Genomic DNA, 57,671 nt, shown 5'->3' on the forward strand with positions numbered 1-57,671 from the left:
ACTCAAGTTTTCAAACGATTACGACTACACCGTCGCAGATATCAATGAGTACAGCATGAATAACGATTTAACCATGTCCGCGCGACTCGGGAAGGACCGTGCTCAGTCTGAATATAGTACTAATCTGGGCGCATCTTTCAGCACCGGCATGGAACTGTTCAATGCTCACAAAATCAAATTCCACCATCTGTACACCCATAATTCTGCCAATGAAGTCACCAGCGAGGAAGGCTTCGCGGCCAACTTCGACAACGGCATGTTCATTAAGCATTACTTCTCAGAAAAGAGCATTTCGACATCCACGCTGAGCGGGTCGCATCAATTGGGTTCTCCGATGCACCACCGGTTGGAATGGTCATACACCAACGCCACGTCCCGGCTGTCCGAGCCGGATACCAAACGGCTGAACTATCGCGAAAAGCAGGCCTTCGGCGCCCAGGACAGCACCTACTTCCAGATGGACACCTATTCCTGGAGCGCCGGTACCCGGGAATTTCTCTCCGGTGACGATAACAACGCCTCGCTGGATCTCAACTGGGAGATGTCCCTCAATGACCGGTTCAACCAGCCGTATAAATTGAAGCTCGGTACTCGCATCCAGGATAATAACCGGGAGTTCGAACGCCGGAGTTTCTATCACAGTTACGCAAATAAATACAGTGCCGGTTCCTGGGATCCGGAAGTCACAGTCGTGACCGATGGGCAATATGGCGCGGCACTGACCGATTCCAACTACTTTTCTGTAGATGCAGACGGCAACGTCACACCCGGACTGATTATCCGGGAATCGACTCAGCCTTCCGATGCCTATTCTGCCAGCGAAGATCTGAACGCCGGCTTTGCCATGGTGGAAGTCCCGCTGGGATTCGGGCTCTTTCAACCGTTGAATCGCGTCCGGTTCATCGGTGGCGCCCGGTATGAAACGTATCAGATGAATCTCCAGCCGTATGATCCGGTGACAAATGAGCCCTACAAGGGCAACATCTCCGGCAGCGATACGCTGCTCTCCAACATCAATGAAGTGGAACTTTTACCCTCGTATAATCTGATCGTGGCGCTGTCCGAAAAGTCGAATCTTCGGCTTGCCTATTCCCACACGGTTGCCCGCCCTGAATTTCGGGAAATCGCCCCGTTCGAATACCGGGAATTCTATGGCGAGGAACCGTACGTTGGTTTCCCGTTCCTGAAGACCACGGACATCCGGAACTACGATATCCGGTACGAGTGGTTCCCACGGGCCGGTGAACTGCTGGCCGCTACGCTATTTACCAAGGATTTTACCAATCCCATCGAAAACTCCCTCATCGAAGTGGCTGACGGATCCTACCGGACGCCGCAGAATGCCAGATCCGCCAGCAGCTGGGGCGCAGAATTTGAACTTCGCACCAAACTCGGATTTATTCCGCAGGATTACGGTGTCTTTGAAGTCCAGTTCAATACCACCTATTCCCAGACGGAAGTTGAGACCGATTCAGTAGTGACGCTTTTTACCGGGTACCAGGTGAGAAATACGGCAACAGCCATCTCAAGACCGCTTCAGGGACAGTCCGACCTGATAATGAACGCCAGTCTGAACTACCGTGATTTACAGGGACTGAGTGCAACGATGGCCTACAATACTTTCACCAAGCGGCCCCGGTCTATCGGGGCAGGCGGATTACCGAACGAATATGAGTATCCGTTCCACTCACTGAATCTTACGGTTTCCAAGAATATCCAAAAATTCTCCATCGGTTTTAAGGCAAAAAATCTGCTGAATTCGAAAGTCAAATTCGGTCAGATCGAGCCGGCAACCAGCGAACTGAAAACCACGAAAGTGTACCAACCGGGACAGTCCATCAGCTTGGGCGTCTCGTATAATCTGTAAACAATAACAGAAGGAGTCAAACCGACTATGAAACGATTTTTAACTCTGTTTGTATTAATATTCATTGCTTCATCGGTTTTAGCCCAGGTGGAAGTGTCCTCGGACATTACCGAGAACACCACCTGGACGGCCGACAATGACTATCTGCTGACGGCACAGGTATTTGTGAAGTCCGGCGCCACCCTCACCGTCGAACCGGGCACAGTCATCAAGGCCAACGAAGATGACGGCAGCGGCCTGGCCCCGGCGCTGATCGTGGAACGCGGCGCGAAATTGATAGCGGACGGCCGCGCCGATGCGCCGATTACATTTACCTCGTCCCTCTCCGATGATCAGCTGCCGGCCCGCGGTACCTGGGGTGGCCTGATTCTCCTCGGGAACGCCCCGATTAACGCCGAAGGCGGCGAGTCTAACGTGGAAGGCCTCACCGGCGTCCCATACGGCGGCGACGATCCCCATGACAGCAGCGGGATTCTCCGCTATGTGCGGGTCTGGTACGGCGGGCGGTCCATCGGGCAGGACAACGAAATTAACGGCATCACCTTCGCCGGCGTCGGCGACGGCACCGTGGTGGAACACTGCGAAGTTGCCTGGAATCTGGACGACGGCTTCGAATTCTTCGGCGGGACGGTCAACGTGAAGTATCTCTCCGTCCTGTTCGTCGGCGACGACGCCTTCGACACAGACCAGGGCTACCAGGGCAAAGGACAGTTCCTGTTCGCGCTGCAGGGCACGGATGCGGCAGGCCGCGGCTTCGAAATGGATAACGACGGCGACAATTACGATCAACAGCCGCGTTCCTATCCCCAGTTCCACAATGTGACCCTCATCGGTCCCGGCGGCGGCAGCCCTACCGGCGACGGCGCGGATCAGATGATCCGGCTCCGGGAAGGTACCGGCGGTGATTTCCGCAACGTGATCGTGACCGAAGGCAACGGCTACGGTGTGCGGATTACGGAAGACGCCACCTTCGCGCTGATTCCCGAAGATTCCCTCAACTTCTCCGCAGAAAACATCGTCTACGGGAATGCCGGGGCACAGTTTGAAATCGATACGCTGGGACTGGCGGCACAGGACACCGATCCGCAGCTGCGGTCGTTGGACACCGACCGCCAGGACGGTGCCGGTACAATTGATCCGCGACCGGCCAGCGGTAGCGCAGCCATGACTGGTGGCGTCTCATTACCGGACGATGGTTTCTTCGCCCAGGTTGATTTTGTCGGCGCATTTGGCGAAGGTCTCTGGCTTAAAGGATTGTCAAAACTGGATGCCGACGGCAGATTGCCCCAGGGGGCGACTACACCAATTGCCAAGGAAAACGATGCGCTGGTTCCTGAGGCGTTTACGCTCTCCGCGTACCCGAATCCCTTTAACCCGGTGACGACGATACGTTTTACCCTCACTGACAATGCGCCGGTCAAAGTGAGTGTCTACAACCTGATGGGACAACAGGTCGCCTCGCTTGTGAATCAACAGCTGGAATCCGGAATTCATGAGTACCAGCTAGACGGAAGTAACCTCTCCTCCGGTATCTATTTCATCCGGTTCGAGACCCCGGAGAAAGCACTCATGCAGAAAGTCACCCTCCTGAAATAGTGCAGTTTCAACCTCCCCTCTCACAGACCAAAACCCACAGTGGAGGAAAAAAAGGCGTCCCGTCCCCCCCGGGACGCCTTTTTTATTTCAGGCCGGAAATATTCAAGGGAGTATTACACTGTTTTTAACCTTTGATTACAATTATACCTTACGTTTTATTTAATTGATGATACAAAAAAACAACACCGGATTTCTGACAATTTAGGAGCATTAAAAATCGACAGGCAATGTCCTTCTCTCTCCCCCAACAGAGTCCTGAATCAGTCGCAGAGGGCCCCCATTTGGGTTTTTGAGTTTTAACTGGTCAACCACAAAGATGTCATCTTTGCGATAGATGGGATCTTTTTCTCCCCAAAAAAAACCATCGCCGATCGCTCCTTGTTCTTTTATTCGGCCTCACCCATTCGGTTCATTGAATTTCTGCAGGTTGAGCGTCACCAAACCCAGCTGTCTAAGGGAGCGAGGCGCCCGAGTTCTGGGTTTGGTAGCGAGACCTGTGTAGCCCCGAAGGGGTCTCTGGTGAGACAATTCTTGAACCGGATGGGGCAGCCGGATTTTTGGTACTTTTTTTAAAAAAGTACTTACCAATAAAAAAATGGGGTTTTATTAATAGAAGCCCGGGAATAGTTTTCGGAAGGTGTTTCTTAAAAGATACCATCTTTTTTAGTAAAAGATGGAAGATACTCGCGTCGCCGATCGTCGCGATAACTACTCAGGATCTCCGGCTCTCAGCGTCGGTGGCGCTTAATTCCGAGCATGGATTCCACTTGGAATAAACGGGATAAGGAACGCTTAAATTGCAAATTGAGGCCTTCACAACACCTTGAATAGGGACATGCCGTGGCATGTCCCTACATAGGCATATAAGCGTTACTCTATTATTTTAACTATTTTAACGTAATAATTTCCACGATTAGAGGATAAATTCGGTAAGATCCTGGAGAGACGTTTCATGCCTATCCCGAGTAGTCTTTACTGAAAATCCATATAGCCTACTCAGGCGCTTCGCTCCGCAGGTACTCCAGCACCGCCCGGGCGCCACTACTGTCCAGGCCAACGTCAGTCATGTACTGGTTAAACTGTTGGTGATACTTCTGCAGGACCGGATGACGCATCACATTCTCCTGGGGATTCAGGATCATATTCATGATAAATTCAGGAGTTCGCCGTTCGGTGATATTACGGAGGGCCGGACCTAGAACAGCTTTATCCATAGTATGGCATTTCATGCACTCTGCTCGAAAAATAGACTGCCCCCTGCGAACGAGGCCTATATCTATATTTCCGACTTTTACCGTATCAATGGGGCCGATCCCGTGTTTTAACTGGGTATCAGTCAGCGGTGCGTCACTGAAATTCTTTTCCTTTTCTCCCCCACACGACACGACACTTGCTGCCAAAATAAAAATCGCGAACCACACTGGGATTTTATAGATCTGCTTCATACTGTCCTCCGGATTCAAATCCTTCCTAATCCTGTTCAATATTCCCTGAAAAATTAGGATACAATTCTGTTATACACTCGGGACAGATCCCATGGGTGAACTGTGCTTCCGAGTGATCAATTATGTAATGCTCCACCTCATTCCAATAGCCGGAATCGTCGCGGATTTTCTTGCAATTCGCACAGATAGGCAGCAGACCCCGGAGTGTTTTGATTTTTTGTAGCGCCTCCTGAAGTTCCTTCCGCTGCTTTTCCAGGATACCGTTTGCGGATACAAGTTTGATATTCGCCAGTTTCTTCTGATGGTAAAACCGGTATATCAGAATACCGCCGCCGATTAATACGATTATCGTGAACACCAAAAATATACCAAGTTGTCGCTGTTTCGCTATCCTGAGATTTGCCGTTGTGTTTTCCTGTTCCAGATTTGTAATTTGCTGCTCCCGCCGCTGTGCCTCGTATTGGGTCTGAAGTTCGGCGATTCTTTCCTGCGTTTCTGCTGCGGTAATACTGTCTTTGGTCGCGCTATATAATTTATGATTCCGCAGCGCCTCCTGAAAGGCACCGGACGATTCATATACTTTCGATCGTGTTTTGTAGATTTCCACGAGCTGCCGTCGTAATCCGAGCTCGGCAGCCTGAGATTCGGCTTTATCCAGATATTCAATTGATTTAGAATACTGATGCATTCCCTGGTAAACCGTCCCAATATTGTAGTAAGAGTTGACTATCCCGTTCCTGTCTTCATAATCTTGCTTGATTGCCAGCGCGTTAGTCAGGAATTCTAGCGCTCTCCGGTACTGTTCCATATCAATGAGCACCAGACCAATGTTTTCCAGTGCCCCAGCGATCTCATACCGGTTTCCGAGTTTTTGTCTGATATCCAGCGCCTTATTTAAGTATTCCAAAGCGGATTGATACTCTCCCTCATACCAATAAATAATCCCGATATTGGTGAGTCCACCGGCCACGTAGCGCGGACCGAGATGGTTCCGGTAAATCGCCAGCGCCTTCTTATGGAATTCCAGCGATTTTTCATAATTACCCAACTTTTCATAAATCACACCAATATTTCCGGTGACCCGACCGATACCGGCACTGTCTACAATACTCTCATACATCTTCAGCGCGTCCAGATAATACCGGAGGGATTCTTCATATTTCGCAATAGTTTTATGCACAATTCCCATATCGTTGTACAAAGTTGCCAGTTTTCCCTCAAGACTGAGAGAATCCGCCATCCGGATACCCTGTTCATAATAGGTCATGGCCTGTTGATACTCGCCAATCATTTCGTGGGTAAAACCGATATCACGAAGGGCCCTGACCTGTTCATTCGGCAGGTCCGCTTCGGTTGCGACACGCAACTGTTGCTGATGCTGGTCCAGCGCCTCTTCCCGCCTGGAAGAATGGTAATAACCTTTGGCCATGTTTCGGTGAGCCCGAATTTCTTCCATGGGAAAGTTGGCCGTTTCTGTCAGTTCCAGCGCTTGTTCCCCATAGATGATTGCACTATCCGACTTTGCCGGAAGGGCCTGTTCCCCCAGGTCATTCAACCGAATGACGCGATTTTGTATCGAACCTGATTCTTCCTGTGGAATGGCATAAATGCTTTGGACTCCGATACTCCACAACACAACTATCGCAGTACAGATGCGTAGAACAAGATTTAAATTCATTAGAAATTATCCCCATCTATATAGAGGTCAGCCGCTAAGTTCTAGCCTGATTTGACTGCGAACAATCAAAGTTTGAATTACCTCAATCATTACTCGTTTGCACTAACATTGTCATAAAAATACATAAAGATGTAAGTGAGAGCGAGGAGAAAAGAAAAAGCCGCTGTTCGCTCAGAACAGCGTATTGGAGGGGAATTTTATTTGAGCAGGGTAAATTTTCCGGTCTTCCGCAAAGTCCGGTCTGCACTCTTTACCACAACCCGGTATACGTACATGCCGCTGGCCAGGTCGCTACCGTCGAACTGTACCATTTTCGTACCGGCGGTCATCCGGCCAAGTTGCATGACTCTCACCTGCTGACCCCGAATATTAAAGATCTGTATCTGCACATTCGAGGCGCCCGGCAACGCAAACTGGAATGTAGTTTCCGGATTAAACGGGTTCGGATAGTTGGAATAGAGCCGGAAATTTTCGGGCACATCTGCTCCATCAGCCACTGGTGTCGTGGTTGGTTCATACAGTTGATATTGCCAGGCTTCCGTAGTTGCCTGGGGACCGGCTCCATCTTTGCCTGCCCAGAGAAGGGTGGTGCCGTCGGCACTGATTACCGGATTCTGGTCATTCGCATTATCATGTGTAACGCCGGTGGTCGTCCCGGTTTTGTGGTCATAATAGAAGACATCTTTTACCCATTGTTCCTCGTTGATAATTTTCGAATAGGCAAAGAACCGGCCGTCTTCACTGTAATCGTAATCGTCCAGGTACTCGTCAATACCCTGATCATCAACCATCACCTGCTGACCGGTGGAAATGTCGTACCGGTAGATGACGTTGTTTCCCTCTACATTGCCTTCGGCGCTTACCTGGAAAAAAACGGTGCTGCCATCACCGGTGAGCGCTCCGAATTCAATCCACATGTCATCTTCGGTGGAATTCTCACTGATGATTATTGTGGAATCGGTGGTCGTGTCGTACAGCCGTAGTTGCTCCATCTCTGTGCTGTCTACCTCTGTTTGATAGAGCACTCGGGTACCGGAGCTGTCGATTTCGGGATATCCTTCCACGGAATATCCTGCTGCGAATTCCACCAGACTCGAGTCCTGAGTGTTATATACCTTGAGTGAATCACTTTCTTCCAGCAAGAGATAGTTCAGGTCGGGTGAATAGTCTTCCAGATCGCCAATATCGGGAATTGGATTGTACAAACCAGTGGATTTATCATAGAGGACGGTCCGTCCGCGGTAGATTTTTCCGTTGTAAGCAAAGTCCAGCAGCACTCTGGAACCGTCATGACTGATGGCCTCTGGCGTCGCCATATCCGCGAGCACTGCCCTGTTCGTCTGTTCAATATCGAAATATACAGTCTGGGCATTATTCCCCTGGACGTCTGTCTGGCTCCAGAGCAGCACACTGCCGTCTCCGGACAGCAGCAGATTCGACTCGCCCACCGCGTTATCGGTCAGCACCTGTCGCGCCCCGACTTCTTTATCGTAGAGGTAGACCTCCGGAGAGAATCCGAGCATCCCGGTGAACACGCTGTATCGTCCGTCAGCACTGATCTGCAGATTCGCAACCCGCTGATCAGGCAGCTCACTGATATTGGTGCCGGGATTCTCCAGTCCGCCCTCGCTCATGGGATTCCGATATGTAAAGATTTCCCAGTCGTCGCCGTTGACTTTCTCCTCCCACGCCAGATACATGCCGTCCGGACTGATCCGCGGCGTGCGCATATCATCATCCGAATCCCGGACCAGTTGCGTCCGGTTGGTTATACGGGAGTGAATGTACAGCTTTTGATCCAATTCCCCTGTAAACACGACGTAGTTGCCATCATAGTCCATATCAAATGTCCTCGGATAGTTCGTGGACGCATCCAGATCGCCGTAATCGGAGCCGCCGATGTCCAACCCTTTTTCCTGCTGTGTATCATAGATATAATCGTGCGTCATGATATATCGGCCATCGTGACTCACCACCGGCCAGCCTTGTCCGGTGACTTCGTGGACAACCCCGTTTTTCCAGTATTCAATATGCCGCGAGGCACCGGTTGATGTGCTGGTTTTGGCTTCCCAGGCAATCACTTCTCCGCTGTCGCTGATGGCAATGCCCAGGGGAGTGACCTCATTTTCCATCCCGAGATTCTCATTCTCAGAAGCGGCCTTGGCAATACGCTCATTCGTGCCGCCGTTCACGCTGTCGCTCCAGGTGTATCGGTAAATCTCATACGGATCGCCGCTCGCATTTTCTTTGGCAGCATACGCAATGGTATAACCATCCGTGCTCACTCGCGGAAACATGGGATTGAGCCCCATACCCATATCCGTGTAATTGTGTCCATTGGCATAAAAGCCCAGTGTGAAATTACTGGTCCCTTCGGCATGGGAATAGGCGATCAGTCCTTTACCCCCCACTTTGTCATTGAATGGTTCAATCGCACCACGGCTCGGATAATAGTACACATGTCCCAGCTCGTCCGGGGTGACTCTTCCGTTGTACAGAAATATGCCAGCATTACCGTTGACGGTATTCGCAACGTACACCACGTTGTTCTGGTCGGCATTCAGGTGCTGTGCATTGGACTGGAGGCTGTAATCATTGGTATTCTTCCGAATGACCTCGTTATTCATATCCGAGTGATAGTAGACGGTTGAAGGCCCGATAATAAACGGATTGGTATCGTCCACGGAATTATCGGTTAACCGACGCGGACCGGTATCTTTTTCGCCGGGAAAAATCGTGATGAGCGCGGAATGCGATGCCGTAACGCTGTCATCATCCACCACCGTCAGACTCACTTTGTATTTACCGCTGTTGTAAAATCGGTGCTTCGGTGATTGGGAAGTATCGTCCACGGTTCCGTCGCTCTGGAAATCCCAGCGATAGCCTATGACGCTGCCGTCCGGGTCACTGGCGTTCGCCGTAAATGTGAGAGTGTCGGTCGTCAGCGCCTGCGTAGTATCGGCAGTGAAATCTGCGTTCGGTGGCAGATTGAATCCGGGGAATCCCTGGGAGGAAAATTGATATGCCACACCCATTTGCGAAACCCCGGACTGGGTGCTGTCGTTTGGTGCTCCCACCAGAATTTCCGCGCGGCCATCACTGTTGGCATCCGGGACTCCGGTGAGTTCCACCCCAAAATTATCATAGTAGGAGCTGAAATTCTGAGGCGTCGGCGAGACAAGTTCTGCCACAAAGGAAAAATCCGATGTGCTGAACACGTAGACTCGTCCGGCGCTCACTGTGCCGTCCGGTGCGTTTGCTGTGGAACCGACGAGGAAATCGGCCTGGTCATCATCGTTAATATCCGGGATCGCCTGTACGGCGTTCCCGAATTCACTGGGGGTACCATCTATGGGGGAATAGATCTCATGCATAGCGTCCAACGTAGCGCCGTTATATACGTATACTTTGCCGCCGGATCGCTCACCGTACTCATCAGGTGCGCCGACAATAAATTCCGGCACCGAATCGCCGGAGACGTCGGTGATAAAGGAGACGCTGGTCCCAAAATGACCGTTGAACTGGTTGACGTTTCCGCCTGCAAACGGCGTGACCACCGTTCTGTGAATACCGCCATCTGCTCCATTCACGATATGCACAAATTCATTCACCGGATTCCCGATAAGGAGATCACCAGAACCATCTCCGGTCAAATCGGTCCCACCGGCGATCTCCCCGCCAATGTCATAGTACGGATATTCCGCGTTCACCGGTTCATCAATGGTATGAAGAAAATCCGCGTATCCGTCTCCGTCGTTATCCACTCCGCTGTAAATGAATACCACAAACTTGTTTGCCCATGAATTTTCCCTGGATTGACTGTCCACCAAAACCAGGTCGGATACATCGTCACCGTTTACATCTCCAATCCCGGAGACGCTGGTTCCCAGCATTGTGGTTTCCATATTTGCAGGTGGACGGACAGCTAGCAAACTATCGAAGGTACCGCCATCGTAAACGTAAGCACCGCCGCGCTGTGTCGTATTGCCCCACATTTCCGCACCGCTGGCACTAATGATAATGTCGTCAGATCCGTTACTGTTGATGTCGCCGGTGTACTCCATATCTATTCCAAAAAATGTAGTAAAATCCTGGTTCGGGTTAGTCATAGTCTTAATTGTATCCTGACCTGAGCCATCGATATGGTATACCCGACCGGTGCGGGTCCAGATGCCCACATCCTCGTATGGTGCAGAAACCAGATATTCTCCGGCACCATTACCATCGATGTCGGATAATCCGAGGACTGCTCTGCCGAAGAGAGCGCCTTCCTGTTGATTCGATGCGGTAATCACTGCTTGTGAAAAGCCGGCAGCTGGCACCATTATAATCAGCACAAGGAAACCTGCAAGGATTTGGTGCACTTTACGATAAAATTCTACACGCCCCATTTGTACTCCCAATTTTTAATGATGAGTTAATTGGTCTCATTTCAGACGGTAGTTATGATAACAGCTGGCAGGACTTTCTCAAGTGATGGTTAATAATATTTGATATGGATCAACAAAACTATGAGTGAGACGTTGGCGATGTGATTTTGGTCAAAAAGGTAACTGGGAGGAATGAAAATATTACCGGTTTAAGCCCCTGCCACTGGGCTTGAACCAGCAGGAAAATCGTTAGGAAATTATTTCTCCATCAACTGCACCATAATCGCCTTCTGTACGTGCATCCGATTTTCGGCCTCGTCGAAGACGATAGAGTGGGGTCCGTCGATCACTACATTGGTAATTTCGTCGCCGCGATGCGCCGGCAGACAGTGCATCACGTAACAATCCTCTTTCGCCTGGGACAGGAGTTCCGAATTCACCTGAAACGGCATAAACGCTTTCCGTCGTTCTTCCGCTTCGTCTTCCTGGCCCATGGATGCCCAGACATCTGTATAGATAACATCTGTATCCGCTACTGCTTCTTTGGGATCGCCAAGGACCTCTATTTCGCTGATACCCGCCTCTCTGGCCTTTTCCAGGATAGTTGGATCCGGATCATATCCACTGGGTGAAGCGATGACAAAATGCATGGGAATCCGTGACGCCAGATTAATCCAGGAATTGGCTACGTTATTTCCGTCACCAACGAACGTGACTTTGAGCTCATTCAGGTTTCCGCGGTGCTCCAGTACCGTAAAAATATCCGCCATCACCTGACACGGATGGTTGAAATCCGTCAGACCGTTAATCACGGGCACGGATGCGAATTCAGCAAGTTCTTCCATGTGACGATGCTCAAACAGCCTCGCCATGATACCGTTATTATACCGTGAGAGCACCTGAGCAATGTCCTTTACCGCCTCCCGCTTTCCGATACCGATATCGTTTGGCGAAAGATAGAGAGCATGCCCGCCCAGCTGGAACATCCCGGTCTCGAATGACACCCGCGTCCGGGCAGACGGTTTGGCAAAGATCATTGCCAGGGACTGGCCGTCCAGCCGATGGTGCGGAATGCCCTTATTCACTTCTTCCTTCAGTACTTTCGTGAGCTCGAAGGTCTTCATAATTTCTTCACGGGTCATATCCGTGATAGCGAGAAAGTCTTTTTGCACGTCGTTCTCCTAAACTACAGTGTTAAAGTGTTCCGGTGTTTAAGTGTTAAGGTAAAATCGCCTGCTCTCCATAGGATTGAAGAAGGCAGTGTATCAGGTTGTTATCGACAGTATTGCGTACTGCGTATTACGTATTTAAAAAATTGGAGTTAAAATTACGCAATACGTAATAGCATATATATCTACCTCTTTGTCTAAAGAATGTATCTCGTTAAATCTTTATCCTCCACGATTTCCCGGAGCCGATCCCGGACAATTTCGCCGGTGATAGTTGTTTCGCCGGGGTCCCCATCCGGCAGCTCAAACTGGAGGTCTTCCAGTAATAAGGTCATAATGGTATGGAGCCGGCGTGCACCAATGTTCTCCGTCGTTTCATTAACTTCCGTCGCGATCTCCGCCACTGCTTCAATAGCCCCGTCTTTGAATTCCAGTTCGACGCCCTCCGTATCCAGCAAGGCCTGATACTGTTTAATCAACGCATTCTCCGGATGCTGAAGAATCTTGATAAAATCCTCGGTAGTGAGGCTGTTCAGTTCCACGCGGATGGGAAACCGCCCCTGGAGTTCCGGAATCAGATCCGACGGCTTGGTCATGTGAAATGCACCGGCGGCAATAAACAGGATGTGCTCGGTCTGCACCATGCCGTACTTGGTCATGACGGTAGAACCCTCCACGATTGGCAGGATGTCCCGTTGTACGCCTTCACGGGAGACGTCCGCCTGGTTGCCGGAACCGCCGCCGCGATCCCCGGCGATCTTATCAATTTCATCCAGGAAGATTATACCGGAATTCTGCACCCGCTGAAGCGCTTCGTTAGTCACTTTATCCATATCGATCAGCTTGTCGGCTTCCTGTTGGGTCAGGATTTTCCGGGCTTCGGCCACGCTGGTCTTTCGGGTTTTTTTCTTGGACGGCATCAGATTGCCCAGCATGTCCTGGAGATTTACCCCCATTTCCTCCATGCCGGACGCCCCGAAGATCTGCATCATGGGTGTGCTGTCATCTTGGACTTCAATTTCAATCTGCCTGCTTTCGAAGTCTCCGGCATTCAGGCGCTGCCGGAATTTTTCCCGGGTCTTTTCCCGGCGCTCATCTGCCGATTCTTCCTCGGTGCCTGATTTGGGCGCCGGTGGAATCAGAATATCCAGAATCCGCTCGTTGGCCTGTTCTCTGGCGCGTTCCTGCACCCGTTCCTCATGCTCCTCCTTGACCATGTTTACAGAAATATTAGTCAGGTCACGGATCATGCTTTCCACATCCCGACCGACGTATCCGACTTCCGTAAACTTGGACGCTTCCACCTTCAGGAACGGTGCGTTGGCCAGGTTTGCCAGGCGCCGGGCGATTTCGGTTTTCCCTACGCCTGTGGGCCCGATGAGGATAATATTGTTCGGATAGATCTCCTCCCGCATATCGTCGTCCACCTGCTTCCGGCGCCACCGGTTCCGTAGCGCAATGGCGACCGATTTCTTGGCCTTTTCCTGACCGATAATGTATCGATCCAGTTCCTTCACAATTTCTCTGGGAGTCAGCTCCCGTCCGGGTAATTGAATAGCTTTTTTCATGAGTCTAATGTCAATACGGTTATATTATTATTGGTATAAATACAGATATCTGATGCAATTTCCAGGCTCTTCCTGGCCATCTCCCCAGCACTCAAATCGCTGAATTCATTCAGCGCCCGGGCTGCGGCAAGGGCATAATTTCCGCCGCTGCCAATGGCCACGATGTTATCGTCCGGTTCGATGACGTCGCCGTTACCGGAGATAATCAACGCCCCGTTTTCGTCCATCACCGCCAGTAAGGCTTCCAGCCGGCGGAGGAATTTATCCGTCCGCCATTCTTTGGCCAGCTCCACGGCAGCGCGGTACAGATTCCCTTTATATTGCTCGAGCCGCCCTTCGAATTTTTCGAACAGTGTAAAGGCGTCTGCGGCTGCTCCGGCGAAGCCTGCAAGCACTTTATCGTCATAAAGCGTGCGGACCTTTACCGCTTTATGCTTGGTTGCGGTTTCACCCATAGTCACCTGACCGTCACCGGCGATGGCGGTTTTACCATCTTTCCGTATTCCAATGATGGTGGTGGCGTGGTACGTTTCACTCATGGCCGGGCTCCCTTGATGTATTTCAGGAAATCGGAATTCGGTGATAAAAAGATCACGGTGCTGTCATCGATGGCTTTTTTATAGGCGTCCATCGTCCGGGTGAACTCGAAAAACTCCGGCGACTGGCCAAAGGCATCCGCGTAAATCCGGATGGCTTCGGCATCCCCTTCGCCACGGATCTGCTCGGCTTTTCGACGCGCTTCCGCCAGTATCACTGTCTTCTCACGATCTGTCTGGGAGCGGATAATCGTCGACTGTTCTTCACCTTCGGAGCGATACCGGTTCGCCTGCCGCTTCCGCTCGGCGCGCATCCGGTTAAAGACCGCCTGCTCGTTCTCTTCCGGGAGGTCGGCCCGCTTGATGCGTACGTCGATGACCTCAATCCCGTATTCGTGGGATTTCCGGTTGGCCGCGTCTGCCACGTCTTTCATGATCTTTTCCCGGGCGTCGGTGACAATTTCATTCAGATCGTGCTTTCCCATCTGCTCACGCAGCTCGGAATAGATCAATTCATCCAGTCTGGCCTGTGCTGCCGCCTCCGTGCGAACCGTCTGAAGAAACACTAACGGTTCCACGATCTTCCAGTTGGCGTAATTATCGATGATCAGGCTCTTTTTATCTTTGGTAATCACCTCACTTGGTGATACATCGTATTGTAACAGCCGATCTTCAAACTTTAATGCTTCCTGAAACGGCGGGGGCATTTTCATGTGTAGGCCGGGCTCCTGCACCACCCGCACCGGCTTGCCAAACTGCAAAACAACCACCTGATTTTTTTCGTCCACCGTATACAGGGACATCAGTACTAAAATTCCAGCAATTGCGAGAACTATCCATTTAATATGTTTCATTGGCGGCCTCCTTTTCCATCCAGATTCAGGAGTTTGAGGACATTATCGCCGCCCTCCGAATCGATGATATATTTTTGAATGCCCGGTAGTATTTCTTCCATAGTCTCCAGATAGAGCCGCTTTTCCGTAATTGACCGGGCTCTCCGGTATTCCCGGACCAGCTGGACAAACCTGGCCGAGTCGCCCTGGGCATTCTTGATGCGCTGTTGTTTATACCCGCGTGCCTGTTCCAGGAGTTGCTCCCCCTCGCCGCGAGCTTTCGGAATGACATCGTTGCGATAACCTTCTGCCTGGTTGATGATCCGGTTTTTATCCTCCTTGGCGCTGGCCACATCCTTAAACGCATCCACCACCTGTTGCGGGGGCTGGACATCCTGTAGCTGTGCCGCTACAATATGAATGCCCGCCTGATACCGGTCGAGTATCGATTGCAGCAATTGGTGCGTACTGTCCTGAATCACGGCTTTCCCGGTGGTGAGTGCCTCGTCAATCTTTCGGGCGCCTACAACCTGCCTCAATGCAGCCTCTGCACCGGAGTGGATTGTGGTGCTCGGATTACGCACTTCAAAAAGGTAGTTCTCCGGTTCCTTTATCCTGTACTGGACAACCAGCTGCACATCCACGATGTTTTCATCACCGGTCAGCATCAGCGATTCGTTCGGAATCTGCCGTATCCGCCCATTTCCTATACTGCGAAATCCGACTTCTATGCGCTTCACCTCGGTTACTTTCGGCGTATCGACCTGTTCAAACGGTGCCGGCAGGTGATAATGCATTCCGGACGTTGTCTGGCGGGTCATTTCACCGAACCGCCGTACCACACCGACTTCATCCGGTCCAACCACGTATATTCCGCTGGCCAACCAGAGTAAAATGACTGCCCCGATGATATACAATACAGTGTTGCCCTTGAAATTCAGGTCGGGAATTTGGAACTCTTCCCCGCCGATTATAATTCGTTTTTTCGCCATTCTTACCTCAAATCATTAAGTATTATTACCACAAAATATTATTGCGATACTGTGTTCCTGGTATTGTGAAGCACTTGACTGATCATCCGTTGCTTTTATAAACATACAAAATACAGAGAGCAACATGTGCGAGAACAATTTTCCGTGTTCCCGGAGTTTTGCCGTCCCGTATGAGTTTATCTGGCTGCGCACGATATGCAAACCTATCACTTTCCGACTCTCATCCCTAATACTCTCTTCCTCATTGACTCTTCTCGCGCAAGTCAAAAAAAGATGCCATCCCGTGTTGACGAGATGGCATTAATTTCACAGGACAATCCGAATTGTTTTTACGCATCAATCTCCCGACGTAACCGTGCCACCGGTATATTCTGTTGTTCTCGGTATTTCGCTACAGTCCGTCGGGCGATAGTGTAACCGTCTTCCCGCAGTTTCTTCGCGATCTTGCTGTCACTGAGTGGCTTCTGTTTGTCTTCTTCCGCAACGATATCTTTAATCCGATCCTTAATAACCCGATTCGAGACTTCGCCATCCTCCGTTTTGATGCTCTCGGTAAAGAAATATTTTAACTCGTATACACCGCGATCGGTCTGGACGTATTTTCCATTGGTCACCCGGCTGATTGTGGAGATATCCATATCCACATCTTCGGCAATATCCTTGAGAATCATCGGTTTCAAATGTTCTTTCCCTTTATCAAAGAAGTCATACTGACGCTGAACAATGGCCCGCATCACCCGCAGCATTGTGGTTCGGCGCTGGTGGATACTATTGATAAACCAACGGGCCGAATCGATCTTCTTTTTCAGGAAATTTTTAGTCTCCTTGTCCCCGGATTTTTTTCCTTTTTGGTAGAGAGTGAGATAATAATTGCTCAGTTGCAATTTCGGTATATTGCCGTCATTCAGGCTAATCACAAATTCATCATCGATCCGCTCCACAATCAGATCGGGCACAATATAATTGGTCTCTGGATCCAGCAAGGCCTCACCGGGTTTCGGATTCAGCCGCTCGATTACGTTCTGTGCCAGCACCAGATCATCCTTGGTATAATCAGTTTTCTGCTCGATTTTGGAGAAGCGCTTGTTCGCAAAATCGTCAAAATGGTTCTTCACGATATCGAAGGCAATCTCCGCATCCGGAGTTTCCTCCAGCTTATCTTCCAGTTGGATCTCCAGGCACTCCCGCAGGTTGCGACTCCCGATGCCCACCGGTTCAAGATGCTGTACCTCCCGCAGGACTTCCTCGACTTTGTCCACAGTAGTACTGGTATTAGCCGCTATGACTTCCATGTCAGTGGAGAGATATCCCACATCGTCGATGTTGTAAATAATCTGCTCGGCAATTTCCCGCTCGAGATCGTCGAACTGAAGCAAATTCACCTGTTCCAGAAGATGGTCCGTGAGCGACAACCGCTGCGGATTGGGGATATCCGGATGATCCTTTCGACCGCTGTATTGCGAATACTGCGGTTCGAATCCGTCCGGGTCATTCAGAATTTCGTCCCAGTCAATCTCCTCGGCTTCCAGATCGCCATCTTCATCATCGGCGGCGAGTTCCTGTTCCCCGACGTCCCCTTCCAGGGCTTCTTCCGTCTCGGAATTCTCCTCAGCTGGTTCTTCGGTCACGTCATCGTCTATTTCCAGTACCGGATTTAACTCCACTTCGGTTTTTATTTTCTGCTCCAGGGCGATAATTGGCAACTGGAGCAGCGAGGACAAGAGAATCTGCTGCGGTGACAGCGTCTGCCGGAGCTCCAATCCCTGATGTTGTGTTTGGCGTAAATCAATCAAGACGAAATTTTCTCCCTAGATAAAGTTGACGCGCCTCCTCATCATTTGCAAGATAATCCGACGATCCTGTCTTTAAAATTTTCCCCTCGAACATCAGATATGCCCGGTCAGTAATCGAGAGCGTCTCCCGCACATTATGATCCGTAATTAGCACTCCGATACCTCGTTCTTTTAATTCCCGGACGATATTCTGAATATCTTCCACCGCGATGGGATCAACCCCCGCGAATGGTTCATCTAAAAGTAAAAAACTCGGGTTTGAAACCAAAGCTCGAGTTATTTCGGTTCGTCGGCGTTCTCCGCCCGACAGGGAACTGGCTGTATTCTTCCGGAGATGCTTTATTTTCAAATCGTCCAACAGATCTTCCAGGCGTTCCTTCTGCTGTTTCTTTGTGAGATCCATCATTTCCAACACGAGCATGATATTCTCTTCCACTGTCAGCTTCCGGAACACCGAAGCTTCCTGGGAAAGATATCCGATGCCACGCCGAGCCCGCTTGTACATCGGTAGTTTTGTAATATTTTCGCCGTCCAGCATAACTTTTCCATCATTCGGGGAGATCATGCCTGTGATCATATAGAAAGTCGTTGTTTTTCCGGCGCCATTCGGCCCCAGCAATCCAACGATTTCTCCGCGGTTCACCTCCAATGACACGTCGTCCACCACGGTTCGCCGACCGTATATTTTCTTTAAATTTTTCCCCCGTAAAACTTCAGCCATACCTTATTGCTCAAACTCCCGCCTGGTGACGCCCCGCGGATTCAGTATCCTCCACTCGGTTAAATCATTATTGGATTCAAACCCCACACCGTGCAATGTATCGGTTTCTGTGGTTAAAGTCACGGTCGTATCGGACGTAATTGTCTCTGTTCCCGGATTATAAGCAAGCCGCTCCGTATACAGGGTAACGCCACTGTCCGATTCCACTACCACATCACGAAACGCACGCATAATGTTTTTCTCCCGGAAAACGATGGCACTATCGGCCCACATCGTTGAAGTATGCGAGTTATCCCGGTAAAAGTCAGCCTTCACTTTTTCGTTCAGGATAGTCTTATCTTCGTCGGCATACTGGGCCAGATGTCCGGCATGGACGACTGCATTCCGGACACCAAGCTTGGTGAGATAAATTTCTGAATTCCAACTTTCCTGAGTCGGGCGATTAGCTGTCGTTCCATCTCTTGAATCCACTTCAGGATCACTACAACCGATTAAAAAACTCCCAACCAAAATTCCAATGATGATAAATCGGCCCAGCTCCATCACTATGCAATCCCGGACCTCAGGATATCATGGATGTGGATAATGCCAATCGGATCGCCTTCAGGTTGACTTTTGAATACAAAGAGTTGGGTAATGGAAAACTCTTCCATCACGTGTAGCGCCTTTTGTGCCAGGGCATCTCTGGTGATCCATTTCGGTTTCTCGGTCATAATGTCAACAACGTCCCGATCCAGGATATTGTTCCCCCGTTCCAATCCCCGGCGGAGATCTCCATCAGTAATAACTCCGATTAAAGTGGAATTTTCATCCAGAACTCCGGTAACGCCTAAACCCTTCGATGTGATTTCAAAGAGCGCCTCCCGCATGGTCACTTCGTCGGAAACCAGCGGAATCGCTGAGCCGGTATGCATTAAATCGTTTACAGTCAGCAACAGTTTATTGCCCAGGGATCCACCGGGGTGCAACATGGCGTAATCATCCTCATCGAAACCACGCTTCTCAAGAAGTGCAATGGCCAGTGCATCGCCCATAGCCAGCATGGCGGTGGTGCTTGCAGTTGGTGCGAGCCCCAATGGACACGCTTCCTCCGGCACGCTCGTGTCCAGGACGTAATCGGCTCGGTTTCCCAGCGTGGAGTCCGGATGCCCGGTTATAGCAACCAGAACAATACCCAACCGCTGGAACGACGGCAGTAGTTTGACAAGTTCGTCGGTCTCTCCACTATGAGAAAGAGCGATAACCACGTCTTCTCTGGTAATCATCCCCAGGTCGCCATGGATACCCTCCGCCGCATGGAGATAGATAGATGGTGTGCCGGTACTTGCCAAGGTAGACGCGAGTTTTCTGGCGATAACGCCTGACTTCCCCATACCCGTAACAATCACCCGCCCCCTGGTATCGAACAGCTGCTCCACAACCGCCACGAACTTCTCGTCCAGGCGTTCCAGCAGATCATTGAGTGCATTCCGCTCAATCTCGATGACCATCCGGCCGTTTTTCAGTATTTCATTTTTAGACATGTATTATCCTCAACCGCAAAGACGCGGAGGCGCAAAGTTAAAAATTATTAACAAACCGTTTAAATCCATCCTTAATTTTAGCAACATAAAAATTCACCAGAAAACCGAGTCTTTTCTCAGCTAATTTCAAATACGACAAAATTTGGGCTTCGTGTACGGGTAAAATCGATTCAACAGTTTTTAATTCAATAATGATTCTTTCTTCAACCAAAAGATCTATGCGCAATTTCTCTGATAGGGTGACATTCTTATATCTGAGTGGGACGGCAACCTCCAACTCAGATTTTAGTTCTCTCTGTTTCAACTCATGATCAAGGCATTTCGCATACACCGACTCAAGCAATCCCAGCCCCATTGTTTTATGGACTTCAAAACTAGCATCTAAAATATCTTTCGAAATTTCGTTCAGCCTCTGTTTTGAGAATTCCATTATATTTTTTTCTTTTCTTTGCGCCTTCGCGACTTAGCGGTTCATTTTATTATCCATCTTCACCCTCCATGTACACCTTCCGCTCCATTTCGTCTAACGCTTGTTGCAGTTCGCCCCGGGCATCCAAGATCAATTCAATAACTTCGGTGACAGCCCCATCGCCTCCATGAGTTTCCAGCGTATAATCGGCCACCTTCTTCACGGCATCTCTGGCATTCGGGACCGCAAAAGCTAAACCGACCTCTCTCATCACTGGGATATCCACGTAATCGTCACCGATGTAAGCGGTTTGGGATTTTTCCACGCCGAACTGTTCCAGAATTGCTTTGAGTGCCACATTTTTATTCAGATACCCTTGATATACGTGATCTCCAATACCGAGTTCTTCCGCGCGTATTGTGGTGGCATCCGAATGTCGGCCACTCAGCAATGCAATTGCCAGGGAAGTGTGCCTGGCCAGAGCAACTCCCATCCCGTCGCTAACGCTGAACCGCTTTAGTTCACCGGAACTGCCGACATAGATAGAACCGTCGGTAAACACACCATCAACATCCGAGACCAAAAGTTTGATTTTCGCCGCTTTCTCCAATACGGAATTCGGAACGCTCACAACTCCTCCAGTTGTTGGGTCACTTCGTAAATTGCCTGTAATTGTTGAATCAGCGCTCTTGCCTTCTGTAGCGGCCACTGAGTTGTCGAGTCGCTCAGAGCATTTTCCACATCATTATGTATTTCCATAAAAATAGCATTGACTCCCGCTGCAATAGCCGCTCTTGCCAGTGCCGGGATATGCTCCCGCATGCCACCTGTAGATTTTCCAAGTCCGCCTGGCAGTTGCGCCGAATGGGTGGCATCAAACACCACTGGATAGCCGAACTCCTGCATAATTGGTATGGACCGCATATCTGAGACCAGGTTATTGTACCCAAAACTCGCACCACGTTCCGTCAGGAGAATCTTTTCATTCCCCACCGAGGTAATTTTGCTGATGACCTGTTTCATATCCCACGGAGCCAGAAACTGCCCCTTTTTCACGTTGACGACCCGTTCGCTTTCAGCAATTTCCAGGATCAAATCCGTCTGCCGACAGAGGAAAGCGGGAACTTGTATTACGTCGGCGACTTCACCGATTATTTCCACCTGCCATGGCTCGTGAACATCGGTGAGAATAGGCAGACCGAACTCGCGTTTTACCTCCGCCAAAATTTCGGCGCCTTCTTCCACTCCAGGCCCCCGGTATGACTCAATGGAAGACCGGTTCGCCTTATCGTACGAGACCTTAAATACGATCGGAGCACCGGTTTCCTCTGATAGTTCCTTAATGTCTTCCGCCATTTGCATTGTATGATCGCGACTCTCAATGACGCACGGGCCGGCAAAAAATGCCAGAGGAGTTCCTTCTCCGATTTTGATCGAATCTATGGTGACTGTTTTCATATGCTATTCAGTTTTCAGGATTGCGGTTATTATTTCTTTGCTTTCGAAGTGAGTGTTGGCGATTGTGGCTCCGAGGAACCGTTGGAAGAGGAGCCTTCGTGCTGACGTACCGTTGCCCGAACAAATTCCCGAAACAGCGGATGTGCTTTACTGATCCGTGACTTTAATTCCGGATGAAACTGTCCTGCCACGAACCACGGGTGATCCTCCAGTTCAATAATCTCGACTAATTTTCCGCTGGGCGATAAACCGGCAAAGGTCATCCCGTTATCCTGCAGGATTTCACGATATTTATTGTTCACCTCATACCGGTGGCGATGCCGTTCGCTGATATTCGCCTCATCATAAGCATCATACGATTTTGTACCTTCCTGCAACCTACAGGGATAGGCGCCTAGTCGCATGGTACCGCCCTTTTTGGACACATCTTTTTGGTCCGCCATGAGATCGATTACCGGATCGGGACTCGACTCGTCAAATTCGCTGCTGTTCGCCCGGGGCAACCCACAGACGTTTCGCGCAAATTCAATAACCGCTGTCTGCATCCCCAGGCAGATCCCCAGGAACGGGATCTTATTTTCTCTGGCATACCGAACAGCCTGGACTTTCCCCTCAATCCCGCGTTCACCGAATCCCCCGGGAATGAGCAGTCCGTCAACGCCCTCTAGTGCCGTGACGGCATCCTCCAGCTCCTCGATCTGTTCGGAATCTACCCAGCGCACATTCACATTCGCCTTGGATTCCGCACCGGCGTGAACAAACGATTCCAGAATGCTCTTATATGCATCGTGCAGTTTTGTGTATTTGCCACAGATGGCGATCTCTACCTGATATTTCGGATTTTTCACCCGGTAGACAAAATCTTCCCACTCCTGAATAGAGGGCTCGCCGGCTTCAATTTGCAGTCGGTCGACGATCTGTTCGGCCACGCCCTGCTTGTTGAACATGAGCGGTACTTCGTAAATATTGTCCACATCTTTTGCCTGAATGACGGCCTCAGTTTTTACATTACAAAACAGCGCAATTTTATCTTTGATCTCCTTCGTCAATGTCTTCTCGGTCCGAGAAAGCAGCATATCCGGTTGCAGCCCGATTTCCCGCATCCGCATGACGGAATGCTGGGTCGGCTTTGTTTTGATTTCGCCGCTACTTTTGATGTACGGTACCAGAGTCAGATGGATGATCATAGAATTCTCATTGCCCACCTCATGGGTGAACTGACGAATAGATTCCAGAAATGGCAGACTTTCGATATCCCCGATTGTACCGCCGACTTCCGTGATAACGACATCATAACGATTGCCCGGCTTATTCACCGCCCGGATCCGCCGCTTAATCTCATCGGTAATATGCGGAATAACCTGCACGGTGGCGCCCAGGTAATCGCCCCGGCGCTCCTTGTTGATGACGGAGTTGTACACCTGACCGGTGGTGCAGTTATTATCTTTGCTCATATCCACATCGATAAACCGCTCGTAGTGCCCCAGATCCAAATCGGTTTCAGAGCCATCATCGGTCACATACACTTCCCCGTGCTGAAAGGGACTCATCGTTCCCGGATCTATGTTAATGTAGGGGTCAAATTTCTGAATGGTGACAGACAATCCACGGGATTTTAGCAAATATCCCAGGGATGCGGAAGCAATGCCTTTACCCAACCCGGAGATGACGCCTCCGGTAACGAAAATGTACTTTGTGTCTTTCATAGCAATTAGCCTGTAGTTTGGAAATGTTGACGGACGCGTTCAAGATCTTGTTCAGTATCAACGGCGGCGGCACTGTAACCCACCGGTTCAACATGGATAACATGGCCGTGTTCCAGTGCCCGGAGTTGTTCAAGCTGCTCGGCCAATTCCAGCGGTGTCGGTTTGTACTGCGTAAATTGTATCAGGAACTCCCGGCGGTAAACGTACAACCCGATGTGCTTCCAATGCGGATTTCCGGACAAACCGGCAGTAGCTTCATCACGAATATACGGCACAGGTGACCTGGAGAAATACAGCGCCCGGTGATTGGCATTCATAACCACCTTCACCACATCCGGGCTATTTAACTCCTTTCTCTCCAGCGGGCAAGCGATTGTCCCCATCGGAATGTCCGGATTTTCCAGGAGTGGCCGGATGGCAGCGTCGATTACTTTTGGCTCAATCAGCGGCTCATCTCCCTGGATATTTACCACAATCCCGGCATCAATCCCAGCGATGGCTTCTGCGATACGATCCGTACCTGATCGGTGTCCCTCGCCTGTCATAATGGCTTCACCGCCAAAATCCGCCACGGCTTCCCGGATACGGTCATCATCGGTAGCAACCAGTACCCTGTCCAGGGATTCTGCTTGCAGACAACGTTTGTAGACATGTTGAATCATCGGTTTTCCTGCAATGAGTGCCAGTGGTTTCCCGGGCAACCGGGTCGACTGGTATCGTGCAGGAATTACACCGATACAGTACATCGTGCTCTCAGCATCTTTGGTAAAATCGGGGAAATTTCAGAGGGTAATTCGCCGTTGGGATGTTGTAGAGAAAAATGAGGAGTGGTGAGTTGGAGTTTACCCTCGCGGATCATGCTATATCACTTTAGGGACGACAAAAAATTCACCGTCCGATTTGGGCGCGTTTTCCAGCGCTTTATCCTGGGAAAGAGATTCCCGGGATTCATCCTCCCGGAAAGCATTGGTTACATCCATCACATGGGAGAGTGGTTCAACCTCGCTGGTATCCAGTTCTTCCAGTTTTTCAATATAGTCCAAAATATCGCCGAGCTGTCTGGTATAGGCCGATTTTTCATCATCGGTCAAACGCAATTTTGCCAATGTAGCAATATGTTCAACTTGCTCCAGCGAAATGCTCACAATCAGGTCCTCTCTGGATTGGTAGCCTTACGATTTCAGTGCAAATATAGGACGAGTCGGTTTGAGAATCAATCCCGTTGTATCGATGAAAATCTTTGATACTAAAAGTACACTATTTTACAAGGATTATTTTCCGGGTAGTTTGGTAATTTGCCGCTTCAAACCTGACAAAATAAATGCCGGACGAGAGTTGGGCCCCATCAAAAGTAAAATGGCGTGTTTCGTTTGTACCGTTTATCTGCGCTGCATGGATTACTTCCCCCCGTATGCTCGTGACCGAAATTTGAACCGGACTATCGCCGGGAAGGTGGTAATCAATGGTTGTGACAGGATTGAACGGATTGGGGTAGGCCGCAGAAATATAAAAGTCTGTCGGAAAGATCGGCTTCTCCTCCCGGGTAGCTGTCGTGGTACTTATTACTCCGGCACCGGCATACTTCATCACAGTGGATTTCACATTCTCAACCGAATCCAGCACTGCCCTATACTCGTATGGCGGAACATAATCGGTGGTCGAGGTAGTTGGCTGACTGCCCTCGCAGTTTACAAAGAGATTGTCCGAGAGGTTCCAGTAGCCGGTGGAATCACTGTACCAATATCCGATCGGGTTGAGCATGTTCTCGAAATAGTTCTTTTCGATGACTAAGTCGGCGCCCTGCCTGGCATTGATACCGGTCTCGATATTCCGGCTGTAATAGTTATTAAAAATATGTCCATGGCCGAACCTGTAGGCCGGCAGTCGGGAGTTACACGTATCAATCCAGTTGTGGTGGTAGTTGAGACGCCGATTGTAAACGTCGTCATCTGAACTGCCGACCAAGCTTGTTTTATAACTATGATGGAGATAGTTCCACGAGATGGTAATGTAATCGCAATCCCGCTTGGCATCGAGCAAGCCGTCGTAATAATCTTTGTCATGATCCAGATCGTTATAGAGCGTACAATGATCGACCCAGATATGATCGGCCGGCCCCTCGATGCTGACGCAATCCCCTTCTCCCTCAGAGACGTGATGGATGGTCAGATTCCTGATGATGATGTTGCTGGCCTTCCAAATTTTAATTCCGATGCCGTCGAAAATTCCGCTGGAATCCTGACCGATAATAGAGAGATCCGAAAGGTCCTTCACGCTGATTTTGGACTCCTCGGTATTGTCCTGGGATATCGTTCCATTTACAATAATATTAAGGCCATCCGGGTATTCGCCATCCTGCTTCTCGCCTATAACTTCCTCAATCTCATACCCGGTGGATGCTGTGACTATTTCACCGCCTTGCCCGCCTGTGGTTCCGCCATCGAGAGTGGCGAACCCCACTAAAGCAAATTTTTCTTCAATGTGAATTTCCTGTCCCGTTAATGGATGGGTAAGCATCCCAATTAAACCGAATAGTAGCAGTAATTTCCTGGGTAAAGATTTCATGGATTCTCCGGGCGGAAGAAGTTAGATCAATCGGGAGTTAAATGGTATGCGAAAAACGGTCACAACATAATTCTCCCCCGGCCTGTCACCGGGGGAGAATTATCCCTGATTGAAACACCCTGATTGTGTTCTGTTGATTGAGGATACTGATGTGTGGGATGCTATGGTGTGTGTAGTTCCTTTGTTATTTATTCATAGCGCAACGATTCTATCGGGTCCATCCGCGCTGCCTTTGCCGCCGGATACAGCCCAAAAAAGAGGCCAATTATTGAGCAAAACCCGAGTGAAACAATGATGGACCATGTCGGAACTGCTGCTGGAAGAGGTGTGACCCTGCCAAGAACCTGAGCGATAATCACGCCAATGATCACCCCCACAATTCCTCCAAAAACACTGAGAATAATCGATTCCACAAGAAATTGTCGCAGAATATCTCCGCGCTGGGCACCAATCGCTTTCCGGACACCTATCTCCCGGGTTCGCTCGGTGACCGTCACGATCATAATATTCATGATACCAATACCAGCCACTAACAGGGATATTGAGGCAATGCCGATTGCGGCATATCGTACCATCTTGGTCATCTCATCGAAGTTGGATGTGAGTGATTCAGACGACCAGATTTCGAAATCGTTCGGTTCGCCAGGTTTGACCTTTCTGACGGTGCGGAGGATCGACGTTACCTCATCCATCGCCTGCTGATATACCTCACTGGATCTCGCGCGGATCGTCAGATTCACAGAATGATTTCGTCCGTACATCTCCTGCCAGGTACTTAAAGGAATAATTACCCGATTATCCCGGCTGTTTCCGAAGCGGGACCCCTTTTTCTCCAGCACACCGACCACTCGGAGCGGTTTACCGCCCACCTTAATTGTCTTCCCCAGGGGATCAATAAATGGGAACAGCTCTTCAACAATATCGACCCCGATCACCGCAACATTCCGATTATGCAGTACATCGGAGTCAGTGAGAAACCTGCCGAACTCAACAAAATATCCGTTAGAGATAGCAAATTCCGGAGTTCCCCCGGCGATGGTAACCGTAGGGGCAGTCCGCTTGTCCCGATGCTTTACCGTTTGGCCAAACTGCCAGTTTTCCACTCCGACGGCAACCACATGTGTGGCCAATTCCTGAACTGCCGCTCCCTGCTCCCAGGTGATATCCTTCCGGTTCCGAAACCGGTGTCGGTCCCGGCCTCCACGATTTACAGCCGGATACTTCTGTACCTGGAATACGTTACTGCCAAGGGCGCTCATTTCTTCGTACACATTTTGTTGAAATCCGACGATCACCGACTGCATTCCGATGATGGTAAACACCCCGATTATCACGCCGAGCAACGTCAGGCTTGAACGAAGTTTATTCGCCCAGAGCGAGTTCAAGGCCATTAAAATTGGTTCTACGATATTCACGATATAAACCTTTTACAATTGAATCGCCGTGACGCAGAGGTAAAATATTTAATATTTTCCTTTACGTCCTGGCGACTTTGCAAGGACAATTTGCTTTCTTTTCTATTCATATCTTAATGCGTCAATCGGATTCAGTTTTGCGGCGCGGCTCGCCGGCCAGAGGCCAAACAGGACACCAATCACCACCACAAATCCGATGCCCAGGACCGCCCAGGTCATGGAAATACTCGCCGGGAGCGGAGTCGATTTATCAATGAAGTATGCGAGGCCAGCCGCAGCCCCCATTCCAATGATTACGCCAACCATACAAACCATCATAGATTCGATCAGAAACTGCATCAGCACATTCCCCCGGGTGGCCCCAAGGGCCTTCCGGATACCGATTTCCCTGGTCCGCTCGGTTACGGATACCAACATAATATTCATAATCCCAATCCCACCTACGAGGAGTGAAATACCGCCAATTCCGATAGCAGTCGCCCAGAGCCCGGAGGTGACTTGTCGGTAAAAGTTCATCAACATTTCCTGATTATTGATTTCAAAGTTTTCGGCTTCACGGGGCTTTAAACTCCGAGCCGTGCGCATAAGCCCCGTAAGTTCTATACGCGCATCTTCCAGCTTCCCCGGGTCACCGACTTTGACTGCTATCATATAAGAGCGCCACGAACCGAAGGTCTTGGTAAACGCACCGTGTGGGATATAGATATTCGAATCCATATCATTTCCCAGCATATTTCCCTGCGATTTGAGCACTCCAATCACCAGGAAACGTCGGTTTGCAAGGTTAATTCGCTGTCCAATAGGATTGGTGTTGGGAAAAAGTGTCTGAACGATGCTATGTCCGATGACCGCCACCATCCGATTACGGTCCACATCGATGAATGAGAGGAACCGACCTTCTGCAATGTCCTGTGGACCGAACCCACCCTCCAATCCATATTCGTTTGTTCCAACGATAGAGGCGTTTTCAATGGCATGTTCCCTTTTGGAAACCTCTGCCCGACTGGACACCTGCGGGATAACCCTTTGAGCCAGCCGGGAATGCTCCTTCACATATTCATAGTGCTCCAGCGTAATTCTGGGCCGCCCCCGCATCTGCCACCAGGCATCCGCGCTGGTATTCACCCAGGGATATCGGTCGATATACAAAACGTCGGAACCCAGTGAACTAATCTGATTTGCAAAACCCTTATTGAGTCCCTCGATAATGGAAATAATCCCTACGACCGTCAATACGCCGATCACGATACCAAGCGTCGTAAGGATTGCCCGGAGCTTGTGTGACCAGAGGGCCTGGAGGGCTATCTTTGTGCTTTCTATGATGTTTCTCATAATCTACGCCTGGGCTGTACGTTTACCATTTTGCGTCATCCGATCGGTATCCACTTTGCCATCAAGGATATGAACACTTCGGTTTGCGAACTCGGCGATGTTCGCCTCATGGGTCACCAGGATTATCGTATTACCGGAGGCATGGAGTCTTGTGAGAACATCCATAATTTCCTCGCCGGTTTTGGAATCCAGGTTACCTGTTGGTTCATCTGCCAGTATAATGGAGGGATTATTCACCAGCGCCCTGGCGATGGCAACCCGCTGACGCTGGCCACCGGATAATTCGGTAGGCTTGTGCATCATCCGCTCCTTCAGGCCAACCCGGATCAACGCTTCCTCCGCTCGTTCACGTCTGTCCTTCTTTGGCATTCCGCTGTAAATCAGCGGCAGTTCAACGTTATGCAGCGCATTCGCCCGGGGCAGCAAATTAAACGTCTGAAACACGAACCCGATTTTTTGATTTCTGATTCGGGCAAGTTCGCTGTCCGTCATGGTATGGACAGGGACATTCTCCAATTTGTACTCACCATCGGATGGGACATCCAGGCAGCCGATAATATTCATCAGAGTGGATTTGCCTGAACCCGAGGGCCCCATGATCGAAACATATTCGTTTTGATTTATATTGAGATCTACACCTCTGAGCGCGTAGACTTTTTCCTGCCCTAAATCGTAAACCTTGGTTATGCCGTTCAGATTAATAAGCACGGCAAACTCCTTTTGTATACTTTCAAAGATGACTTTTCCATTCTAAATATCAGGGAGCCGATGCCCCGAAATCCGGACCGCCGCCACTCCCTGACCGTTCCACCATGGTGCCGTCCTGCAAATCCCGGCTCACCGCCCTGTACGAACCCACAACGATCTCTTCACCGGTTTCAAGCCCCGATAGTATTTCAAAATGGGTATCGCTGCTGATACCAGTCTTCACTGCCCGCTGTTCAACCTCCATCTCGTCTTCGTTCAGGACAAACACAACTTCGCTCATTTCCTCACGGCGGCGCACAGTCTGGGTTGTCAAAGGCACTGGGGATTTGTCCGGATTGGCTGCATTTGGTTTTTTTGCCTTCCCCGGATTATTGTGAGCCTCCGTTCCCAGTGAATCCGGCTTTTTCTGTTCAAGTCGCATTGGTGCACGAACGGTTACGGCCTGAATCGGTACCACGATGGCATTCTGATTGACCTCTGTAATAATCGCCACATCTGCAGTCATTCCGGGGCGCAGTTCAGGAGCGCGTTGGTTGAGCGTCACGGTAATTTCGAAGTTGGTTACCTGCTCCTGGCTTCCAGCGCCGGTGGTCACCGCAGAATGGGCAATCTCTGTGACTGTCCCGTTAAAGACCGTATCCGGCAGCGCGTCCACTTCCACATCCACCGAATCCCCGAGACTCACGTCAATGACGTCGCTCTCATCTACTTCGACGATGACTTCCATAGTGGAGAGATCGGCAATGGTCATAATGAGGTCGCGCTGGAAGGTTGATCCCATAGCAATTTCGCCGACTTCTTTGTCGAGTTTGGTTACCGTCCCGGCGATTGGCGACAAAATGCGTGTTTTGGACAGATCATCTCTGGCCTGTTTAAGTGAAGCCCGGCGCTGTTCCAGGTTGCTCTGGGCTTTATCCACAGAAGCCTGGGCCGCTTCAAGTTCCGCCTCGCTGGCCAGGCCTTTCTTATGGAGATCTTCCGTTCGGCGCAGTTCGCTTTTCGCCAGTTTCAGATCGGCGGCGGCTGAAGTTTCCATGCTCTTGGCTTGCTCCAGTGACGCCTGGTAGCGTTCCTGATCCAGCTGGACCAGGAACTGGCCCTTCTGCACATTATCGCCCTCTAACACGCCGAGATCCATGATTTCACCGCTGACATTCGCCGAAATATTCACCTCGACGGCTGGCTGGACGCGACCGGTCGCGTTGACTTTCTGTATAATTTCACCGGCGCCGACGATTTGGGTATCTACAGCTACAGCACCGGCAGTTTTTTCCCTGGTACCGAAAAAGATCAGCACCGCTAATATTATTACAATCCCGCCGCCAATGAGGAATTTTTTCTTTTTAAACATACTCTACTCCCTTGTCATCTCTGGAAATACTTAGCCCGTTACTAACTGTCCGGTTAATCGTTGGAGCTGCGTTTCCACTGTTTTCGCTTCAAACTTTGTATATATCAACATCTGTCTGGCTCTGGTGATAGCAGCCTGGGCATCCAATACATCTAACAACGTGGCCTGTCCGATATTGTATCGCTCTCGTGCCAACCGTAAATCTTCTTGTGCCGATTGCAAGCTCACTTCATTTAGCTCAATGACCTCGCCGTATGTTTTCAACTGTTCTATCAAATTCTCAACCCGCATGTTAAGTGTGAGGACGGCATCACTATAATCCTTCTGAGCAATGACATAATCCGCGCGACGCTGTTGTACAAAACCATCGGTGCGGAATTGGTTAAAAATGGGGATGCTGACGTTCACTCCAATCCGATAGTTGTATCCTTTGCTGAAGTCGGTATAGAGTTTATCAATCGCATCGCCGGAGCGTCCATAGGAAAAACTTCCGGCGACCGATGGAAGCAAATTGCTCCTGGCCACCGCCAGATTTGCCTTCGAGCGCCGCTGCTCAAGCTCGAGTTGCCGGATCTGTTTATTTGAGGCCTGCGCCTGTTGCATGGCCACGTCCAACGCCGGGATCTCCGGTGACTCGTACTCAAATACCCCAAGGATTACCGGAGCGGAAGCCCGCCGTCCCATTGCTACGTTCAGTTCCCGTTTGGCATTTGACAATTGCTGCTGCTGATTCAGCAGGTTTATCCGATCATTTCCGGCCTGGGTTTTGGCCTTGTAAACGTCGGACTGTGCTACGGCACCCAACCGATAACGCTCTTCTGTTTGCTCCACCTGAGCCTGGCTGCTCTCCAGCGTCCGTTCATAGACCGTGACCAACTCCCGGGCACGTAGAACATTCAGATACGCCGTAGTCACGTCCACCACCAGGTTTTCTTTGGCGGACTTCACTCTGAGCTGTGCCTGTTCAGACGCCAGCGTTGCCATTTTGTAATTATTGCGGACATTGCCACCGTTGTAAATTGTCTGTCTCAGGGAGAGTCCCATATCATAGTAATCTCTGGTAACCTCGACTGGCGATTGAAATTGGACGCCGTAATCAAAACCTTTGCTAATACTGCGGCTGCCGCCCAAGGACGCATTTACCGATGGCAAATACTCGCCAAACGCAGATTTTTCGTTGGCCTGTGCACTCTGCCTACGCTGCCGGGCAATATCGATAGTGACCTTGTTTTCCATGGCAATGTCGATACACTCCTGGATAGTTAGGGTGTCGTCGGACGCAACCGTCTGTTGTCCGTACATTGTGAGCGGCGTTAGTAAAAGAAATCCGCCAAATATCCAGAGTGTTTTCAGTGTGTTCTTCATAAACCGATCATCCTTTCTTCAATTACGAACCTGCGAATCCGGCAAAGAGAAAGGTTCCGGCAGTGGTAATCAGCAGCCATAACGCCCAGAGGCCAAATACTACTGCGGAGGATTTCCCTTTGGAAACCTTATATATAATGCTGAACCCGATAGTAAACAGGGCAAGTCGCCAGACCGTAAAAACATTAATTTGGCTGAGCAGGGTATACAGTGCCTGCTGAAATTTTTCCAGCCGCATAAAATTCTCTGGACTGTACGGTAAGATTACCGCAAGACTCGCCGGTACATCTGCATTTTTGGTAATTCCGATAAACAACATATTATAGAGCGACTCAATGACCTTGACCATCTGTGGCAGGCTGACCACGGCCAATATTTGCGGAAATTTAGCTTCACCACCAATAATTGTGTTCCCGCTAAAAAAATACAATCCCGCCAAGATCATCACCGCGACACCGATACCCCCTAGTGCCCGCAGAAACGACCAATAATATACTTTCGGCGGTGAATACCGGGCTTCCTGCTTCTCGACCTGCTCCTGGAAGCGTTCCTGCATACTCTCTTTCTGTTCCTGGGGCATGTCGCGCTGCATAAAATTTTCCTGCTGAGCCTTCATAGCGCTTTTGGTCATTTCCAGGTTGTAAGGAGCACTCACGATACCGGAAACTCCAACAAAGACCACAGCAACAAGAAATGGAATAAGCCAATCCTGCCAGGTTACTTTTTCCCGAATTTGCGCAAAAACCGCACTCGGAGCGGTAATAACATTGACTAACTTTTCCACTAGACTCATGGATGTTCCATCTGGATTTACTATTGCATTTTGCTCGTTCATCGGTTCCTCGCCTGTTGGTTTAGTGTTGTACTTTCAACATGTGTGCCAACCGGTTTTCATATCGGCGTTTATAATTCAGAAACGCCTCAACCAAAGTATATTTATCCCTATGACCCCAATGTATCTCTTCACCAGACATGCCGTTGATATATCATTTTGATATGCGCTCATATTGAAATGATATATGCTGATATAACCAAACATTCTGTATTTTTTCTAGTAAATGTCACGTGACTTCGATATTCCGTCTATACATGATAAACGTTCCGTACCCAAACAATCCTGCAATCGCTAGTGAAATCAGGGTACGCATACTAAAGATGTATCCGGAAAACGAACCGAACAGTTCGGCCGGTTCTCCCGGGTTGAGACTGTCGGGGACAGTTACCCACTGTTCCTTCATAACATCTGTAAAAATGCCAAAGTTTACGACTATCTGATTGGGTACGTCTATCCTCCCAAAGATGATCTGCCAGACGATAGCCGCGAGAATAATTCCGCCAATACCGATGAGCAGTGGGCGGCCTTTCACCCACACCGAGATAAACATAAAATACATCGCCACCGGCAACAGCCAGAAGAACTGCAGGATATGAAACATCCCCCAGTCGAAGTACAGACTACCCAGTTTGATTTGTGACAGTGATAAACTGTGTTCTGCCAGAACCTCTTTAATTGGGTACGGCATTAACATCGGCAAATACAGCGATACACATATTGTCAACAGATAGCTCAGAACCAAGACGCCGACATATCCGAACAGGACTTTCGAAACGAGTACCGTCACATCAGACACCGGCAGACTGCGGTAATAAAAAGTGCTGCCGTCCGCCCGCTCCTTGTATACAGCATCAGAAAGATAAAAAATCGCCAGGGACAGTACCAGTAAATTTATAAGAACCATACCACCACGAACCACGTGGGTCCAAATTTGCAGAATTTGAACCGGATCCTGCTGCATTTCCTCCAACAGATTGACGGCATTACCCTTCTTCACCTGTTCGTCCCTCTCTTCGGCTCCCCAGGATTTGGACAATTCCAGTGTAGTGCTATCACCTTCTGAGTAGGTCATCAGTTCGCCGGTATCAATATAATGTGCCAGCCGAAACGAACCGAAAGTACTGAGCAATAACAGTGCAACAAACACTCCCAGAAAGATATAGACAACATTCCGCCATTCCAGCCATTCCCGGTTCAACAGCGTCAGTAATGTTTTCATGCCTGCCCTCCCATCAATCCGACAAAGATATCCGCAAGTGCCGGCGTTTTTACTTCCCCGTACTTTTTCATTTCCTCCGGATCAACCCCATCCAACAACACCAGCCGTTTTCCAATGTGCGACGTTTCGTATAGTGGATTATAGGAGCGTACTGCGTCCAAATTACTTTCAGGAACAGCCACCTGCACAAATCGGTCATTCAGGTTTTCCACCGAATCAAAAAGCAACACCTGTCCCTTCCGGATAAAAATCACATCACTCAGAATATGCTCCACCTCTTCTATCTGGTGCGTCGACACGATGATGGATTTTTCCTGATCAAAGAAATCCTCTAACACAGTATTGTAGAACTCCTTCCGAAACAGGATATCCAGTCCGTGAGTCGGTTCGTCCAGGATCAAAATATCGGAATCGGTGGATAGCATGAGGGAGAGATGTAGCTGGGTTTTCATTCCTTTGGACAAGTGTTTAATCTTCCGTTTCATTGTTATTTCCGTTTTTTCAAGATGGGCTTCACACTGTTCCCGGTTAAATCGCGGATGGATCGATTCCTGAAAGGAGAGTATCTGGTGCACCTTCATCCATGGTGGTAGCACCGAGACATCATGAATAACGCCAGTGCGCTCCATCAATGCGTCCCGTTCCCTGTTCGGTTCCATCCCGAGTACAGAAATTTTTCCGGTATAGGAAACCAATCCGGTTAATGCCCTCAAAAGGGTGGTTTTACCTGCTCCGTTCGGGCCAACCAGTCCCACGATCTTCCCCGCCGGGATTTCCAGAGATACGTCCTTTAGCGCGGTGGTCTGCCCGTACCGTTTATCCACATTTTTCATGGTGATAAGATGTTCCATTATTCGTCTCCCTGATACGTGTTTTCGATGATCGTCAGCAATTCCTGTTTCGAAATGTCCAGGAGTTTCGCCTGGCGGACCATCTCCGGAATTTCCTGCTGTTTAAAAGACTCACACTCTGAATCCCTTAATCGCTGCCTGGCACCTTTTTTTACAAACATGCCCAATCCTCTGCGTTTTTCGATAAGGTCTTCATTAATTAGTTCCTGCGTGGCATTTAACACCGTCTGCGGATTCAGATTTTGTTCTACCGAAATCTGTCGTACTGACGGAATGGCCTCCCCCTCCGCAATTTCCCCAGCCATAATAGATTGCCGGATCATCTCAGCAATCTGTAGGTATATCGGGGCGTCATGCTCAAATTGTATGGTCATACATTCCACCTGTTTTAGTGTTACGGTTCAGTATAACACCATAACAACTGCCAGACAAGCAAAAAATTAAATGCCCGGTACTGGATGCAGAGCATTACTTATACACTTCGAAAACCTACCACACTCTTCCGGATAATTAGGCTAATCTGTATATTGGAATATAATGGGAGGAGTGAAAAATGAAATCCGTACACGTAATTATCATTCTCACTATTTTACTTATTGGGTGCCAGTCGAATCAACCAGACATTTCTCAACCGGACCCAGATGAAACGGTGATCATTGATTCGCTGGGCAGCAGGGCGGCTACCATGCTGCTGTCGAATCTTCAACCTGCCCTGCTAAACGCAATCTCTGAGGGCGGTCCGGTAAACGGCATTAACGTCTGCAGTGATACTGCCCAGGCTTTGACACACATGATTAGCCAAAAACTGGGTGACGGGATTTACGTGAAACGGACCACAACCAGATTACGGAATCCGGCGAATGCACCGGACAAATTTGAAAACTTAGCGCTGAAACATTTTCATGAAGCCGCTACGCATACGGGCGAATTACCTTCTAATTACATGCAAAAAATTGACTCAGGCGAGTCCGTGTTTTATCGCTACTATAAGCCGATGCAGGTCGGCGGACTCTGCCTGAACTGTCACGGTCAGCCGGAAAATATCAGCGACCCGGTGAAGAATATCCTGAAAAAACATTATCCCGGCGATAATGCCACAGGGTACAACGCCGGAGATTTTCGCGGGGTAGTGAGTGTAACGATCGAACGAAATCTGAATTGACTTATCCCAGGTGAACAGATGTGATCACCCGGAAAATTTTTTATCCAAAACTGAAGTAATCGTGTTATACAGAAATAACAGGATTGCCACTCCATTCAGCAAGCTGCCGGCCAGACGGATTGGATCACTGGCAAAAAGGTCACTGCCAATTCTCAGAATCAGCGACAGATGCAGCAGGACAAGATGGACATAAAACGAGGCTCGATAGGCGACCTGGAGCTTCAGTACCACTGGGAATATCACCGGAGCGTGGCCGAAGATCATGGAGAAAACGAAGCCGACAAAGGTGGCATGAAGAATAGCATCATACAGGTACCCCGCAGTTGCCGCTCCTGCATAGATTGTGAGTGCTCCTGCCAGCGCCAGCCAGAGATATCCAATTATCAGGGCCAGTGCCATAAACCGGGACAGCCCTCTCTGTTTGACGCTCCGCATGGCCAGATCGTAGCGAAATAGCCAGGCGGCGAGGCTTAGCAGGGCGACGCCACTCAGTCGAACCCCCGTATCAAACCATCCTACTGAAATCACGAGCGCTACAACGTAAAACGCGACGATCCCGATGAACGTTTGGCGGACTCTCCTTTTCGGCTGTAACACCCGGCTCAGTTCCAGCCGTTCCCCGGCAATGGTAAGAATGAGAAATCCTGCCCACCAGTGGACCACCTGCGGCATCGGAAAGCCGCGCAACCACAGAATATTCCCGATAAGCCACAGGTTGGCCCCGATTCCCATAATTATATAGTGGAGTTCAGGATCCTTCCTATATAGGCGAAAGAATACCAATGATAAGACACCGCTACTTGCGGCGATTGCGAGGTTCGGCAATCCCGGTACGGCACCAACGATGAGCAAAACTCCGCCGAATCCAGCGAGTACTGGTGCGATAAACGGCCAGGCTTTCCTGAGAGCAACCGCCCGTTCCAGGCTGATGAGCGTACCCAAAAATCCGGCAATCATCAGCGGACCATGCGCCTCTGGAAAATGCGCCCCTGGAACCGGTAACATCCAGCCGGCACGCCAAAGGCCGGCCCAAATCCCGGTCAGGAGACCAATAATTCCGAGTCCAAGCAAGAGTATGCGGGCCGGAAGTGGAAGATTTAGTTCTGAGTTATTCATATGCTCGAGATCCGACCGTCACCGATCTCGCCGCGGCGGGAATCGGCGACGGAAGTTTATTCCCTACCACGGCGTTCCTCTGACTAACATTATTGCGAAAAATAATACAAACAGGGCGAGAACCAAATTTATCCGGCCGAAGATGCTGGCGCGCTTGCGATATTTGGATGCGTTGTCGGTTTCGCCTCGTTCCCACAATTCAGTGGCTTTCGGGCCGACATAAAAATCGTGAATAGCGCTGGTGATAAAAATCGCACCAACGAAAAACAGCTTATGTCCCAGCGTGCTGCCGAACTGTCCCCGGAAGATCGATCCGTCGATCAATCCTGCCCACCCAAAACGATAGGCCAGGTTGATGATTCCGGTGGCGACGAGCGTACTGAGTACAATCCATCCGATGGTACGAAACCTGGTGCCAGTCCACTCGATGAGCCGGGAGGCCACTTTTTCGAATGGCGGTTTACGTACCACCGGTACCAACACCAATCCCAGGAAAACCATCCCGCCGATCCAGATCATGGCGGAGAGTATGTGCAGGTAGACTGAGATGTAGTAGAGAGTTTTCACGAAAAACCAGTGTTAGTGTGTTTGGGTGTTCAAGTATTCAGGTAAGCACGTGATAGAGTGTTATAGTTAAAGACTGTGACGGCTCTTGAGTCCAGGATCCATAGTCCACTACAAACTTGTTGGTAGTTCCCGCTTTAGCGGGATTAGTTAATTGTTAGTTGTTATTGCTCATCATTTCAAAATTTTCCTTCCCTCATTAAGGGCGTCTTTCTCACAACAAATAACAAACAATCCCGGAAGGGATCCCTTTGGGACGCTCCACCACCAGGTTTTACTTTTTTCTTATACCATATTCCCTATACCTTATACCTTCTCCGGTTACCGGTTTACCATTTTGGTTTGTCCCGCATTGAATATCTCTGGATTTTGGGGACCTGTTACGTTGATGAATCCAATCAGGCCGCGTTCGACCCGTGTCAGAGCGTGGTCTACAATTTTGTAGGTGCCTGGGACTTCGAATTCCAATTCGGCAATAGTCGCTGAACCCGGCGCGACCAGCGTCGTCTGGATATCCTGCATCGGAGCAGTTCCCATGGAACCGTTCGCGTAGACCGCATCCATAATTTCCCCGATAATATGAAACGAAGAAACTTTGTTTGGGCCGCCAACGCCGAAGAAAATTCGGGCGGTCTCGCCTGTTTTCACATCCATGGGATATTTGGAGGTCAGTGAACCGACTGCTCCATTGAGAACGAAATACTCCGGTGTCTCATCCATGAGTTTCTGAGAATCGAACTCCAGATGTCCGCCCTTGCCGACCCTCTCCTTCGTATATAGTTCCTGCTGCATCACATAGAACTCGTGATCCACAGGCTTGAGGCCACTCTCCGGCTCAACAAGAATCATCCCGTACATCCCGTTGGCGATATGGTGCGCTACCATAGGTGTGGCGCAGTGGTAAACGTAAAGCCCGGGTTTCAGCGCTTTAAATGTAAAGGATTTTTCGTTGCCGGGAGAGACAGACATGACTGCGGCACCACCGCCTGGCCCGGTCACGGCGTGAAAATCAATGGAATGGGCTGAAGTATTGGTATCCGGGTTGGTCAGGTGAATTTCTACCTGGTCATTTTCCCGAACCCGGAGAAACGGTCCCGGCACCTGACCGTTGAAGGTGTAATAATCGTAGGAAGCTCCGTTTGATAATTTTCCGGTTACCTCCTGCGCCACAAAATCGAATTGGACTCTTTTTGGCGGCCGGGAATCAATCGGCGGTGGCAGGTCGGACGGATCTCTGGAAATGGATACTGCGTTCTCCGCCACAGGTTGTGATCCAGCGCCAACGCGCAAGACCCCTTCCATTCCGGCCACCCGGTGACCGGCTACCGTACAGTAATAGTAAAAATTGCCCTCCGCATTTACCTTAAACACGATCTGCGTGGCGTCCTGCATTCGCATAATTCTATCGGAGAGTGCATCGAACGCCGGCACCGCCACGTCGTGTGTTCCACCGTCACCGTTTAATAAGATTATCTTGACCACATCATTTTTGGCCACCGATAGAGTAGGGTTGATGGCGTCATCGATATCCCCGGCAGCCCCGGCAAAGACCATACGCCCGTTATTCATTGCAGTTTCCAGGTAAAAAACGGCGTCCGGCTCACCAAACTGAACATCGCCACGAGCCTGCGATCCCAGGTTATTCGGACGGAACAGAGCCGTCAGACTGATGACAAGAATTATCCCGCCGACCCAGATTCCTATCCACAGTGGAATTCGTTTTGTATCCATATCCGTCACTTTCTAATACAATATCTGAATTATGCCGTTTTCCCAATGCGTACCTGCCAGAGTTCAGGTCCTTTCTGGATGTATTCCCACGAGAATTCGCCCTCCCGCTCCATCTGGAACTGGTAATACAGTGGCTTGGGGTCGTGGTCGTTCTCCAGGATAAAACTGGACCCGGATTCCAGATCTTCGAACACCTCAAAGATCTTTGGATGACGTTTTCTGGGTGGGATCTTCCACGCGATCAATTTCTCAGCATCTCCATTGTCAATATTGTCAATATAAATCGCCTTGAGTTCCCGGAGCATCTCATGGTAGCGCTCATGGGCTCCGTCTCCAATACGTTCTGTTTCCAACTGTTCAAAGGCATCATAAAGTTCATCCTGTTTATCAGCACTCAGATGTGTATCGGCCATCATAAATAAGATGTTGTTCTCTTTATCGATATGCCCGTCCAGCCAGTTGAGGTAAGTGCGGATATTTTCCACAATACGATCTTTGGCAGACTCATCGCCATTAGCGTAATTATTTAACGCTTCGGCAAATCCCTGGATATATCCACGCATGGTCTCGTGCTCGGACAACATCACGCCCACCGGCCCGCCTTCTCCGGGAATGCCGACCGCTTCCATCGCCGGGAAAAGCAGGTCTTCTTCTTTGCCGTGATGACACTTATCCGTAAATGTTCGGATGAAATCCAGCAATTGTTCCAGGTGAGCCGTTTCGAATGATTCCCCTTCTTCGATTTGGGTGCAAATCCGATCCAAAATACGCATGGCGAGTCGGACCGCGTCGTGTTCTTCTCTCAGGACATCAGTGGCTTTCATGGTTTCCTCCCTTTATTCAGACTTATTTATCTGAATAATAGAAGATACGTCGACATAAATCAAGAGTTTTTTGTCCTATTTTAGCCGGGTATCGTTCTGAATGCCTCTTTTTCAATAAGAGTTATTCATTCCGTTCCTTGCATACAATGCACCTGGATTTTATATTTCGGATAAATTAATCTGATTTGAAGGGCTTGTATGACGAAAAAAACAAAACACACCGAACTTCCACTCATCTATTCTTGCTCCGGTGTCTCCAATGTTGCTCAGTTGGCGAATGCTGCCGCCGTAGATTTGGACCGGGCAGGTGAAGCCGAAATGTCCTGCATTGCCGGTGTAGGCGGTGACATCCCGTCGCTGGTTCGCAAAGCGCAATCCGGGAGGCATATCATCGCCGTCGACGGTTGTCCGCTTGCCTGTGTCAAACACAGCCTGACGCGGCATGATGTTGAGCCTGACCGGCACCTGCTGCTCAGCGATTACGGATTCCGGAAACACCGAAAGGGAAATGTTCACCAGGATGATATTGAGTATGTGAAACAGTTGATTCGGGATGAACACACACCGGTCCAGGAATACACCGAAAATGTCCCGAGCGAAAAAATCACGAACTAGCAGCGTGACCTTCCGGTGCTACTTCAGTTCAGTTTCCTGAAATATGGCACGTACTGTTTATCTGTTTTCAAAATATGTTTGGTACGCCAGTCTTTTAGAAGGGCTATTTTCTTAACTGTTTTGGGGAATGAAAAAACTAACGAAAATGAAACAGCCGTCGCTCCGGATTGGAACGACGGCTGAACTCGGTAATCCGATGTGAGTAAGATTAGTCGATTTCTACGACCTTGATGTCAAATGTCAGGTCTTTTCCCGCCAGCGGGTGATTCATATCCACTATAATGTTTTCATCACCGACGTTGGTAATGATTCCGGGGATAGCTTGGCCGTCCTGCGTCTGCAGCTGAAGCTGCTGGCCTTTTTCTGCGGGGATTTCATCCGGGAGAGAATCTTTGGGAAATTCCTGAATAAAATCATCATTTTTCTGTCCATACGCTTCATCAGCCTCAATGGTCACGGTCTTTTCATCGTTTAATTCCATTCCGTCAACGGCCTCTTCAAAGCCCGGGATCAACTGACCTTCACCCACGGTAAATTCTAACGGGTCTCCGCCTTCCGATGAATCGAACACACTGCCATCCTGCAGTTTTCCCGTATATTCAACCTTTACAGTATCGCCATTACTTACGCTCATAATATCTCACTTTCCTTTGTGTTGCTATTCAATCGCATCTCTCAATTTTTTCATCAATGGAGAAGGTAAGGGATAGAAACCTGAATTGCATGGGTGAATTCGGATGCTGCTTACACAGTATGCGTGAGGCAATATTTTGTACAGGATTATTTGCTATGGATTATCTTTTGTGATCAAGTCTTTCACTACGAGAGCGAGCTGTTTCCAGTCCACGGGTTTCATGAGATATTTATCTGCGAAATAATCAGTCGCATTGCTGAAATTCACTTTTTCGCTGTACCCGGTGGAAAGAATGAGCGGGATATCCGGCCGGATTGATTTGATCTTTTCGGCTAGAATATCTCCGGTCATTCCAGGCATGGTCACGTCGGAAATCACCAGGTCGAACCGGTCAGGCGCTTCCCGGAAGGTTTGGAGAGCTTTTGCCGGATCAGTCATCCCGGTGATAGAATATCCCAGAAGCTCCAGTGCCTGCTTTTGCCAATCCACGACATACGGTTCATCATCGATAATTAGAATCGATCCGGTACCACGGGGTATTTCATCGGTCTGGTCTCCGCCGTGGTCCGTGGTTGACTCTTTGGAAACCAGCGGCAGGTATATCCGAAATGTTGATCCTTTGTCTAGCTTACTTGAGACTTCGATATGGCCTCCGTGTTCCCGGACAATCCCGTGCGCCACGGAAAGCCCCAAGCCGGACCCTTCGCCCTTGCTCTTGGTGGTAAAATATGGCTCGAATACCCGGTTCCGCACCGACTCCGGCATACCCGTCCCCGTATCACTCACGGAAAGTTCCAGGTATTCTCCGGGTAACAGTTCCGGCACATGCTCGAAATTACTATCGTCTAACGTTACTTGCTGCAACTCGACACTGAGGATCCCGCCTTTTTCCCGCATGGCATGCTTGGCGTTGGTACAGAGGTTCATGATAATTTGATGTATTTGTGTCTGGTCGCCCATTACCATTCCGGACTCATCCGGAATCTCTGTATCGATGCGTATCGTGGCCGGTAAAGAAGCCCGGACCAGATTGATGGTTTCCCCGAGTACGTCCCGCATATCAAGCGGTTTGTGCGTGTGCTCGGACCGCTGACCAAAAGTGAGAATTTGCTGTACCAAATCCTTTGCCCGGTGTCCGGATGCCAGGACATGTTGCAGGTTTTCGAATACTTCGGATTCTTCCGAAATCTGGCGGATGGATAGCTCGGTGAATCCAATCAGCGGAGTCAGGATATTATTAAAATCATGTGCAATCCCACCTGCCAGGGTCCCCAGTGCTTCCATCTTTTGAGACTGCATCAGTTGATCCTGAAGCCGTTTCCGCTCTTTTTCCATTTCCACTCGTTCGGTAATATCCTGGCCCAGAATAAAATATCCGCCGGTCTCTCCGGGTTCCGGGATAAAACTGATTTGCAGGTGCCGCACACCCCCCGTTTGAGTCTGAACAACGTCCTTGATTTCGACCGTTTCTCCGGCGGACACCTTGCGGAAAGCGGAACTGAATTTATCCGATAGTCTGTTCTCGCCCAGAGCGGATGGACGCTTCCCGACTAATTCTCCCTTGGACAGCCCAAAGAGAATTTCACAATTTTGATTTGCCAGGACGAACTCTCCGCTTGAGTTTACATACGCCAGCATAATCGGGAGATTGTCCGTGACAAATTCCAACTGTTCCCGGGCTTGTTCTGCCCTGTCGATGGCTGCCTGATGCTGCTTTTCCAACTGAATATCATACATTGCAAAGCCAATGTCACTGGCCATTTCCCGGAACAGGTCCTGCTCTTCGGGATCATCTTGATATTCCTCTGAGAGAACCACAGAGAGGACTCCATAAACTGTATCCCCGTATCCGATTCTGGCCCCCATTACATCCCCATCCGGATGTGTTTTATGGATTGGACATCGTTCGCAGATTTCACTCTTTTCCGTGATGACTGTCAGGTTCGGCGACGTCAAACAACCCGAGGTGCACGGGAACAGCACCCCTTGTTCAATTTCTTTGAGAAACTCCGTAAAGCCTTCATCAACATTCCGCTGCGCATACTCTTTCACTGAGAGAAGGTCTGAGGTCAGCGCAATCTGGTGATCATCAGTCACGGTGATGGGCTCGAACAAGACCAGCCAGGCGGCGGCAAATCCCATGGTTTCAACCATGGTGTCGCAGCTGAATTCGATCAGGCGCTTCGGATTGTCTTCCCGTACTATAAGTTGGTTCACGTTCCGGATAGCTCGGAGCAACCGGTTTACCCGTTCCAGCCGTAATCCCGCCTCTTGCCTTTCAGTTACATCCCAAACTACCCCGGTTAATCGGTCAATATCACCGTCTTTATTCCGGTGACTTCTGGCATTGATGGAAAACCAGCCTAGTTCCTCCCCATTTCTAATCACCCGGAATTCTGACGTCAAAAGTTCTGTTCTGCTCTTCAGATGTTTATCAAAATTTGAAAGCAGTCTGTCCAGGTCCTCTGAGTGGAGGTATTGGAAAACCTCGGCCAGGGAATTCGGTGTTGACGACAGGGAATAGTGTAAAATCTCCTTTATTTCGTCGGAAATAAAAATATTGTGCTGTTGAAAGTCGTAATAGTCATTGGAATTGAACTCGATATCCCAAATGCCCCCGCCAACGCCTTCTATGGCAAGTTTTAGCCGTTCTTCCTGTTCCCGAACTTTCTGTTCCAGCCTATATTTGTGAAGTGCAATTTCAATATTGGCGTGGAGTTCCCTCTCCTGAAATGGTTTCAGAATGTATCCGTACGGCTCCGTATTTTTTGCGCGCTGCAGGGTGTCTTGTTCGGAATACGCTGTTAAAAAGACGATAGGGATTCCACTCTGCTGCTGAATCTGCTCGGCCGCCATAATGCCGTCCATCTCACCGTCCAGCATGATATCCATCAATACCAGATCCGGTCGGGACCCCACAGCAGTTTCCACCGCCTCCTCTCCGGAGGCCACCGTACCAACCACCTCGTATCCCAGCGATTTCAGCCGGCTCCGAATATCCATCGCCACAATGTACTCATCTTCCACAATGAGGATTTTGTCTGCGGCCATACCTTCCTCTCCCCCTACTCACCCATGTTTACGTTGCACCTGTAATTCTCTGCTATTTATCCCAGGGCTGTCTTCTCACCAACCACGTGGTTGGACCGGAGTCAGGTGAAGGTACTCCGGTCAATATCCTGGAATTCAATCTGAAAGCGCAAACCGTGCCCATTCTCCACCTGTATGGTTCCCTTCAGCTGCTGTACCAAACTCTTGACCAACTGCAATCCCAGCGAATTAGCCTCCATTGATTTTATATCGTCAGAATAGCCGATACCATTATCGGAGACATTCAAAATATATCGCACTCTGCGATCATCATCCCCCTTTGTGTCCCGCAATTTTTCTTTGTGAAATCCGATCAGAATCTCCCCCTGTTGGTCCTCGGGGAAAGCATATTTTAGCGCATTGGAGACCAATTCATTGATAATTAGTCCGCACGGAATTGCCGTATCGATTCCCAGCATAATTTGTTCTACATCCAGCGACAATTTCACGCGCTCTGCTGACTGACTATAGGAACTAAACAACGTCCGGGACAAGGTCGGTATGTATTCGCCAAAATTAATACTGGCGAGGTCCGAGGCCTGGTACAACTGTTCGTGGATAAGCGCCATAGACCGTATCCGGTTTTCACTTTCCCGGAACATCCGCAAAGTCTCCTCGCTTTGAATATCTCTGGCCTGGAGATTCAGGAGGCTCGATATCACCTGCATATTATTTTTCACCCGGTGATGAATTTCTTTGAGCAGTACTTCTTTTTCCTGCAGGGAATTCTTTAGTTCCCGCTCAATCCGCCGGACCTCCGTGACATCCTGAATCGTTCCGTACACCCGGGCGGGATTCGAATCCCCATCAAAACCAACCTTTCCCTCCGCGTGGACATGCCGTTTCCGTCCATCTTTCAGGATAATGGCATAATCATTTTTATATTCCGATCCCGTAGCAATGGCACGCTCAACCTCCCCAAGCATTACGGCCCTTTCCTCCGCCGGGATAAAGGACAAAAAGAATTCCTGTGTTACCATCCCATCGCCTGGTTCAAGATCAAAAATGCGGTAGACTTCGGCCGACCAGAAAATCTTATTTGTCCTTAGATCGAGATCCCAGTTTCCAACTCTGGCAATCCGCTGCGCCTCGGTCAGGCGGGCTTCACTTAGCCTCAGGGCATCCTCAGCCTTCCTGCGATCGGTAATATCCTGGAGCGTCCCGATTATCCGGGCGAGTTCCCCATCCTCATCGAACTCCATTCGACCCAGCAGATGGACCCAGCAAGTTTTCCCATCTTTGGGGCGACAAACTCTGAACTCGCGGTTAAATCCGTTTTCCGTATAATTGGATTCATCCAGTAAGTAAGCAGATATATTTGCTCGGTCATCCGGATGGATTAACTGGAAGCTTCCTTTTAAATCCCGTTGATAATCAGTCGAAATTCCCAGAATCTCGTACACCGTATCCGACCCTTCCCACCAACCGGTATGTAAATTCACTGTATAGTGCCCGATACGGGCAATTTTCTGGGATTCTTTTAACTGCCGCTCGCTCTTCACCAGTTCTTCCTGGGCCTGTTTTCGTCTTGTCAAATTTCTGGAAAAATCACAATGATAGGTTTGTCCATCGAACTCCATGATATTAATGGCGATCTCAACTGGAATATCCGTGCCATCCCTGGTGCGGTGAACTGTTTCGATCATATAGGACCCCAAATCGACCGAGCGCTGCCAGTGCTCGTACCATTCATCCCTGGGAAACACCGGATCAATATCGAACACGGTCATTGCAAGCAGTTCTTCCCGGGAATACTGCAATTCCTCACAGGCTGCATCGTTGACATAGACGATCTCTGCATCTTTTCCAATCCAATAAATGGCGTCCCGGGCATTATCCACGGCGAATTGTGTCCGGCGCAAGATCTCCTCTGTTTTTTTTCGTTCGGTAATATCTCTGTTGATACTGAGGATCGCCCATTGATCGCGGAATTGAGTTACCGAGGCGTTAATTTCCACGTCCATGATCGAACCATCTTGCCGTCGGTGCCGTGTTTCAAAGGAATGATTGTATCCTTTAGCCAGGGTCTTCTTGATGTGATACTTGCCCATGTCCACATCCAGGGAGATCTCCTCAAGGGACATGTTGATAAAATCTCCCCTGGGAATTCCGTATAATTCACATCCGCGTTCGTTGACGTCCAGCACTTTCTCATGGTCCGGATTGAAAATTATTATGGCATCATGAGCATTTTCGAATAGTTCCCGGTAGTCATTCTCCGAGTCTCGCAGAGCCAGTTCAACCTTCTTGCGTACAGAAATTTCCTCCCGAAGCTGCGTATTCATATGCTGCAGTTCCGCCGTCCGTTCCTCCACTCGCTTTTCCAACTCTGCATATGCCGTTTCCAGCGCCCTTTTATTCCGTTTATATTCGGTTAAATCCCGAATACCATACACTTCGCCGTACTCATCACTAAACGGATCCTGTATCCCGGAGATGGTGAGCGCCACCGGTATGCGATTACCTGACTTCGCAATCACTTCAGCCTCTATTCCACCGGTTACGGTCTCCCCCTTAGTTTTGGGTGATATGGTGCCAAACCGGGTAACTAATTCTTTGTGAAAAATTGTGGAGATAGGCTGTCCCACCAGCTCCGATTCCTTATATCCCAGGAGTGTCAACGCACTCTTGTTCGCCATCACGATAATCCCGTTTACGTTCGAGATGAGAAGGGAGTCCGCCATGGTTGCAAATATTTCCCGGGCAGCAGTGGCCGGCGTTAAAACCACCATCCGGTGTTTCCAGATGCCATAGCCGATCAATATGCTGCCTATCATAAATGCAGGGGTTGACATCCCTGGGATTTCCAGGCGCAGATGTTTAAAAACCCCTTCTGTCAGGAACCCGATAAAAACCGGAAACGCTGCCCCGGCGAGGATATAGCGGAGCTGCCTCTTTACCTCGGATTCCGGATGATCCCGATAATACCGGACACCAAACCACAACGTAACAAAACCCAGCCCGGACACCCATACCGAGACAAGGTAGCCAAGTAGAGAGTCAGCCGGAACGTGCGTCCAGCCCCAATATGTCGGGGTGACATCGGAGATAACCAGGTTGGTAAACCCATTTAAAATCATAAATACAACAGCGGGTACATAAATGAAGACATGGGCCAACACAGGAATATATTTCTTCTCCTGATCCCGGAGTAATAAGATCAAATGCAATAATATCGGGGGGAACAGTAACCATGGCGTTGCCAAATGATCCCAAAAATTCGCTACGGAATAGGATTCGGCACTGCGGACCATAAACTCACACAGGGCGACAAAAGCTCCCAGCGAAGCAAAGATAAAGTAAAGCCGATTGATTTTTTTATGGGGTTCTTTGTAATAAACAAAGTTTCCGAAGACAAAGGTGACAACGGCTGATACCAGCGATAATAAGGCATAAAAATTCAACGGTACCTCCATAGGCCGTCAAACATATCAGACCACCCACAGGGCTGGCAAACCGTTATGATATGAAGTGAAATATGCATCCTGGATTTTTGGAGTCAATTCTTTATGGTTTTGTTCCAACCGGCAATGGCAATCTGCGCTCAGTACTGATCCACCATCTGAGCCGATAAAGCAAACCGACGATTTTTCCGGCATCACAAGTCACATATTCAATGACAAATTTAATGCCAGATTCGAAATTTGAATCTCCGGGATGCGGGAGCAGATATTTGGCTCAGTTGCTAATGGGCAAAGATATGATAATTCATGAGAAATACACCGAAATATCATAAAAAATATGGAATTCCCGCTGCTCTGTTTTACTATCTACATTGATTAACCTATTCTGATATTTATTGTATTATCAACAACTTAGGATAGTGCACAATTTACGGTATCATATACCGGTCACTATTTCGAAATGAATATGCTATATGCAGCAATTCAGAAAAAATTGCTTAACAGTGTGTAGATTATGGACGGATACAAAGGCAGAGATAAAATACCAGATACGGTAATAACCGGAAAAATTGTCCGGATGGAATTCCCGGATGGCATCAATTATCCGGGGGTAAAATTAAATGAAAACACCGGACCCTTCCTCCGAAGAAACCGTCCAGATTCAGGGTCCGGCATAAAATGAAATTTACTCGCCTACTCCATGAGCAGGTCCGGCATTAATCTTTTGGTAAAGGCTATGCACGTAGACGATATACTTTACGTATGCATCCACCCATTCCCGGCCGGCTTCTACGCTCTGTCCTTTGTTTTTCTTGGCTTCCATCGCATTTTGAAACCATTTTTCGGTTTCAGTGCGCAGCTCTTCCTGGAGCACCTTCATGATGGCATCTACGTCGCCGGACTCAAGTGCCTTATCGCCGGCAACAATATCTTCCGGATTTGGGATACCGGCGGGTTTGACTCCGGTAAAGGGCATTCCCTCGGATTCGCGATGTAGCCGGACAGCCGTTTCCACGAAATACTGATCGGCCAATTCTTTGGCCTGATTACTTTCCTGCCGGACCGCAGCCGCCTGTTCAAATGCAGACTGTAATTCCTGTTCTTCATCTGCGCCGACCCAAATCTGGATTTTCTGGAATTCGCCGGTATCCAGTGCCTCAATAGCCGCCTGTGCCACCGGACCGTCCATTTTATCACAATGCGCATTACCGATCTGTGGTAAACCAATTAGCATACCCAATGATAACAGGAGTGCAATACTCCACCGGGATGTTTTCAAAATCATCTCATCCTCCTCGTTAAAATTTTACGTCTCGTCTTTATTGAAACCGGAGCATTCTGCTCCGTATTTCCCGGTTTAGTACTGTCGGTGGCCGCTAATAGAGCCGCCGACAGTCTTATGAAATTTAAACCGTCACCGACGCGGATAGCGATCGGCGACGGGAATTTTATCATTTCTCCCGAATCATAGTCAGCAGCATTTTGAACCGTTCCGTTGCCTTCAGCGCGTGTGGATCATCGGCCGGGAGCGTGATCACCTCACCAGATTCCAGGTGATATTCCTCACCGGAGATGGTAATCAGGGATTTCCCATCGATGATGTGGACAAAGGCCTCGTACGGCGAGGTGTGTTCGCTCAGTCCCTCGCCCTTATCGAAGGCAAACAAGGTCAATGTCCCCGTATTCTTTTTGAGTAAGGTTCGACTCACCACCGCACCTTCCTGGTAATCAATCATCTCAGACAGGGTTTCCACCTTAGGTGCCGCTGATTGTGTATTGTCAGTCATATTATTTATCCCTTTATTCAGACTTTATTATCTGATTTAAAGATAAGTGACACTTTAGTGGGAAGTCAAGCGTTAATTGGATAAATTTGTCTGATTATAAAAAAAGTCCCGCCGCCGATCCTCTCCAGAGGTCGGTGGCGGTCTCCTCAAATAACGCAACCTCGCAATGAGATTGCGAGGCTGTCCTGCTCGATGTATACCTTAACCAGTCATTCCGACCGACCCCGATTTATCGGGGAAGCGGAGGAATCTCGTAAATTTTTCTCCAGAGATTATTCCCAGTACAAGATGGCACCTTGTGCTACAATCCCTCGTACTCCGCCTCAATCCGATGCAAATCCTCGGGCGTATCGATATCCCAGCGAATGCCCGGCTCATCTACCGGGACGCGAATGATTTTATCTCGATAACAGTCAAAAATATCGCGCAGTGTCACTTTCGCAGGATCAGCCTCAACAATATCCTCGAAAAGAATCTCTGGGATATGTACCGGATGCCCACCCCGGTCTTCATAGGTCGGAATGACTATCGATTTGGAATCCTGCCGTGCTGCAGTGACAACAGTCCGGTAAGTACCAGCATTTATATGAGGATGGTCGACAAGACACATAACTGATCCGGCAACATCTGCTGGTAAACTGCGAATTCCAGTCTGAAGCGAAGAGAACTGCCCCTGCTCGTAATCCGGATTTTCAATAATTTCGAAAGAATTTTTAGAAGGAATTTTTGGGGATAGCTGGTCAAATTCATGTCCCAGCACAAGCCATATATCACGGATGCCTGCACTTTGCAACGCACTCGAAATACAGGTAACAAACGGAGTACCTAAAAAGGATTGGAGTACTTTGGGCGCGCCGAATCGGGAAGATTTTCCCGCCGCCAGAATAATCCCGGCGATGTTATTTGGCATGGACTTCTTTGGGCAACTTCATCGAGAGCGAATCCGTATCCATACCACGTTTCACGGCGATCATCTCACTCAGGATGCTCACGGCGATCTCGAACGGCGTTTCGGCTCCGATGTTCAGGCCCACCGGCGTATGAACCGTGGACAACAGTTCCTCACCGAAGCCGTCCTTCCGGAGATGCTCCAGGACTTTCCGGGACTTATTCCTGCTCCCGATCATCCCGATATATTTGTGCGGCTGCTCCAGTGCAAACCGAAGCACTTCCTCGTCGTGGATGTGCTTGTTGGTCACAATGACCACGTAACTTCGCTTAGTCAAATTCACGCTGTCAAAGATTCCCGGATACTCTTCTGCAACAATTTTATCCGCATCAGGAAACCGCTCCGGATTGGCATACTCCGGGCGATCATCCACAATGGTCACCCGAAATTCCGCCTGTTTCGCCAGCGGCGCCAGGGCGTAACCGATATGCCCCGCACCAAAGATAACCAGATGCTCCTTCGACCCCACCGGCTCGAACAGCAGTTCCGCCGTCCCGCCGCAGAGCATGTCGTTCTCCTCGTTCAGCACGAAAGATTTCTTCACCATTCCCTGTTCGGCAGAGACCTTGGACGCCTCGGCAATCGCATCCACCTCCAACTTTCCGCCCCCAATCGTTCCAACGATGGTCCCGCCCCCCAGCACCAGCATCTTGCTGCCCGGGTGCCGCGGCGCCGATCCGGACACATCGATGACGGTGACTAAGACGCCGGCTTGGCCGTTTTCAATCAATTCTGCAATTTTTCTATAGATATTTTCCATGTTTATGACAGTGTCAAAGTGTTCAAGTGTTTAAGTGTTTAAGTGTTCGGGTGCTCAGGTAACAACGTGTTAATGTGTTACCGTGTTAGCGTTAAGTACTCGGGAAATCCCACTCCTAATCTTAATCGTAATCTTACTCCTAATCGTTTTTGTTAGTGAGTCGTTGTTTGCAGTCTGTTGTTATTTTATCAGTGTTTTCGGTGTTTTTCAGTGTTTAATTTTTTGTCGTTCTTTGTGACCTCTGCGTCTCTGCGGTGGATCTTCGCCGTTTTAACTCAGTTCCCGCAACACCCGCTTCACCAGGTTTCGCGCCAACGGCACCTTGTAGGCGTTCTTGTCCATGGGAGCCGCATCTTTTAGCGCCACCGATTTCAGTTTTTCCAAAGATACCTCATCCGTTGAGAGTCCGGCGATCGCATTATTCAATTCGGCTTCCGTCCACGGCACCGGCGCCACGCCGCCGAACGCGATCCGGCCGGAGTCTATCTTCCGGGAATTTCCGCGGACAACCGCACCTATGCTCACCACGGCGAAATCCCAGACTTGCCGCTCCATGATCTTGATGTAATGACTTTTGGCGTTATTCGGCAGCGTCGGAACGTGCACCTTCGTCACGATTTCTCCCTGTTCCAGGATATTTTCCACAGTGTAATCTTCGTTGGGCAAGACGAAAAATTCGCTAAGCGGAATCGTTTTGGAGCTTCCGGCAGAAAAAATCTCTACTCGTGCATCCAAAGCCAGCAGCGCCACCGCCATATCCGACGGATGGACGATAAAGCACGGACCGCCGCCGATGACACAGTGATACTTATCCTCACCGCCGACCGCATAGCAGACGTCACCGCCTTTTCGGAGACAGTCGAAATCCCCGCGAAAATACCAGCAACGCGGTCGTTGACAGAGATTCCCGCCCAGAGTTCCGACATTCCGGAGCTGCGGCGATGCGATGACGTTGGCCGCTTCGGTCAAAATCTTATACTGCTCCGGGATGGCATCGCTCTCAGCAATCTCCGTAATCGTCACCTGTCCGCCGATGGTGAGACCGTCACTTTTGGAATACTGAATTTCCCGCATCCCCGGGACGGACTTCAGATTCACCACTTTTTCCGGAGCGGCGATGTCTTCTTTGAGTATTCCCAGCAGATCCGTCCCGCCGCCCATGGGCAGGGCACCGGTTCCTGACTCAGCAAGGAGTGTGCTGGCTTCGTCCAGCGTTTTCGGTTGGAGATATTTGAAATTTCGCATGTCAGATACCTTTTGTTATTGACTTAATTGCACGCTGTCCCCGACAAGTCGGGGAACGCAGATTGGGTAGATTACCGCTGATATACAAACTATCTTTAATTTTTTATCTGTGTAAATCGGTTTTTTCTGCGTCATCTGCGTGCTATTGTAGTTGTCTCATCCGTATAGCGCATTTAGCACCTTATCCGGCGTAATCGGCAGGCTCTTAATCCGCACGCCGATGGCGTTGTACACCGCATTAGCGATGGCTGCAGCCGTCGGAATAATCGCCGGCTCGCCGATGCCCTTGACGCCTGTGCTATTCACCATATCATCGGATTCGCTCACAATGATGATCTCCATCTCCGGGATGTCCTTCACTGTGGGGAGTTTGTAGTTGTGGAGGTTGGTGGTGAGCACCTTGCCGGTATTCTGATCAATGACCCGCTCCTCCATCAGCGCGTAGCTCATGCCCTGGATCATCCCGCCGTGAAACTGGTTCTCCAGCGTCTTCCGGTTCAGGACGCGACCGATATCGTGGGATGCGACAATTCGGTTGACCGTTACGATTCCCGTCTCCGTATCCACCGACACATCCGCAAACTGGGCGCCGAACGTCTGCACCGAGTATCCGTCGGGATTTTCGCCACGGGCGCCGTTAGTGATCAGCACCTGCTCCCGGAGCTCCCGAACGATCTCAGAAATTGTGATACGGGTCTCCCCATCATTGGAATCGGTGATCACGCCATCGTTGTAGGTCAATTGATTTTCCGGCACCTCCAGCACAGCCGCAGCCCCGGAGATGAGTTTCGCCTTCATCTTTTCTGCGGCATTACGGACAGCTGGAGTAACCGACGCCGCCGTAGTACTGCCGCCGCTGCCGCCGCAGTAGGGCGCCACCGCAGTATCGCCCAAAATGACTTCAACTTTTTCCATGGGAATTTCCAGGACTTCCGCCGCGACCTGCGCCATGATGGTGTAGGTGCCGGTGCCGATATCCTGCGTCCCGGCGATGACCCGGATGCTGCCGTCCCTATTAAGACGAATAGTCGCTCCGGCCGGCGGGCCGCCTCCGCCCCACCAGATCTGCGACGCCATACCGATCCCGGATTTTATTGGACCTTCATCAGAACCTGCTGGACTGCGACGCTTCTCCCATCCGATGGCTTGCGAGCCTTTTTCGTATGCTTCTTTCAAGAGTTTACTCGTGTACGGTTGATTCGAGACCTGATCCTGCTCAGCGAAATTGCGTAAGCGGAATTCCATGGGGTCGATATCCAGTTTTTCGGCCACGTCATCCAGGATGGAATCCAGCGCGAACGTCCCCTGGGGATGCCCCGGCGCGCGAAACGGTCTGCCCGGCCCGGCGTTGATGAACACAGTGTAATCCTCTGTAAACACATTAGGGCATTGGTACATGGAACGCGCCGGCCAGCTGCATCCCGCGCCGCTGGGATATGCGCCAGCAGCACCGTACGAAGAATGTGATATTGCGGTGAGCGTACCGTCCTTCTTCGCTCCAATTTTCAATGTCTGAACAGAATCCGGGCGGTTGCCGACAGCGAGATTCATTGCCCTGCGATCCACCGCAATCTTCACCGGTCGACCGATATCTCTGGCTGCCAGCGCCGCCATGACTGTGTATTTACCGGTGGTCAGTTTGGCGCCGAATCCGCCGCCCATGTACTTTTTGATAATCCGTACCTTGTTGGCCGGAATTTTAAGGGATCTCGCCACCGTATCCCGCACGCCGAATATGCCCTGGGTGGAATCCCAGACCACCAGATCGTCGCCGTCCCAGTTGACCGTGCTGCAGTGGACTTCTGTGGGATTATGGATGACGACCTGCGTGTTGAAGGTATCTTCCTGGACGAAATCTGCCGCACCAAATCCCTCCTCTATATCTCCACGGCTGTACCTGTCCGGCTCGCCGCCAGCGATGTTTCCGGAATCATGGATTTGTGGCGCACTGTCCTCCATGGCAGCGCCAGCATCCGTGACGAACGGTAATTTTTCGTATTCCACCTGGATGAGTTTGAGCGCATCTTCCGCAATCTGTTCGGTTTCGGCGACCACAACCGCTACCTCATCGCCCTCGAACCGCAGGTGCGGATCAAACAGGTAACTCATTCCATACCATGGAATTTTGGGCGCGTTTTTGTGTGTCAGGATTTTCAGGACACCCTGCACCTTCTCCGCCGCTTTGGAATCGATAGACTTGATTTTCGCATGGGGATGAGGACAGCGGAGCGTCCGCGCATAAGTCATCTTTGGGGAAATCTTGTCAAAAGCGTAGACCGCTGTGCCGCTCACTTTGTCATACCCGTCAATTCGGGAGACCGGCTTTCCGACGATTTCCAGTGTATCGTTATCGCCCCACGATTTGGGGCTGTCGGTTGAGACCTCGGCCAAATGCTCCTGGAAGCCCTCTTCGAAGTAGAACCGTGATTTGACTATCTTTTTTGCCATTTTTTTCTCCGGATTGCCCTGGAATTATTTCGAATTGCTCACACCGGCGGCGTACTCCACCGATTCGATTATCTTTGGATAGGCAGCACAGCGACAGATATTGCCCGCCATCCCGTGCTGAATTTCCTTCCGGGTCGGCTTAGGATTTTTCGCCAGCAGTTCTTTCGCCGCCATAATTTGACCCGGCGTGCAGAATCCACACTGGAGCCCGTCCTTCTCCACAAACGCTTCCTGCAGCGGATGGAGTTCTTCGCCGGTCAACAGTCCCTCGATAGTTGTGACGGATTTTCCGGCAGCGTCCAGCGCCAACAGATGGCAGCTGTAAATAGCCATCCCGTCCAGCAGAACAGTACAGCCGCCGCATTCACCCTGGTTGCATACGATTTTCGTGCCGGTCAGCTGGAGATGATTTCTCAGAACCTCCGCAAGGGTCGTCCGTGCCTCTACCATCAGCCGATGTTTTTTACCATTGACGGTCAGGGTCAGCGGTTCGGCGTTCTGCAGATACTCGCGCATCTGCTCTTTCTCTTCTTTGGTGGCAGCGCCCAAACTGTTCAGAATCACGGTACTGCCGACCATGCCGGTGCCGAATCCCTTCAGAAACTTCCGGCGGGATATGCCGTTTCCGGCTCCGTTATCACCCATAATAGACTCCTGCAATCTTGCTTAATTGTGGTATCCCATCCGGACTTTTGATGCAATTCACGGATGGGAAATATGTAGATATTCGGATTGAAATTTCTCAGATAATAAAAAGAGCAAAATGTATTCCGGTAAAAACAGGATGTGACGGAACCCCTTTAAATACGGCATTTTCAACACTTTTATAAATAAAAAAACAAGATGAAAATTGTTACATTTAAAAACCGGATACCAAAAGTGAGAAAATTCTTGGCGCCGACATTCCCTTATAGGGCTGTTGGCGCTAGCTTTTTTTAACTTTACCCAGGATTCCGTTTCACTACATCCCGGGCCCTTCGAATTTACTCCATGCCGCCACAGGCGGGAAAAAAATCCCGACGGTACGAAAAGTTACCCTGTACGATATATCTATGGGCCTCAACATTCCTTTTGTAGGAACGACTGTTGGGTGACGGCCAGAGGAATTCGACTGTTTGACCCCGGCTTGCCGGGGGAGTTTCGTATTCCTCCCGGAACCCAATGTAGTCGTTCTAGAAAGGAATGTTCCAGCCCGATTTTTTAGCACTTTCCCCGTAGGGATCCCTTTGGGATTTCTAAAAAAAAAGTGCAATAAAGATAACAATGAAATTTATTATGAACCGGGCTTTAATCAGGCATGCAAGTAAGGATAGATTATACGACCAATGCCTTCCGGTTCCCAATAGGACTACTTAAATCAACCATCAACTGCCCGTCATCAGGACTGATTAACAATTCGAGATACTGCAGCGGTTTGTTCGCTGGCCCAGCAATATTTTTACCATCCGCGTTGAATTTTGAACGGTGACACGGACACTGGAAATATTGGGAAGTACCCTCGTTCTCTTTTTTTAAAGTGCATCCCAGATGAGTGCAAACTGCGGAGAGTGCCGCGTATTCATCGCCCTGTTTTTCCACAAAAACCTTCGCGTGTTCGATGAAGGTAAAACCGTCCTGGAAATCTTCCGGTTTCCCGAGTTTATAGCGATTGACTGCTCGCTGGATTCCCGGCGAATTCATTGACCTGAGTGCAAACCATCCCTGGGAAAAGAGTCCGCCCAACAAAAAGACACCGGCAACTTTTTTCAGGAAACTCCGGCGACTGTCGCCTTTGGACACAGTGCTATTTATTTGTTTTTCGCTCATCATTGCATCCCAATCAGATTTGATTTATCGCTCTCATCGTGACACTGGTGGCAACTGGGCGAATCCTGTTCTTCGACATTCTGCTCGCAGGCAGATCCGTACGCCAGCGGAACAGGATACAACGTTCCATCCACCTTCAAGGTCTGCTGCCACCGTCCGTCCACTTTTTTCACCGAAGGAAACAGTGTTCCGCGTTTCGTAACCGCCACGGTGTCGCCAACCTGTGGTGAG

Annotated in this window: 47 protein-coding genes and 1 pseudogene (2 of these 48 cut by a window edge); 4 read left to right on the forward strand and 44 right to left on the reverse strand. The window is 49.8% G+C overall.

Annotated features, from left to right (window positions below):
* Together K9N57_10995 and K9N57_11000 are read left to right on the forward strand one after the other, a co-directional pair.
* Positions 1 to 1,867, forward strand: partial view of a carboxypeptidase-like regulatory domain-containing protein gene (locus tag K9N57_10995; GenBank protein ID MCF7804708.1) — the 3' portion only. 1,085 nt of this gene lie to the left of the window's left edge; the window shows 1,867 of its 2,952 coding nt (coding positions 1,086-2,952); its start codon lies beyond the left edge, outside the window; the stop codon is at positions 1,865 to 1,867.
* Positions 1,868 to 1,894: 27 nt separating this feature from the next.
* A complete protein-coding gene (locus K9N57_11000) occupies positions 1,895 to 3,463 on the forward strand; it encodes a T9SS type A sorting domain-containing protein (GenBank protein MCF7804709.1) in 1,569 nt (522 codons plus the stop codon).
* 992 nt (positions 3,464 to 4,455) lie between these two features.
* On the opposite strand, the gene K9N57_11005 is transcribed toward K9N57_11000, so the two are convergent.
* The 28 genes from K9N57_11005 to K9N57_11140 all read right to left on the reverse strand — a co-directional run bounded on the left by K9N57_11005 (position 4,456) and on the right by K9N57_11140 (position 35,673).
* On the reverse strand, positions 4,456 to 4,908 hold the full coding sequence (locus K9N57_11005) for a cytochrome c (protein ID MCF7804710.1): 453 nt from the start codon (positions 4,906 to 4,908) through the stop codon (positions 4,456 to 4,458).
* Between the two features lie 25 nt (positions 4,909 to 4,933).
* Positions 4,934 to 6,586, reverse strand: a complete 1,653-nt coding sequence (locus tag K9N57_11010) for a tetratricopeptide repeat protein (protein ID MCF7804711.1) — start codon at positions 6,584 to 6,586, stop codon at positions 4,934 to 4,936.
* A 197-nt stretch (positions 6,587 to 6,783) separates the two neighbouring features.
* Entirely contained in the window at positions 6,784 to 10,977 is a 4,194-nt protein-coding gene (locus tag K9N57_11015) for a T9SS type A sorting domain-containing protein (protein MCF7804712.1), read from the reverse strand.
* A 236-nt stretch (positions 10,978 to 11,213) separates the two neighbouring features.
* Complete coding sequence (gene argF / locus K9N57_11020; protein ID MCF7804713.1) at positions 11,214 to 12,128, reverse strand: ornithine carbamoyltransferase; 915 nt, start codon at positions 12,126 to 12,128, stop codon at positions 11,214 to 11,216.
* Between the two features lie 194 nt (positions 12,129 to 12,322).
* Positions 12,323 to 13,693, reverse strand: coding sequence for an ATP-dependent protease ATPase subunit HslU (hslU, locus tag K9N57_11025; protein ID MCF7804714.1), 1,371 nt, complete (start codon positions 13,691 to 13,693; stop codon positions 12,323 to 12,325).
* A complete protein-coding gene (gene hslV, locus K9N57_11030; GenBank protein MCF7804715.1) occupies positions 13,690 to 14,232 on the reverse strand; it encodes an ATP-dependent protease subunit HslV in 543 nt (180 codons plus the stop codon). The genes hslU and hslV overlap by 4 nt, the downstream gene beginning before the upstream one ends.
* Positions 14,229 to 15,083 (reverse strand): protease modulator HflC, encoded by an 855-nt coding sequence (gene hflC, locus K9N57_11035; GenBank protein ID MCF7804716.1) that lies wholly within the window; start codon positions 15,081 to 15,083, stop codon positions 14,229 to 14,231. The genes hslV and hflC overlap by 4 nt, the downstream gene beginning before the upstream one ends.
* The gene (hflK, locus tag K9N57_11040; GenBank protein MCF7804717.1) at positions 15,080 to 16,054 is read right to left on the reverse strand and encodes an FtsH protease activity modulator HflK; all 975 of its coding nucleotides are present in this window, start codon (positions 16,052 to 16,054) and stop codon (positions 15,080 to 15,082) included. Before hflK ends, hflC begins: the two co-directional genes overlap by 4 nt.
* 329 nt (positions 16,055 to 16,383) lie before the next feature.
* On the reverse strand, positions 16,384 to 17,847 hold the full coding sequence (gene rpoN, locus K9N57_11045; GenBank protein ID MCF7804718.1) for an RNA polymerase factor sigma-54: 1,464 nt from the start codon (positions 17,845 to 17,847) through the stop codon (positions 16,384 to 16,386).
* Positions 17,840 to 18,568, reverse strand: a complete 729-nt coding sequence (gene lptB / locus K9N57_11050) for an LPS export ABC transporter ATP-binding protein (protein ID MCF7804719.1) — start codon at positions 18,566 to 18,568, stop codon at positions 17,840 to 17,842. The genes rpoN and lptB overlap by 8 nt, the downstream gene beginning before the upstream one ends.
* A gap of 3 nt (positions 18,569 to 18,571) precedes the next feature.
* Positions 18,572 to 19,114 carry an LPS export ABC transporter periplasmic protein LptC gene (gene lptC, locus K9N57_11055; GenBank protein MCF7804720.1) on the reverse strand — a complete coding sequence of 181 codons (543 nt, stop codon included), beginning with the start codon at positions 19,112 to 19,114 and terminating at the stop codon, positions 18,572 to 18,574.
* The gene (locus K9N57_11060; protein MCF7804721.1) at positions 19,114 to 20,091 is read right to left on the reverse strand and encodes a KpsF/GutQ family sugar-phosphate isomerase; all 978 of its coding nucleotides are present in this window, start codon (positions 20,089 to 20,091) and stop codon (positions 19,114 to 19,116) included. Before K9N57_11060 ends, lptC begins: the two co-directional genes overlap by 1 nt.
* Positions 20,092 to 20,128: 37 nt before the next feature.
* Entirely contained in the window at positions 20,129 to 20,521 is a 393-nt protein-coding gene (locus K9N57_11065) for a GxxExxY protein (protein ID MCF7804722.1), read from the reverse strand.
* Between the two features lie 49 nt (positions 20,522 to 20,570).
* Positions 20,571 to 21,131: an HAD hydrolase family protein gene (locus K9N57_11070; GenBank protein MCF7804723.1), complete on the reverse strand. Its 561-nt coding sequence runs from the start codon at positions 21,129 to 21,131 to the stop codon at positions 20,571 to 20,573.
* Positions 21,128 to 21,958 (reverse strand): 3-deoxy-8-phosphooctulonate synthase, encoded by an 831-nt coding sequence (kdsA, locus tag K9N57_11075; GenBank protein ID MCF7804724.1) that lies wholly within the window; start codon positions 21,956 to 21,958, stop codon positions 21,128 to 21,130. The genes K9N57_11070 and kdsA overlap by 4 nt, the downstream gene beginning before the upstream one ends.
* Positions 21,959 to 21,987: 29 nt before the next feature.
* Complete coding sequence (locus tag K9N57_11080) at positions 21,988 to 23,664, reverse strand: CTP synthase (protein ID MCF7804725.1); 1,677 nt, start codon at positions 23,662 to 23,664, stop codon at positions 21,988 to 21,990.
* Between the two features lie 5 nt (positions 23,665 to 23,669).
* Positions 23,670 to 24,410 carry a 3-deoxy-manno-octulosonate cytidylyltransferase gene (gene kdsB / locus K9N57_11085; protein ID MCF7804726.1) on the reverse strand — a complete coding sequence of 247 codons (741 nt, stop codon included), beginning with the start codon at positions 24,408 to 24,410 and terminating at the stop codon, positions 23,670 to 23,672.
* A 114-nt stretch (positions 24,411 to 24,524) separates the two neighbouring features.
* Positions 24,525 to 24,809: an Asp-tRNA(Asn)/Glu-tRNA(Gln) amidotransferase subunit GatC gene (gene gatC / locus K9N57_11090; GenBank protein ID MCF7804727.1), complete on the reverse strand. Its 285-nt coding sequence runs from the start codon at positions 24,807 to 24,809 to the stop codon at positions 24,525 to 24,527.
* Positions 24,810 to 24,921: 112 nt separating this feature from the next.
* On the reverse strand, positions 24,922 to 26,229 hold the full coding sequence (locus K9N57_11095; protein MCF7804728.1) for a T9SS type A sorting domain-containing protein: 1,308 nt from the start codon (positions 26,227 to 26,229) through the stop codon (positions 24,922 to 24,924).
* 188 nt (positions 26,230 to 26,417) lie between these two features.
* Positions 26,418 to 27,644 carry an ABC transporter permease gene (locus tag K9N57_11100; GenBank protein ID MCF7804729.1) on the reverse strand — a complete coding sequence of 409 codons (1,227 nt, stop codon included), beginning with the start codon at positions 27,642 to 27,644 and terminating at the stop codon, positions 26,418 to 26,420.
* Positions 27,645 to 27,746: 102 nt separating this feature from the next.
* Positions 27,747 to 28,976 carry an ABC transporter permease gene (locus K9N57_11105; protein MCF7804730.1) on the reverse strand — a complete coding sequence of 410 codons (1,230 nt, stop codon included), beginning with the start codon at positions 28,974 to 28,976 and terminating at the stop codon, positions 27,747 to 27,749.
* A 3-nt stretch (positions 28,977 to 28,979) separates the two neighbouring features.
* On the reverse strand, positions 28,980 to 29,684 hold the full coding sequence (locus tag K9N57_11110) for an ABC transporter ATP-binding protein (GenBank protein MCF7804731.1): 705 nt from the start codon (positions 29,682 to 29,684) through the stop codon (positions 28,980 to 28,982).
* Positions 29,685 to 29,733: 49 nt separating this feature from the next.
* Complete coding sequence (locus K9N57_11115; GenBank protein ID MCF7804732.1) at positions 29,734 to 31,035, reverse strand: efflux RND transporter periplasmic adaptor subunit; 1,302 nt, start codon at positions 31,033 to 31,035, stop codon at positions 29,734 to 29,736.
* Positions 31,036 to 31,065: 30 nt separating this feature from the next.
* Positions 31,066 to 32,400 carry a TolC family protein gene (locus K9N57_11120; GenBank protein MCF7804733.1) on the reverse strand — a complete coding sequence of 445 codons (1,335 nt, stop codon included), beginning with the start codon at positions 32,398 to 32,400 and terminating at the stop codon, positions 31,066 to 31,068.
* 22 nt (positions 32,401 to 32,422) lie between these two features.
* Positions 32,423 to 33,235: a YIP1 family protein gene (locus K9N57_11125; GenBank protein ID MCF7804734.1), complete on the reverse strand. Its 813-nt coding sequence runs from the start codon at positions 33,233 to 33,235 to the stop codon at positions 32,423 to 32,425.
* Between the two features lie 226 nt (positions 33,236 to 33,461).
* Positions 33,462 to 34,454, reverse strand: coding sequence for a hypothetical protein (locus tag K9N57_11130; protein ID MCF7804735.1), 993 nt, complete (start codon positions 34,452 to 34,454; stop codon positions 33,462 to 33,464).
* A complete protein-coding gene (locus K9N57_11135) occupies positions 34,451 to 35,305 on the reverse strand; it encodes an ABC transporter ATP-binding protein (protein ID MCF7804736.1) in 855 nt (284 codons plus the stop codon). Before K9N57_11135 ends, K9N57_11130 begins: the two co-directional genes overlap by 4 nt.
* Complete coding sequence (locus K9N57_11140; GenBank protein MCF7804737.1) at positions 35,305 to 35,673, reverse strand: GntR family transcriptional regulator; 369 nt, start codon at positions 35,671 to 35,673, stop codon at positions 35,305 to 35,307. Before K9N57_11140 ends, K9N57_11135 begins: the two co-directional genes overlap by 1 nt.
* Positions 35,674 to 35,858: 185 nt before the next feature.
* Here K9N57_11140 and K9N57_11145 point away from each other — a divergent pair, with 185 nt between their 5' ends.
* The gene (locus K9N57_11145) at positions 35,859 to 36,467 is read left to right on the forward strand and encodes a DUF3365 domain-containing protein (GenBank protein ID MCF7804738.1); all 609 of its coding nucleotides are present in this window, start codon (positions 35,859 to 35,861) and stop codon (positions 36,465 to 36,467) included.
* Positions 36,468 to 36,491: 24 nt separating this feature from the next.
* Here the strand turns inward: K9N57_11145 and K9N57_11150 are convergent, their stop codons facing one another.
* The 4 genes and pseudogenes from K9N57_11150 to K9N57_11165 form a co-directional block, all read right to left on the reverse strand.
* Positions 36,492 to 37,583, reverse strand: a complete 1,092-nt coding sequence (locus tag K9N57_11150; GenBank protein ID MCF7804739.1) for a hypothetical protein — start codon at positions 37,581 to 37,583, stop codon at positions 36,492 to 36,494.
* Positions 37,584 to 37,646: 63 nt separating this feature from the next.
* Positions 37,647 to 38,150 (reverse strand): CopD family protein, encoded by a 504-nt coding sequence (locus K9N57_11155; GenBank protein MCF7804740.1) that lies wholly within the window; start codon positions 38,148 to 38,150, stop codon positions 37,647 to 37,649.
* Between the two features lie 318 nt (positions 38,151 to 38,468).
* On the reverse strand, positions 38,469 to 39,878 hold the full coding sequence (gene nirK / locus K9N57_11160; protein ID MCF7804741.1) for a nitrite reductase, copper-containing: 1,410 nt from the start codon (positions 39,876 to 39,878) through the stop codon (positions 38,469 to 38,471).
* A 272-nt stretch (positions 39,879 to 40,150) separates the two neighbouring features.
* Positions 40,151 to 40,702: pseudogene (locus K9N57_11165) on the reverse strand (hemerythrin domain-containing protein).
* 198 nt (positions 40,703 to 40,900) lie between these two features.
* Between K9N57_11165 and K9N57_11170 the strand changes: the two are divergent.
* Positions 40,901 to 41,317 (forward strand): putative zinc-binding protein, encoded by a 417-nt coding sequence (locus K9N57_11170; GenBank protein MCF7804742.1) that lies wholly within the window; start codon positions 40,901 to 40,903, stop codon positions 41,315 to 41,317.
* A 208-nt stretch (positions 41,318 to 41,525) separates the two neighbouring features.
* Here the strand turns inward: K9N57_11170 and K9N57_11175 are convergent, their stop codons facing one another.
* The 12 genes from K9N57_11175 to K9N57_11230 form a co-directional block, all read right to left on the reverse strand.
* Positions 41,526 to 41,954 (reverse strand): peptidylprolyl isomerase, encoded by a 429-nt coding sequence (locus tag K9N57_11175; protein ID MCF7804743.1) that lies wholly within the window; start codon positions 41,952 to 41,954, stop codon positions 41,526 to 41,528.
* A gap of 150 nt (positions 41,955 to 42,104) precedes the next feature.
* Positions 42,105 to 45,002: a response regulator gene (locus K9N57_11180; GenBank protein ID MCF7804744.1), complete on the reverse strand. Its 2,898-nt coding sequence runs from the start codon at positions 45,000 to 45,002 to the stop codon at positions 42,105 to 42,107.
* Between the two features lie 101 nt (positions 45,003 to 45,103).
* Positions 45,104 to 48,445, reverse strand: a complete 3,342-nt coding sequence (locus tag K9N57_11185) for a PAS domain S-box protein (GenBank protein MCF7804745.1) — start codon at positions 48,443 to 48,445, stop codon at positions 45,104 to 45,106.
* A 685-nt stretch (positions 48,446 to 49,130) separates the two neighbouring features.
* Positions 49,131 to 49,730 carry a DUF6448 family protein gene (locus tag K9N57_11190; protein MCF7804746.1) on the reverse strand — a complete coding sequence of 200 codons (600 nt, stop codon included), beginning with the start codon at positions 49,728 to 49,730 and terminating at the stop codon, positions 49,131 to 49,133.
* A 166-nt stretch (positions 49,731 to 49,896) separates the two neighbouring features.
* Positions 49,897 to 50,232: a cupin domain-containing protein gene (locus K9N57_11195; protein MCF7804747.1), complete on the reverse strand. Its 336-nt coding sequence runs from the start codon at positions 50,230 to 50,232 to the stop codon at positions 49,897 to 49,899.
* 301 nt (positions 50,233 to 50,533) lie between these two features.
* Positions 50,534 to 51,142: a nucleotidyltransferase family protein gene (locus K9N57_11200; GenBank protein MCF7804748.1), complete on the reverse strand. Its 609-nt coding sequence runs from the start codon at positions 51,140 to 51,142 to the stop codon at positions 50,534 to 50,536.
* Positions 51,132 to 51,941 (reverse strand): XdhC/CoxI family protein, encoded by an 810-nt coding sequence (locus K9N57_11205; protein ID MCF7804749.1) that lies wholly within the window; start codon positions 51,939 to 51,941, stop codon positions 51,132 to 51,134. The genes K9N57_11200 and K9N57_11205 overlap by 11 nt, the downstream gene beginning before the upstream one ends.
* A 270-nt stretch (positions 51,942 to 52,211) precedes the next feature.
* Positions 52,212 to 53,186 (reverse strand): xanthine dehydrogenase family protein subunit M, encoded by a 975-nt coding sequence (locus tag K9N57_11210; GenBank protein MCF7804750.1) that lies wholly within the window; start codon positions 53,184 to 53,186, stop codon positions 52,212 to 52,214.
* Positions 53,187 to 53,342: 156 nt separating this feature from the next.
* Positions 53,343 to 55,634: a xanthine dehydrogenase family protein molybdopterin-binding subunit gene (locus tag K9N57_11215; GenBank protein MCF7804751.1), complete on the reverse strand. Its 2,292-nt coding sequence runs from the start codon at positions 55,632 to 55,634 to the stop codon at positions 53,343 to 53,345.
* Between the two features lie 24 nt (positions 55,635 to 55,658).
* Positions 55,659 to 56,279, reverse strand: a complete 621-nt coding sequence (locus tag K9N57_11220) for a (2Fe-2S)-binding protein (protein ID MCF7804752.1) — start codon at positions 56,277 to 56,279, stop codon at positions 55,659 to 55,661.
* 669 nt (positions 56,280 to 56,948) lie between these two features.
* Entirely contained in the window at positions 56,949 to 57,440 is a 492-nt protein-coding gene (locus K9N57_11225; protein MCF7804753.1) for a ubiquinol-cytochrome c reductase iron-sulfur subunit, read from the reverse strand.
* Positions 57,440 to 57,671: the 3' portion of a hypothetical protein gene (locus tag K9N57_11230; GenBank protein MCF7804754.1), read on the reverse strand. It continues 1,220 nt past the right edge of the window; only the last 232 of its 1,452 coding nucleotides appear in the window; its start codon lies off the right edge, out of view; the stop codon is at positions 57,440 to 57,442. The genes K9N57_11225 and K9N57_11230 overlap by 1 nt, the downstream gene beginning before the upstream one ends.

It is taken from the genome of Candidatus Neomarinimicrobiota bacterium (genome assembly GCA_021734025.1).
Lineage (GTDB): Bacteria > Fidelibacterota > JAANXI01 > JAANXI01 > JAANXI01 > JAANXI01.

Coding starts and splice junctions, on each gene's coding strand:
- K9N57_11150 (MCF7804739.1), bottom strand. CDS start 37,583: ATGAATAACTCAGAACTAAATCTTCCACTTCCGGCCCGCATACTCTTG.
- hflK (MCF7804717.1), bottom strand. CDS start 16,054: ATGGCGAAAAAACGAATTATAATCGGCGGGGAAGAGTTCCAAATTCCC.
- K9N57_11095 (MCF7804728.1), bottom strand. CDS start 26,229: ATGAAATCTTTACCCAGGAAATTACTGCTACTATTCGGTTTAATTGGG.
- hslV (MCF7804715.1), bottom strand. CDS start 14,232: ATGAGTGAAACGTACCACGCCACCACCATCATTGGAATACGGAAAGAT.
- lptB (MCF7804719.1), bottom strand. CDS start 18,568: ATGGCTGAAGTTTTACGGGGGAAAAATTTAAAGAAAATATACGGTCGG.
- K9N57_11205 (MCF7804749.1), bottom strand. CDS start 51,941: ATGGAAAATATCTATAGAAAAATTGCAGAATTGATTGAAAACGGCCAA.
- K9N57_11080 (MCF7804725.1), bottom strand. CDS start 23,664: ATGAAAGACACAAAGTACATTTTCGTTACCGGAGGCGTCATCTCCGGG.
- K9N57_11180 (MCF7804744.1), bottom strand. CDS start 45,002: ATGGCCGCAGACAAAATCCTCATTGTGGAAGATGAGTACATTGTGGCG.
- K9N57_11215 (MCF7804751.1), bottom strand. CDS start 55,634: ATGGCAAAAAAGATAGTCAAATCACGGTTCTACTTCGAAGAGGGCTTC.
- K9N57_11060 (MCF7804721.1), bottom strand. CDS start 20,091: ATGTCTAAAAATGAAATACTGAAAAACGGCCGGATGGTCATCGAGATT.
- K9N57_11210 (MCF7804750.1), bottom strand. CDS start 53,186: ATGCGAAATTTCAAATATCTCCAACCGAAAACGCTGGACGAAGCCAGC.
- K9N57_11120 (MCF7804733.1), bottom strand. CDS start 32,400: ATGAAGAACACACTGAAAACACTCTGGATATTTGGCGGATTTCTTTTA.
- K9N57_11135 (MCF7804736.1), bottom strand. CDS start 35,305: ATGGAACATCTTATCACCATGAAAAATGTGGATAAACGGTACGGGCAG.
- K9N57_11125 (MCF7804734.1), bottom strand. CDS start 33,235: ATGAACGAGCAAAATGCAATAGTAAATCCAGATGGAACATCCATGAGT.
- K9N57_11170 (MCF7804742.1), top strand. CDS start 40,901: ATGACGAAAAAAACAAAACACACCGAACTTCCACTCATCTATTCTTGC.
- hflC (MCF7804716.1), bottom strand. CDS start 15,083: ATGAAACATATTAAATGGATAGTTCTCGCAATTGCTGGAATTTTAGTA.
- K9N57_11130 (MCF7804735.1), bottom strand. CDS start 34,454: ATGAAAACATTACTGACGCTGTTGAACCGGGAATGGCTGGAATGGCGG.
- kdsB (MCF7804726.1), bottom strand. CDS start 24,410: ATGTACTGTATCGGTGTAATTCCTGCACGATACCAGTCGACCCGGTTG.
- K9N57_11195 (MCF7804747.1), bottom strand. CDS start 50,232: ATGACTGACAATACACAATCAGCGGCACCTAAGGTGGAAACCCTGTCT.
- nirK (MCF7804741.1), bottom strand. CDS start 39,878: ATGGATACAAAACGAATTCCACTGTGGATAGGAATCTGGGTCGGCGGG.
- K9N57_11190 (MCF7804746.1), bottom strand. CDS start 49,730: ATGATTTTGAAAACATCCCGGTGGAGTATTGCACTCCTGTTATCATTG.
- K9N57_11225 (MCF7804753.1), bottom strand. CDS start 57,440: ATGAGCGAAAAACAAATAAATAGCACTGTGTCCAAAGGCGACAGTCGC.
- K9N57_11145 (MCF7804738.1), top strand. CDS start 35,859: ATGAAATCCGTACACGTAATTATCATTCTCACTATTTTACTTATTGGG.
- K9N57_11010 (MCF7804711.1), bottom strand. CDS start 6,586: ATGAATTTAAATCTTGTTCTACGCATCTGTACTGCGATAGTTGTGTTG.
- K9N57_11200 (MCF7804748.1), bottom strand. CDS start 51,142: ATGCCAAATAACATCGCCGGGATTATTCTGGCGGCGGGAAAATCTTCC.
- K9N57_11105 (MCF7804730.1), bottom strand. CDS start 28,976: ATGAGAAACATCATAGAAAGCACAAAGATAGCCCTCCAGGCCCTCTGG.
- K9N57_11065 (MCF7804722.1), bottom strand. CDS start 20,521: ATGGAATTCTCAAAACAGAGGCTGAACGAAATTTCGAAAGATATTTTA.
- K9N57_11000 (MCF7804709.1), top strand. CDS start 1,895: ATGAAACGATTTTTAACTCTGTTTGTATTAATATTCATTGCTTCATCG.
- K9N57_11015 (MCF7804712.1), bottom strand. CDS start 10,977: ATGGGGCGTGTAGAATTTTATCGTAAAGTGCACCAAATCCTTGCAGGT.
- K9N57_11115 (MCF7804732.1), bottom strand. CDS start 31,035: ATGTTTAAAAAGAAAAAATTCCTCATTGGCGGCGGGATTGTAATAATA.
- hslU (MCF7804714.1), bottom strand. CDS start 13,693: ATGAAAAAAGCTATTCAATTACCCGGACGGGAGCTGACTCCCAGAGAA.
- kdsA (MCF7804724.1), bottom strand. CDS start 21,958: ATGAAAACAGTCACCATAGATTCGATCAAAATCGGAGAAGGAACTCCT.
- K9N57_11220 (MCF7804752.1), bottom strand. CDS start 56,279: ATGGGTGATAACGGAGCCGGAAACGGCATATCCCGCCGGAAGTTTCTG.
- K9N57_11005 (MCF7804710.1), bottom strand. CDS start 4,908: ATGAAGCAGATCTATAAAATCCCAGTGTGGTTCGCGATTTTTATTTTG.